Annotated in this window: 48 protein-coding genes and 2 pseudogenes (2 of these 50 running past the window's edge); 22 read left to right on the forward strand and 28 right to left on the reverse strand. The window is 71.4% G+C overall.

The window, feature by feature from the left end; translation table 11 throughout:
• A protein-coding gene (locus HNR16_RS17085) for a suppressor of fused domain protein (RefSeq protein WP_158039039.1) crosses the window boundary here: on the forward strand, window positions 1-498 show its 3' portion. The gene continues 426 nt to the left of window position 1, outside the view; 498 of the gene's 924 nt are visible here — the last part of the coding sequence; the start codon falls outside the window, past its left edge; it ends in the stop codon at window positions 496-498.
• 178 nt (window positions 499-676) lie between these two features.
• Entirely contained in the window at window positions 677-1,777 is a 1,101-nt protein-coding gene (locus HNR16_RS17090; protein ID WP_158039040.1) for a hypothetical protein, read from the forward strand.
• A 271-nt stretch (window positions 1,778-2,048) separates the two neighbouring features.
• On the opposite strand, the gene HNR16_RS17095 is transcribed toward HNR16_RS17090, so the two are convergent.
• The gene (locus HNR16_RS17095; RefSeq protein ID WP_158039041.1) at window positions 2,049-2,975 is read right to left on the reverse strand and encodes a hypothetical protein; all 927 of its coding nucleotides are present in this window, start codon (window positions 2,973-2,975) and stop codon (window positions 2,049-2,051) included.
• A 33-nt stretch (window positions 2,976-3,008) separates the two neighbouring features.
• On the opposite strand from HNR16_RS17095, the gene HNR16_RS17100 reads away from it, so the two are divergent.
• Window positions 3,009-3,614 (forward strand): TetR/AcrR family transcriptional regulator, encoded by a 606-nt coding sequence (locus HNR16_RS17100; RefSeq protein WP_158039042.1) that lies wholly within the window; start codon window positions 3,009-3,011, stop codon window positions 3,612-3,614.
• A gap of 45 nt (window positions 3,615-3,659) precedes the next feature.
• Here HNR16_RS17100 and HNR16_RS17105 read toward each other — a convergent pair whose 3' ends face one another.
• The 5 genes and pseudogenes from HNR16_RS17105 to HNR16_RS17125 form a co-directional block, all read right to left on the reverse strand.
• Window positions 3,660-5,825 (reverse strand): MMPL family transporter, encoded by a 2,166-nt coding sequence (locus tag HNR16_RS17105; protein WP_158039070.1) that lies wholly within the window; start codon window positions 5,823-5,825, stop codon window positions 3,660-3,662.
• Window positions 5,826-6,455: 630 nt separating this feature from the next.
• Window positions 6,456-6,866 (reverse strand): annotated as a pseudogene (locus HNR16_RS17110) (transposase); the annotation flags it as partial.
• A 49-nt stretch (window positions 6,867-6,915) separates the two neighbouring features.
• Window positions 6,916-7,773 (reverse strand): tyrosine-type recombinase/integrase, encoded by an 858-nt coding sequence (locus tag HNR16_RS17115; RefSeq protein ID WP_158039043.1) that lies wholly within the window; start codon window positions 7,771-7,773, stop codon window positions 6,916-6,918.
• Window positions 7,774-7,874: 101 nt separating this feature from the next.
• The gene (locus tag HNR16_RS17120) at window positions 7,875-8,213 is read right to left on the reverse strand and encodes a hypothetical protein (RefSeq protein WP_158039044.1); all 339 of its coding nucleotides are present in this window, start codon (window positions 8,211-8,213) and stop codon (window positions 7,875-7,877) included.
• The gene (locus tag HNR16_RS17125; protein WP_179558332.1) at window positions 8,210-8,800 is read right to left on the reverse strand and encodes a hypothetical protein; all 591 of its coding nucleotides are present in this window, start codon (window positions 8,798-8,800) and stop codon (window positions 8,210-8,212) included. The genes HNR16_RS17120 and HNR16_RS17125 overlap by 4 nt, the downstream gene beginning before the upstream one ends.
• A 157-nt stretch (window positions 8,801-8,957) precedes the next feature.
• Between HNR16_RS17125 and HNR16_RS17130 the strand changes: the two genes are divergently transcribed.
• The 6 genes from HNR16_RS17130 to HNR16_RS17155 all read left to right on the forward strand — a co-directional run bounded on the left by HNR16_RS17130 (window position 8,958) and on the right by HNR16_RS17155 (window position 12,073).
• Entirely contained in the window at window positions 8,958-9,143 is a 186-nt protein-coding gene (locus tag HNR16_RS17130; protein ID WP_158039046.1) for a helix-turn-helix transcriptional regulator, read from the forward strand.
• Window positions 9,144-9,190: 47 nt separating this feature from the next.
• Window positions 9,191-9,427, forward strand: a complete 237-nt coding sequence (locus HNR16_RS17135) for a DNA-binding protein (RefSeq protein WP_158039047.1) — start codon at window positions 9,191-9,193, stop codon at window positions 9,425-9,427.
• Window positions 9,428-9,558: 131 nt separating this feature from the next.
• Window positions 9,559-10,284, forward strand: a complete 726-nt coding sequence (locus tag HNR16_RS17140; protein WP_158039048.1) for a helix-turn-helix domain-containing protein — start codon at window positions 9,559-9,561, stop codon at window positions 10,282-10,284.
• Window positions 10,281-10,733, forward strand: coding sequence for a helix-turn-helix domain-containing protein (locus HNR16_RS17145; protein ID WP_158039049.1), 453 nt, complete (start codon window positions 10,281-10,283; stop codon window positions 10,731-10,733). Before HNR16_RS17140 ends, HNR16_RS17145 begins: the two co-directional genes overlap by 4 nt.
• Before the next feature lie 288 nt (window positions 10,734-11,021).
• Window positions 11,022-11,384 carry a hypothetical protein gene (locus tag HNR16_RS17150; RefSeq protein WP_158039050.1) on the forward strand — a complete coding sequence of 121 codons (363 nt, stop codon included), beginning with the start codon at window positions 11,022-11,024 and terminating at the stop codon, window positions 11,382-11,384.
• Window positions 11,381-12,073, forward strand: coding sequence for a hypothetical protein (locus tag HNR16_RS17155; protein WP_158039051.1), 693 nt, complete (start codon window positions 11,381-11,383; stop codon window positions 12,071-12,073). Before HNR16_RS17150 ends, HNR16_RS17155 begins: the two co-directional genes overlap by 4 nt.
• A gap of 59 nt (window positions 12,074-12,132) precedes the next feature.
• Here the strand turns inward: HNR16_RS17155 and HNR16_RS17160 are convergent, their stop codons facing one another.
• From HNR16_RS17160 to HNR16_RS17170, 3 genes and pseudogenes are all read right to left on the reverse strand, one after another.
• Window positions 12,133-12,498 carry a type II toxin-antitoxin system death-on-curing family toxin gene (locus HNR16_RS17160; RefSeq protein ID WP_158039052.1) on the reverse strand — a complete coding sequence of 122 codons (366 nt, stop codon included), beginning with the start codon at window positions 12,496-12,498 and terminating at the stop codon, window positions 12,133-12,135.
• On the reverse strand, window positions 12,495-13,040 hold the full coding sequence (locus HNR16_RS17165; protein WP_158039053.1) for a Panacea domain-containing protein: 546 nt from the start codon (window positions 13,038-13,040) through the stop codon (window positions 12,495-12,497). Before HNR16_RS17165 ends, HNR16_RS17160 begins: the two co-directional genes overlap by 4 nt.
• A 404-nt stretch (window positions 13,041-13,444) precedes the next feature.
• A pseudogene (locus HNR16_RS17170) lies at window positions 13,445-14,359 on the reverse strand (ISL3 family transposase); the annotation flags it as partial.
• 103 nt (window positions 14,360-14,462) lie between these two features.
• On the opposite strand from HNR16_RS17170, the gene HNR16_RS17175 reads away from it, so the two are divergent.
• Window positions 14,463-16,433, forward strand: a complete 1,971-nt coding sequence (locus tag HNR16_RS17175; RefSeq protein ID WP_158042115.1) for a tetratricopeptide repeat protein — start codon at window positions 14,463-14,465, stop codon at window positions 16,431-16,433.
• Between the two features lie 421 nt (window positions 16,434-16,854).
• Here the strand turns inward: HNR16_RS17175 and HNR16_RS17180 are convergent, their stop codons facing one another.
• The 3 genes from HNR16_RS17180 to HNR16_RS17190 all read right to left on the reverse strand — a co-directional run bounded on the left by HNR16_RS17180 (window position 16,855) and on the right by HNR16_RS17190 (window position 20,690).
• Entirely contained in the window at window positions 16,855-18,975 is a 2,121-nt protein-coding gene (locus HNR16_RS17180; protein WP_158042116.1) for a DUF6923 family protein, read from the reverse strand.
• Between the two features lie 379 nt (window positions 18,976-19,354).
• On the reverse strand, window positions 19,355-20,314 hold the full coding sequence (locus tag HNR16_RS17185) for a M56 family metallopeptidase (RefSeq protein ID WP_225738002.1): 960 nt from the start codon (window positions 20,312-20,314) through the stop codon (window positions 19,355-19,357).
• Between the two features lie 13 nt (window positions 20,315-20,327).
• Window positions 20,328-20,690, reverse strand: coding sequence for a BlaI/MecI/CopY family transcriptional regulator (locus HNR16_RS17190; protein WP_158042117.1), 363 nt, complete (start codon window positions 20,688-20,690; stop codon window positions 20,328-20,330).
• 108 nt (window positions 20,691-20,798) lie between these two features.
• On the opposite strand from HNR16_RS17190, the gene HNR16_RS17195 reads away from it, so the two are divergent.
• From HNR16_RS17195 to HNR16_RS17220, 6 genes are all read left to right on the forward strand, one after another.
• Window positions 20,799-22,427 (forward strand): cytochrome ubiquinol oxidase subunit I, encoded by a 1,629-nt coding sequence (locus HNR16_RS17195; RefSeq protein WP_158042118.1) that lies wholly within the window; start codon window positions 20,799-20,801, stop codon window positions 22,425-22,427.
• A 21-nt stretch (window positions 22,428-22,448) separates the two neighbouring features.
• Window positions 22,449-23,498 (forward strand): cytochrome d ubiquinol oxidase subunit II, encoded by a 1,050-nt coding sequence (gene cydB, locus HNR16_RS17200; protein ID WP_158042119.1) that lies wholly within the window; start codon window positions 22,449-22,451, stop codon window positions 23,496-23,498.
• A complete protein-coding gene (gene cydC / locus HNR16_RS17205) occupies window positions 23,491-27,243 on the forward strand; it encodes a thiol reductant ABC exporter subunit CydC (protein WP_158042120.1) in 3,753 nt (1,250 codons plus the stop codon). The genes cydB and cydC overlap by 8 nt, the downstream gene beginning before the upstream one ends.
• Before the next feature lie 99 nt (window positions 27,244-27,342).
• Window positions 27,343-28,608 (forward strand): ArsB/NhaD family transporter, encoded by a 1,266-nt coding sequence (locus HNR16_RS17210; RefSeq protein WP_225738003.1) that lies wholly within the window; start codon window positions 27,343-27,345, stop codon window positions 28,606-28,608.
• A gap of 103 nt (window positions 28,609-28,711) precedes the next feature.
• Window positions 28,712-29,737 (forward strand): ArsR/SmtB family transcription factor, encoded by a 1,026-nt coding sequence (locus tag HNR16_RS17215; RefSeq protein ID WP_158042121.1) that lies wholly within the window; start codon window positions 28,712-28,714, stop codon window positions 29,735-29,737.
• 9 nt (window positions 29,738-29,746) lie between these two features.
• Window positions 29,747-31,024 (forward strand): APC family permease, encoded by a 1,278-nt coding sequence (locus HNR16_RS17220; RefSeq protein WP_225738004.1) that lies wholly within the window; start codon window positions 29,747-29,749, stop codon window positions 31,022-31,024.
• A gap of 41 nt (window positions 31,025-31,065) precedes the next feature.
• Here the strand turns inward: HNR16_RS17220 and HNR16_RS17225 are convergent, their stop codons facing one another.
• From HNR16_RS17225 to HNR16_RS17235, 3 genes are all read right to left on the reverse strand, one after another.
• Entirely contained in the window at window positions 31,066-32,637 is a 1,572-nt protein-coding gene (locus tag HNR16_RS17225) for a DHA2 family efflux MFS transporter permease subunit (RefSeq protein ID WP_158042122.1), read from the reverse strand.
• Window positions 32,634-33,455 (reverse strand): PadR family transcriptional regulator, encoded by an 822-nt coding sequence (locus HNR16_RS17230; protein ID WP_225738005.1) that lies wholly within the window; start codon window positions 33,453-33,455, stop codon window positions 32,634-32,636. The genes HNR16_RS17225 and HNR16_RS17230 overlap by 4 nt, the downstream gene beginning before the upstream one ends.
• Window positions 33,456-33,662: 207 nt before the next feature.
• Window positions 33,663-34,247, reverse strand: coding sequence for a TetR/AcrR family transcriptional regulator (locus HNR16_RS17235; RefSeq protein ID WP_158042123.1), 585 nt, complete (start codon window positions 34,245-34,247; stop codon window positions 33,663-33,665).
• A 64-nt stretch (window positions 34,248-34,311) separates the two neighbouring features.
• On the opposite strand from HNR16_RS17235, the gene HNR16_RS17240 reads away from it, so the two are divergent.
• A complete protein-coding gene (locus HNR16_RS17240) occupies window positions 34,312-35,532 on the forward strand; it encodes a beta-ketoacyl-[acyl-carrier-protein] synthase family protein (protein ID WP_158042124.1) in 1,221 nt (406 codons plus the stop codon).
• A 565-nt stretch (window positions 35,533-36,097) separates the two neighbouring features.
• Here the strand turns inward: HNR16_RS17240 and HNR16_RS17245 are convergent.
• From HNR16_RS17245 to HNR16_RS17265, 5 genes are all read right to left on the reverse strand, one after another.
• On the reverse strand, window positions 36,098-37,909 hold the full coding sequence (locus HNR16_RS17245) for an HNH endonuclease signature motif containing protein (protein ID WP_158042125.1): 1,812 nt from the start codon (window positions 37,907-37,909) through the stop codon (window positions 36,098-36,100).
• A 767-nt stretch (window positions 37,910-38,676) separates the two neighbouring features.
• On the reverse strand, window positions 38,677-40,029 hold the full coding sequence (locus HNR16_RS17250; RefSeq protein WP_179558104.1) for an ISL3 family transposase: 1,353 nt from the start codon (window positions 40,027-40,029) through the stop codon (window positions 38,677-38,679).
• Window positions 40,030-40,246: 217 nt separating this feature from the next.
• On the reverse strand, window positions 40,247-41,566 hold the full coding sequence (locus HNR16_RS17255; protein WP_420850437.1) for an ISL3 family transposase: 1,320 nt from the start codon (window positions 41,564-41,566) through the stop codon (window positions 40,247-40,249).
• Between the two features lie 535 nt (window positions 41,567-42,101).
• The gene (locus tag HNR16_RS17260; protein WP_158041706.1) at window positions 42,102-42,776 is read right to left on the reverse strand and encodes an SDR family NAD(P)-dependent oxidoreductase; all 675 of its coding nucleotides are present in this window, start codon (window positions 42,774-42,776) and stop codon (window positions 42,102-42,104) included.
• 49 nt (window positions 42,777-42,825) lie between these two features.
• On the reverse strand, window positions 42,826-43,188 hold the full coding sequence (locus tag HNR16_RS17265) for a DoxX family protein (protein WP_158041707.1): 363 nt from the start codon (window positions 43,186-43,188) through the stop codon (window positions 42,826-42,828).
• A 191-nt stretch (window positions 43,189-43,379) separates the two neighbouring features.
• Here HNR16_RS17265 and HNR16_RS17270 point away from each other — a divergent pair, with 191 nt between their 5' ends.
• Window positions 43,380-43,814, forward strand: coding sequence for a winged helix-turn-helix transcriptional regulator (locus tag HNR16_RS17270; RefSeq protein ID WP_158041708.1), 435 nt, complete (start codon window positions 43,380-43,382; stop codon window positions 43,812-43,814).
• Between the two features lie 419 nt (window positions 43,815-44,233).
• Here the strand turns inward: HNR16_RS17270 and HNR16_RS17275 are convergent, their stop codons facing one another.
• The 3 genes from HNR16_RS17275 to HNR16_RS17285 all read right to left on the reverse strand — a co-directional run bounded on the left by HNR16_RS17275 (window position 44,234) and on the right by HNR16_RS17285 (window position 47,512).
• Window positions 44,234-45,298: an LOG family protein gene (locus HNR16_RS17275; protein WP_158041709.1), complete on the reverse strand. Its 1,065-nt coding sequence runs from the start codon at window positions 45,296-45,298 to the stop codon at window positions 44,234-44,236.
• 312 nt (window positions 45,299-45,610) lie between these two features.
• A complete protein-coding gene (locus HNR16_RS17280) occupies window positions 45,611-46,306 on the reverse strand; it encodes a hypothetical protein (protein WP_158041710.1) in 696 nt (231 codons plus the stop codon).
• Between the two features lie 708 nt (window positions 46,307-47,014).
• Window positions 47,015-47,512 (reverse strand): DUF2087 domain-containing protein, encoded by a 498-nt coding sequence (locus HNR16_RS17285; RefSeq protein WP_158041711.1) that lies wholly within the window; start codon window positions 47,510-47,512, stop codon window positions 47,015-47,017.
• 280 nt (window positions 47,513-47,792) lie between these two features.
• Here HNR16_RS17285 and HNR16_RS17290 point away from each other — a divergent pair, with 280 nt between their 5' ends.
• Together HNR16_RS17290 and HNR16_RS17295 are read left to right on the forward strand one after the other, a co-directional pair.
• A complete protein-coding gene (locus HNR16_RS17290) occupies window positions 47,793-48,653 on the forward strand; it encodes an Fpg/Nei family DNA glycosylase (protein ID WP_158041712.1) in 861 nt (286 codons plus the stop codon).
• A complete protein-coding gene (locus HNR16_RS17295) occupies window positions 48,650-49,264 on the forward strand; it encodes an NUDIX domain-containing protein (RefSeq protein WP_158041713.1) in 615 nt (204 codons plus the stop codon). Before HNR16_RS17290 ends, HNR16_RS17295 begins: the two co-directional genes overlap by 4 nt.
• 45 nt (window positions 49,265-49,309) lie before the next feature.
• Here HNR16_RS17295 and HNR16_RS17300 read toward each other — a convergent pair whose 3' ends face one another.
• From HNR16_RS17300 to HNR16_RS17320, 5 genes are all read right to left on the reverse strand, one after another.
• Window positions 49,310-49,963, reverse strand: a complete 654-nt coding sequence (locus HNR16_RS17300; RefSeq protein ID WP_158041714.1) for an NAD(P)H-binding protein — start codon at window positions 49,961-49,963, stop codon at window positions 49,310-49,312.
• Between the two features lie 118 nt (window positions 49,964-50,081).
• Window positions 50,082-50,912 carry an aldo/keto reductase gene (locus tag HNR16_RS17305; protein WP_158041715.1) on the reverse strand — a complete coding sequence of 277 codons (831 nt, stop codon included), beginning with the start codon at window positions 50,910-50,912 and terminating at the stop codon, window positions 50,082-50,084.
• 117 nt (window positions 50,913-51,029) lie between these two features.
• The gene (locus tag HNR16_RS17310) at window positions 51,030-52,289 is read right to left on the reverse strand and encodes an MFS transporter (protein ID WP_179558334.1); all 1,260 of its coding nucleotides are present in this window, start codon (window positions 52,287-52,289) and stop codon (window positions 51,030-51,032) included.
• Between the two features lie 125 nt (window positions 52,290-52,414).
• Window positions 52,415-53,323, reverse strand: a complete 909-nt coding sequence (locus tag HNR16_RS17315; RefSeq protein WP_158041717.1) for a hypothetical protein — start codon at window positions 53,321-53,323, stop codon at window positions 52,415-52,417.
• Window positions 53,324-54,722: 1,399 nt separating this feature from the next.
• Window positions 54,723-55,694 (reverse strand): NAD(P)-binding domain-containing protein, encoded by a 972-nt coding sequence (locus HNR16_RS17320; protein WP_158041718.1) that lies wholly within the window; start codon window positions 55,692-55,694, stop codon window positions 54,723-54,725.
• Window positions 55,695-55,780: 86 nt separating this feature from the next.
• Between HNR16_RS17320 and HNR16_RS17325 the strand changes: the two genes are divergently transcribed.
• A complete protein-coding gene (locus HNR16_RS17325) occupies window positions 55,781-56,242 on the forward strand; it encodes a winged helix-turn-helix transcriptional regulator (protein WP_225737963.1) in 462 nt (153 codons plus the stop codon).
• Window positions 56,243-56,479: 237 nt separating this feature from the next.
• Window positions 56,480-57,325, forward strand: the 5' portion of a protein-coding gene (locus tag HNR16_RS17330) for an LLM class flavin-dependent oxidoreductase (protein ID WP_179558335.1). Its footprint extends 255 nt past the window's final position; the window shows 846 of its 1,101 coding nt (coding positions 1-846); the start codon lies at window positions 56,480-56,482; its stop codon lies beyond the right edge, outside the window.

Genomic DNA, 57,325 nt, shown 5'->3' on the forward strand with positions numbered 1-57,325 from the left:
ATCGCGCTCGACCCGAGCTGGCACGTCCGTGACGACGTCGTTCGCGATGAGGCGGGCGACGAGTACGGGATCGTGCAGGAGATCGTGATGCTCACGACGACGGAGGCCCGGCGCATCGCGCACGACGGGTTCGAGGCGTTCCGCACGGCCTCGGCGGCGACGCCCGCGGCCCGTCTCGACGTCCTGCGCGGTGATCTGGTCGGGCCGCCCGCGACACTCCCGGATGTCGCGTGCATCGTGACGCGACACCTCCACGAGGCACCGGTCGGATGGTTGCAGCGGGATCTCGGCGGGCAGTTCCTCGCCACCTCGCTGACGGAGTCGGAGGCGGACCTCGCCGATCCGGCCACGTTCGAGACGTGGCCGCTGCGCGCGGTCGTGGGCGGCACCCCCGAGCTCCGCGCGTTCGCGATCCGTGCACAGCCCGGCGATTACGCGCGTCGGGAGCCCGAGGGATGGCGATACGGGCGACTCGCGGGCGCCGACGAGGACGCGTGACGAGCGAGCGCGGACGCGTGGGCGGAGGCCTGACGGGGGGTTTGGTGTACCGTGTTTGTCTTCCCGACAACCGACCGGCGGCACCCGAAGCGCCGGCCGGCGATTCTGCGTGGGGGAACGCGCATTGAATCTGTGCTTCGATGATGTTTCAGGGGGAAACATGACGATGGGGAGTGCCATGACGGTACCGCGGAAGGGCGCGGTGATCGATGTGTCGCTGCGGAGTGGGTCCGACGTGTTCGCGATCGACTTCGAACGGCGTTTCTCGGCCGTACCGACACTCGCGCCCGAGCGCATCGGCGGGCTCGTCTCGACCGCGCTCTACGAGGGCCACGGCACGGCGACCGTCGCGTCGCTCGGGCTGGAGCGCGTGATCTTCGCCGGCGAGGAGCCGCTCGAGGTCTACTGCGAGGTGCGCGCCGGGCAGCATGCCGCCGCCGCGGTCGCGGTCACGCGTGCGGTGCGCCGCATGGTCGAGGATCTCGGTGGCCCACTGCCGCTGCACGACCCGTGGCTCGTGGCCCACCCGTTCGTGCCCGGAACGAAGTTGCACGGCATCGTCGCCGTCGACGCGGCGTGGCGCGGGATGGACATGGGGGTGTACGACGCATCGGGTCGTCGGCGGGGTCGCGTGATCGAGCTCGTGTTGCTCACCGAGCACGAGGCGATCGCAGCGAGCGAGCACGGCTTCGGGGTGTTGTCACAGGTCGCGTCGCAGCGGCCGGGCGCCTTCCGGGACATCCGCCGGAACGATCTCGTCGACCCGTCCGGGGCCATCGGGTTCGGGTGGCCTCGTCGTCGTCGCGATGACGAGCCCGCCGCGCTGCCGGACGAGGCGGGGGAGCCGTCGAGCGTCGCACCCGCCCCCGACGAGTCAGCCGCGCCCGTCGTGACCGCCCCGAGCGTGCGCGAGGAGCCGAGCACGGCGGGCGCCGGTGTGCCCGATGCCGGTGTGCCCGATGAGGAGCCGTCGGTGGCCACGGGGCTCGGGCCGATCGGCGACGAGGTGCTCGGCATCCACATCCGGGTGTCGCGCTACGTGCGCAAGCACCTGCCGATCCGCTGGCTCCAGCGTGGCGAGGACGGCGTGTTCGTCGGCTGGACGGCCGACGAACCCGAGGGCTACCTCGACGATCCCGACAACTTCGAGTGGTGGTCGCTCGGGGTCATCCTGTTCGAGCAGCCCGATCTCGAGCCGTACGCGACGAGCGCGCTGCCCGGGACGTACGCGAAGCGCGTGCTCAGTCACTGGGAGTACGGCACGCTCGGCGAGCGCTGAACGCGCGCCCGTGCCGCGGCCCCGCACTGCCGCGTGGGGCCCGTGACCGTGGTCACGACCTGCCGCAGCACCGGCAACGGCGGGCTGCGACCGAGAGGCACGGAGCGACGACGAAACCCTCGTCGTGCAGGATGCCGAGGTCAGCGCGGCGGGGCCTGCCACGGGGAGTGTCGTGCGAGGTCGCGAGCGAGGGGCGGGTCGGCGGGCAGTGATCGGCCCGCGCCGACTCGATCGCCACGCACGTGTCGCAGGGCGTGTGCCGTCAGACGTGTCACACAGGCGTCCCGAACGCGATGACGGCGATCGCGATCGTCGCGACTCCGGTCGCGAGGATCCGCCGCCGACCGAGGGGCTCGTGCAGGACGACCGCGGCGGCGAGCGCGGTCCAGATCAGGCTCGAACTGCGCACCGCCGAGACGACGCCGAGCGGCGCGTGCAGCGTCGCGTACAGGCCGAGGAGCGTGGAGAGCGGAATGAGCATCGCGAGGCACACGATGGGGCCGGGCGTTCGTCGGAGGAGCTCGAGTCCGCGCACCATCCCGCTCGGCCCCGCGACGGCCGAAAGGAGGACGCACTGGGTGCAGGCCGCCACGCCGTAGTACAGGGGCGGGTCGACACCCGCCGACGCGACCGCCCAGCCGTCGAAGGTCGTGTAGGCGGCGGTCGTCACGGCGATGGCGACGCCCCACATCGCGGTGCCGTGACGAGTTCGTGAGCTCGGCGACGAGTCGGCACCGTCGTTCCGTGTGCGCGTCGCCGGCTCGAGCAGGAGCACGATGGCCACGACCATGACGGCGACGCCCGCGATCGCGATGCCCGAGATTGCCTGGCCGAGCAGGACGGCTCCCGCGACCGTGACGACGATCGTTGCGAGGCCGCGGGAGGCGGGGTAGACCGCGCTGACGTGCGCGGATCGGTAGGCACGATCGAGCAGGACGGCATAGCCCGTGTGGAACGCGGTACTGACGGCAGCGAGCAGGACCGTCGTGCCGAGTGGCGCCGTGCCGGGACGTCCCGCTCCGTCGCCGGCGACAGTGGGGGCGAACACGACCGCGATCACGGGGGCGAGGGGGACGAGGGCGGCGACGTTGATGATCCACAGGGCGGGGACGCCGCTTCCGGCGAGCTTTCCCGCGAGCGTGTTCCAACCGGCATGCGCAACGGCCGAGGCGAGCGCGATCGCGATTCCGACGAACATGGTTCTCCCCGACTCTGCGTAGACAATGTCCGCATGGTAGACGCAAGCGTAGACACTGTCTACGACGGGGCAGGAGGGGTACGCGACACGCTCGTCGCGAACGCGGTGGAGCTCGTCGAGGAGCGTGGCCTGGCCGACTTCACGGGGCGCGAGGTCGCACGCCGCGCTGGCGTTTCCCACGGCGCCCCGAGACGGTACTTCCCGACGCTCGAGTCGCTCCTGGCCGCTGTCGCCGTGCGTGGGTTCGCGATGCTCGGGAATGACCTGGGGCATGCCGCCGGGGAGCTTCCCGAGACCGACGCGCGTGCGCGACTGATGGCCATCGCGCAGCGCTACGTCCGCTTCGCCGTCGACCACCCGGCGCTGTTCGAGGTCATGTTCCGCCACGACCTCCTCGCGAACTCGGGGCAGGGGCTGCGTGCGCACTCCACCGACGTGTTCGCAGTCGCGCAGGGGGCGATCGCGGCGGTGATCGACGTCGAGGGAACGGACCTCGTCGCAGAGCGGACGGCCGTCGACCTGTGGGCGGGGATCCACGGCCTCGCCACCCTCGTGGCGCGGCGCGCGATCGAGGTCATCGCGACCGATCCGGTCGAGGTGCTCGTCGAACGACAGGTGCGCGCACACCTCGGAGCGTGAGGCGACGTCGGCCCGCGGTGATGCGAGTGATCAGCGAACCGCCCGTCAGGGCTTCCCGCGCGAGAGCGCTGAGGGCCACCAGACGACGCGACCGAGGTCGTGCACGAGTGCGGGCACGAGCAGGGTGCGCACGACGAGCGTGTCGAGGAGCACACCGAACGCGACGATCACCGCGAGCTGCAGCAGGAACAAGATCGGGATGACCCCCAGGGCCGCGAACGTCGCGGCGAGCACGATCCCGGCCGATGTGATGACGCCGCCCGTGATCGCGAGTCCGCGCATGACGCCCTCGCGCGTGCCGTGGGCGAGCGATTCCTCGCGCACCCGCGTCATGAGGAAGATGTTGTAGTCGATACCGAGCGCGACGAGGAACACGAACCCGAAGAGCGGTACGGCCGGGTCGGCGCCGGGTAGATCGAGCACGTGGTTGAAGACGAGGGCCGAGACGCCCATCGCGGTGCCGAACGACAGGACGGTCGTGAGGACGAGCAGCACGGGCGCGAGGATCGAGCGCAGCAGCAGCATGAGGATGAGCATGATGACGACGAGCACGAGCGGGATGATGAGGTTCCGGTCGTGGATCGAGGCCTCGTTCGTGTCGATCGCCGTCGCCGTGACGCCGCCGATGAGGATCTCCTGACCACCCGTCGCCCCGATGTCGTCGAGGGTGGCGCGGATCTGCCGCACCGTGGCCTCGGCCTGCGCCGAGTCGGCCGCATCGGTGAGCGTCGCCTGCACGAGCACGTCGCCGTCGACGACGGTCGGTTCGGGGGCGGGGGTGCCGGGCGGGCCGAACGCCTGCACGCCGTCGGTCGTCACCGTCGCGGAGCCCGAGGGGGAGTCGGCGCTCGTGACCGCGACGCCCGAGACGCCCGGCTCGGCGAGAAGCGCCGCCGTGACCTCGTCGAACGCGTCCTGCGGCGCGACGACGTAGACGGGCGAGCCCGAGCCACCGGGGAAGTGCTCGCCGAGCGCGACCTGGCCGTCGCGCGCATCGCTCTCGCCGAGCACGAGGTCGCTCGCCGGTACGCCGTCGGCCTTCAACTGCAGGACGCCGAGGCATGCGACGGCGAGGACGATCGTCGTGACGACCCAGATCGCTCGCGGGCGACGCTCGACGAGGCAGGAGAGCCGGGCCCAGAGTCCCGTCGTCGGGACGGCGTCCGTCTCCTGGTCGTGGTCGGCGTCGAACGCGGTCCGGCGCGGCCAGAACGCGACGCGACCGGCCCAGTAGAGGAGTGCCGGGAGGAGGGTCAGGGCCGAGAGCATCGCGAAGACGATGCCGATCGCGGCGACCGGGCCGAGCGTGCTGTTCGACTTCAGGTCGCTCAGCAACAGGCACAGGAGGCCCGCGATGACGGTGCCACCGGATGCCGCGATCGGCTCGATCGAACCACGGAGGGCCGCCCACGTCGCGTCCCACTTCGTGCGGTGGGTGACGAGCGCTTCGCGGTAGCGAGCGACGTAGAGCAACGAGTAGTCGGTGGCCGCGCCGATGACGAGGATGAACAGGATGCCCTGCGTCTGGCCGCTCAGCAGCAGCACGCCCCACTTCGCGAGCCACCACACGGTGAGCAGCGCGGCGCAGAGGGCGAAGACGCTCGTGCCGAGCACGAGGAACGGCAGGAGCGGCGATCGGTACACGATGACGAGGATGACGAGCACCGCGAGGAGGGCGACGAGCAGGAGTAGGCCGTCGATGCCGGCGAACGCCGCCGACAGGTCGCTCGCGAACCCCGCGGGGCCCGTGAGGTGCACCGTCACGCCGTCGGGCGCGCCCTCCACGGCAGCGGCGCGGAGCGCGTCGGCCTCGTCGCCGACGTCGCCGCCGCGGTCGAGCGGCACGAACATCTGCACGGCGAGGCCGTCCTCGGAGGGGATGGGCGGCGATGATTCGCCGACGCCATCGACGTCGGTGAGTGCCGCGACGGCGTCGTCGATGCCCCGGAGCTGTGCGTCGGTGAGCGGGGCCGCGGACGTGTAGACGAGGATCGCGGGGATCGCGTCGGTGCCGTTGAAGGCGGGCAGCAGCTCCTGCACGCGCGTCGCGTCGGCGCTCGTCGGCAGGTAGTTCGTCTGGTCGTTCGAGGACACCTCGCCGACCTTGCCGAAGTAGGGGCCACCGATGGACCCGGCGGCGAACCACGCGCCGATGAGCAGCACGGCGGCGACGACGCGAATCCATGTCGCGAGCTGCGGCCCGCGGCGCATGCCGCGCGCGAGCCCCGTCCCGGCGGGCGAAGCGGTGGGGGCTGGTGCCGGGTCGGTGGACGAGGGTGAAGCAGTGTGGTCCATGAGGCCGGGGCCCTCCGTCCGATGCGGCCGGACGCCCGGCGACGAGCACGAAGTCTAGTCGCCGGCGCGAAGCGGATCCGGCGGGCCCGGCGTTCGTGCCGACTCGTTGGCGGGGCCTTCGGATTTGCACGTGGGGCGCTCATGTTCTCCGAACTGAGCGGGTTGAGAGCCTCCAGGCGACCTTGACACATCGAACGAAGAGCCCGCGAACACCCGAGTCCGAGTGGTCGCGGCACAGCGAACGTTCGCGTCGTGTGCCATGTGTCGCACGCCGGGCCCGCGGTCGCGCAAGAGAGCACTGAGCGCGATGCATACGGTGTCAACGCCCGAATCGGAGGAAGGCACCTCTCGATGGAGCATTGCGACAGGTGGGCGAAGACGTGGGCACAGTGGCGCGGTCGTCACGAATCGGCCTCTCCCCGCGCGGTGGATGTCCGCTTCCTGAACCGGCGACCACCACCAACGATTTCGAGGAGGCGGCGACGCCGCGTACGCGCGACGTGTCGCGGTCCGGTGTCACGCTGGCGCAGCACGGAGTATGAAGGCTCATCGCAATCGAGGGTGTAGTAGCGGTTTGAAGCCGCCGGTCTCGAGTAGGCTCCGGGCGATGTAGTTGGTGAGGTTCCGGAAGCCCAGGGCGGAGCCGCGGAGATGTTCGAGGCGGCCGTTGATCGCCTCGGTCGGGCCGTTGCTGGTGCCGGGTCGGGCGAAGAACGCGAGCACGTCGGTGGCGCGCTGTTTCAATGTCCGGCCGAGGCGGCGGATCTCTGTGAGAGCGGCCGGGACGCCGCTGCTGACAGCATCGATCACCTGCCGCATCATCTCCTTCCCCTTGGTCTTGTCGGGTTCGCGGTAGGCAGCGACGATGCGTTGGTAGATGCCCCAGCTCGCTTCGACTTCGACGTGCTCCTCGATGGCGAACACCGCGTCGAGCCGTGCGGTCTGCTTCCCAAGCAGATGGCGCGGGTTCGATTCCCGTCAGTCCCTCCATAGGATTATTCCCAGGTCAGACCGGCATTCCATCGGCCGTAAGTTCGACCCGGATGACCGCCTCCAGGCCCGTTCGTGCCCTCTCCGTGCCCTTAGCCTCCAGAACGCGAGGCTCTAGCGCGGCTCCAGCGAGGGTGTCGAGCGTGGCCGCGATGCCGACGTTCCGCTCCTCCGCGACATGCTGATAGATCAGCGCCGCGCGTGCTGTGGAGTGACCGGCGCGGGCCATGAGTTCGCGCGTCGTCGCCCCACCCTGCGCCGCCATCGTGAGCCCGGCGTGCCGCACGTCGTGCACGTGGAAGTGGCCGAGCCCGATGCTCCGCGCCGCCTTGCGCCACGCCTGCCCGAGCGCGTTCCCCGTGATCGCCTCCCCATCGGCGCGAGGGAACAGCGGCGACTTGCCGAACCCGGTGGTCGCGGCCAGGTGCGCCTCGACCTCCGCGGCGATGCGAGGAGGGAGCGCCACGGAGCGCGAGTTGCCGGTCTTCGTGGCCGTGGTAATGAACTCGCCCCGCACACGGATCGTCTGCCGCTCCACCCTCAGCACCCCTCCGGCGTAGTCGCCCCGCTGGAGGGCGACGAGTTCACCGACGCGCAGGTGCGCGCCGAACATTACCCGGATCGGGAGCGTCCACTGCTCCGGCATGGCGTTGACGATGGCGGCGAGCGCCTCCGGCGTCATGTACGGGCGCTCAGGGTGGGCGACCGACCCGGCCCCGACGATCTGGCATGGGTTCGACCCGATCAGCCCGTCACGCACGGCCGTCTGGAGGATGGAGCGCAGGAGGGTGTACGCCTGCCGGAGCCGCGACTCGCCCGTGGGGATAGGCGGGGCCTCCGGGGGCTCGACGCCGCGCCGCTTCGCCGCCTCCACGACCTTGCGCCGGGCCTCCTCCGCGCGCAGTTTCAGCGTGGCGGCAAGGACTTTGCGCGCGCGGCTGTACCAGGCCCGGACGATGGCCGGGGTGATCGTGTTCAGCGGGTAGTCGTGGAGCGGGGCGAGCGACCGGCGAGGAGGTCTTCGTTGTTCGCGCGCGTCTTGGGCGCGAGTCTGCCCCTTGAACCGCCGTTCTCGATCCAGTCGGCGGCGTAGGGGCCGAACGTCTCGGACCCGGCCCGGTGGTCACGGAACTGCCCGCGCATCTTGTCGGCGCGCACCCCGGCGAGCCAGTCGAGAGCCTCTCGCTTCGTCGCGAACGTCGTCGGGGCGGTGACGCGCTGGCCGTTGGCCTCCGGGTAGCGGGCCTGGTAGCGGCCTGAGGGCAGTTTGCGGACGGTCCCGAAGGATGCCCGGTTCGTCTTGCGCGCGCTCATCGCGTGCTCCTCTCGGTGGTTGTGGTGCGGCTCGGCCGACCATCGAACATGCCGCGCTCTGCCGCGCGGTCGAGACGCCGCTGGACGGTGGCACGGCTCATGTGCAGGGCCGCGGCGGTGGCGGCGATGGGGCTTGGGCTCCAGCGGTGCTTGGTGTACTCCTCGACCGCGGCGCGCAGTTCCTCGTCGGTGACCACCTGCCCGCGCTTCGGCGGAACCGGTGCAGGCTGGGGCGCGTTCTCGATGGCCTGAGCGACTCCCTCGAAGCGGGCGAGCCCAGTGGGGCCGACCTCGCCCACGGACGCTGGAGGAGGGCCACCGACCGCGCGCCAGTGGATGGCTCGCACGACCTCGGGAACTCGGATCGCCCGGAGCGCGTTCGTGGTGACCTCCAGCGATGCGTCGGCATCGGCCAGCAGGACGCCCGTGAGGGTCACGCGCCCATCCTCGGCGGTGCCGGTGCGCACCCAGAACGACGGGGCCGCGGGCTCGCGCGTGTCTTCGATGAGGAGCCACCCGGCCCCCTGTGTGAGGCCCTCGGGCACCGGCTGGTCGTCTCTCACGTTCCATCGCGCGGTCTGCGTCATGAGCATGAGGCTACATCGTTGGCGCGGGTCTTGCTACACCGATGCATCTGTGTCTCTATCGCTTGGCCCCAGAATCTCAGGTGTCTCACCCGCCTGCGCCGAAGTTGAGATAGCAATAGGTGCGCATCACTGTCTCATATGACCTAGCGTGATCGCCATGAGCCTGATCGACACCGTGCGAACTCGAAGCGCACTCCCCACCCCGGCACTCCGCCGCGCCATCCGTGAGGCGGCGGGCGTCTCCCAGGGTCAGATCGCCCGCGAACTCGGCGTGCACCGCATGACCGTCTGCCGCTGGGAGGCAGGCACGTCCACCCCGACCGGCGACCACCTGCACGCATAAGCGGCGATGCTGACCGCCCTCTCGGACGCCACGCGAGGGGGTGCGCGATGACCGCGGCAACGCTCACGCTCGCTGACCTCCGCGACCGCGCGACCTGCACCATCCCCGAGGCATCCGCCGTGCTCGGCCTCTCCGCGTGGGCGGGCTACCAGGCCGCTCAGCGGGGCGAGATTCCCGTTCTCACGCTCGGTCGCCGCAAGGTCGTGCCGGTCCCGGCGCTCCTCCGGATGCTCGATGGCGAGCCGGTAGACGAACCCACCGCGCTCGCGCGCCCGAAGCGCTGAGCCGTCCGGAGGGTGACCCTGATGGACACGACACAGCAGACCTCGGAGCCGTTCGTCGCGATGCTCGCCGCGCTCGACCGCTTCGACGCGCACCTGGCCGAGTTCGCCTCCGCAGTTGCGGAGAGTGAACGATGACGGCGGGCTGGGTGCGGGCTCCTCACTGGGTGACGCGCGAGGCCGTACCCGCGTTCGGACTCACCCCGCCGCAGATCGCCGTCTACGCCGTTCTGCGCGACCGCGCCGATGAGCACGGCGTGACGTTCCCAGGTCAGGACCTCATCGCGCGAGAGTCGGGCCAGTCGCCGCGAGCGGTGCGTGCCGCGCTGAAGCGCCTCATCGAGGCCGGGCTCGTGGAGGTGGTGAGCCGTGGCACGAAGCAGGGCAACCGATACCGCGTGGGGATGCGCCCGCCGCTGTCGATTCCGGCATCTCCTGCCGCATTCACGTCGGCACCCACGGAGATGATTCCGGCATCTCCTGCCTCCGATTCCGGCACCTCGTGCCTGTCGATTGAGGCACCAGATGCCTACGAAGTAGACCCAGGGAAGAAGACCCAAGAAGTAGACCCACTTCTAAAGCCGCCCTCGCGAGGTCGGCGGCTCGATGACCTCCCGGCATCTCCTCGGCAACTGGCGTTCATCGGTGACCTCACGCGAGCCCTCGACTACGAGTTCCCCAGCGTCGAATCACGCGAGCACGCGAACGACCTCATCACCGAGTACTGGCACGAGATGGAGCGCCGCCGCGCCGAAGGTGAACCGCTCGACGGCTCGATCACAGACCTATCCCCAGCCGGTCAGCGCTATGCGCGCAGTCACGGCCTCACGTTCACCGACAGAGAGGAGGGCGCTCGATGAGCACCCCACAGCACGACCCGACCACTGCCGACCTCGCCGCGGAATACCTCCTCGGGGACCGGCCCGCCCCGAAGGGCGTTCCCGCCCGCGTGGCCCGCGCGACCCGCAAGGCGAAGGCGCTCCAGATGCGCCGTGCGGGCATCTCCGTGGAGGCCATCGCCGCACACCTGAAGGTGCACCCCCGCACCGTCTACACGTGGCTGAGGGATGCCCTCGCGGCGATCCCCCGTGAGGAGGCGAACGAACTGCGCCTGCTCGAACTCGACCGGCTCGATGCGATCGTCCGCGGGCTGTTCCCTGACGCAGTTGCGGGCGACGTGCGGGCCGCGGAGGGATGCCTGAAGGTGATGGAGCGCCGCGCGCGTCTCCTCAACCTCGACGCGGCGCATACGGCGGGCCTGGAGCAGGTGGGGAGCCTGCTCGACCGGCTCGTGAACGGGGAGGGCTGACCCGTGGTGCACAGCGCTCCCCGACCGAGCGACGTAGACCTCGCCCGTGCTCGCGCCAAGGCCGCGTTCCTGCCGTACCGGAGCACGCTCGCCGCCCTGCCCGAGTCGGTGCGCTCGATCATCACCGCCTACACGGGCGCGCTCAGCGCGGAAGCCGCGGCCCAACGTCACCGAGCACAGCGAGCAGAGGCGTGCCTGGCGGCACTCCGAGCGGAGAGGGGACGGCGATGACCGCCCGCACCTACGAGGGCCGCGCATCACGAACTGCGCCGCCGCCGCGGGTCCGCCGTGGGCCTCCCCTGCGCCCACCCGGATTGCGACACCCCCGCCATCGGCTGGGGCCTCCTCGGCCACCCCACGAACATCGGCTACAACCAGCGCGGCACGGTCGTGAAGTGGTCCACGACCTACGAGGACTACGTGCCGATGTGCCGCTCTCACAACGGCCAGCGCGACGGGGGCGGCAACTGGACGCTCTGCCCGCGGGGTCACGCCCGCATCGCGTTCGGCACCACCCCCAGCGGTGCTTGCCGCGGATGCCGACGCGAGTGGGACCGCGAGGCCCGCGCCCGCCGCAAGACCTCCCGTCAGACGGCGGGGACCATCGCCCAGCAGGGCACCGACACCAACACAGAACGGAGGCCGTCGTGACCATCGACAGCGCCAACCTCATCACCCTCATCACCACCGCGCGCCGCGAACTCCTCGCGACGGCACGCACCACCGACCCGCACCTGACGCCCGAGGGCCTCCGGGCTCGCCAGCGCGCCGAGGTCGAAGCGATCAGGGCTCGACTCCTCGACGCGATGCCCGCCGAGCCCGCGGCGACACCTGACCGTCAGCCGGTCCTCGACGCGCTCGCCCCGGCCACCGCCAACGACATCGCCCGTGTCCAGCACGAGCAAGCGAAGGTGAGCGCCCTGCTCGCCGCGGGCCGTCTCCTCCCGGAGGTCATCGCGACCGCCAGCCGTGACCGGCTCGCCGCGATCCTCGACAGCGCCGAGACGAGCCCCGAGGTCCTGGAGGCACGCGACCCGGCATCCGTGCTCGACGCGCTCCACGAGATGATCTGGGACCGGCTCGTGCAGGTGGACGACGCGGCCCAGGCCATCGTCGCCGCCGAGCAGGCCACGACCCCCGCCCGCGCGTGGCGCTCGATCCTGGAGGGCGTCGCGACGACGGGCGCGATCCCGTTCGAGGGCCGCGTGCTCCTCAACCGTGCCGACCCCGCCGTGCTGGGCCTCCTGGACGACGGCGACGCCGAAGCGGTGCCCGGCCCGCCCGGGAACCTCATCGAGTCGATGATGGACGGGCTCGACCGCGTGCCAGTGGACGCCTGACCGCCGATCACTGCCGAGGGGCGGGCTGGCCTACCCGACTGTTCCGCCCCTCGCGTGGTTCACACTCGATCGATGAGCCAGGCAGTGACCTGATCGGCGTCGTAGCCGTTGTCGGCCACGTCCACCATCAACTGCTCAACCTCGGCCTGAGGAACGTCCACCAGTTCGACCCCGTTGAGGTCAAGGAATGCGACACACGCGAGCCACGCGGTTCGCTTGTTCGCGTCCTCGAACGCATGAGCCTTGCAGATGCCGAACAACAGAACGCCTGCCTGCTGGAGCAACGTGGGGTAGAGATATGTTCCACCCCACGTTGCCGCGGGCTGTCCGACTGCGCTTTCGAGATAGCCGCGATTCAACAGCGCGCAGACCTTCTCTCGGTCGTGCAGCGCGATCACCTGCTCGACGGTAAGGAACTCCGTCATCGGAGCGCGAGAGCGTCGAGCGCACCGCGCCAGCGAGCGGCCTGGCGTGCACCTGCGGCGACGACCCGCTCATCCGCGGGGGCGGCGCCGATCATCGGAGCGACCGGCATGTCACCGCCCTCTACCGCCACTCGGCTGAAGAACCTCCGCATGGTCGATTGGGAGACAGGTTTCGTGGACTGGACGTTCGCGGGAGTGTCTCCGCGCGCCTCTACCCACGGGTCCTCACCGTGCGTCCGAACACTCAAAGCACGTCCACCGTCACGGCCATAGAACGCGTATACGGCGTCGATCAGCGCCTGTTGCGCAGGCGTGAGGTCCTCGCCGTCATCGGGAACCACGTAGTCGGAGTACTTGCCAGCCGACCACACCTGCCGAACAACGGGGCCCATGACCCAGGCCTCAATCTCGTCGCTGAAGAGGGGCTTCCCGGTCCACGCGAGCGACCACGCCTGCGAGTAGTAGAGCAGTTTCTGGAGGTGCATCTCTCCGTACACCGACTTGGTGCGAAGGTAGTCTGCGACCTTGATTGCGTTCGTCATGGGTTCCACCTCCTCAGGTGAGTCAGACCTAACACTATGTCACCTACCTCCGACAACGCTGTAGGGTGCGCCGACCTTCCCAGGACTCCAAATTGACCAGCGGTGCTGTGCGCCCACCTGAGCCACTTTCATGCCGTCCGGGCCCTCTCCCCCCACCTTGCGCCAGTTCGTTGCTCTGTGCGGCTCTCATGGCTCCTGGTGGCGCTCCATCCTCGAATCTCTCTCCACAGCCCAGAGTGGTCCATGATGCAACAGCCTGGCATCGTCAATGCCTCGCGTGAGGGCCTCAGACCGTGCCCTATTCGTGCCCTTAAGGGCCATCACGTGCCCTAACTCGACCTCACCAGACCACACGATCGGGGCCCGGAAACGCAGGATCACGCGGAACCCCGGGAGCCTGCTCACTGCTTCTCGGTGAGGAAGCTTGCGCCGGTGTGGAGGGTGCGCCGAACGCCGTAGAGCGGGTCACCGGCATGACCACGGTGCCCGAGCGTGTCCTGCTGAACACGCTGCCTCGTCCGGTCGAGCGCGTCGCCGGCGAGCCGGACGACGTGGAACGGGTCCATCACCGGGATGGCGTCGGGGAGCTCTTCGGCTGCGGCGGTCTTGAACCCGGAGAACCCGTCCATCGCGACCACCTCGATCCCGGTGCGGAAGCCTGGCGACTGCTGCGCCAGCCAGGCAGCGAACACGGCTTTCGAACGACCTTCGACCATGTCCAGCAGCCGCGATGGGCCCGTCCCGTCGCGCACCGGCGTCAGGTCGATGACCACGGTCACGAACCGATCACCGAGCCGGGTGTGTCGCCAGGCGTGCTCATCGACACCGATCACCGTGACGCCATCGAGCCGGGTCGGGTCATCGATGAGGCGACGGCGGCCCTCGGCAAGGACCGCGGTGTTCGCGGTGTGCCAGCCGACGCCGAGATTATCCGCGACCCGCGCGACGGTGAGGTGGTCGACCACGAGCGCGGTCAGCGCCCAGGCCAGTGCGCCACGCGACAGCTTCGATCTGGGCTCGGCCGCCATCGTCAGGTCCTGCCGCCAGAGGCGACCGCAGCCCGAGCACCGGTAGCGGCGCACCCGCACCAGGAGCGTGGTCGGACGCATCCCGAACGGCACATGCGCAAGCCTCCGAACCACGCTCCCGCGCGGGATGCCCTCGGCCCCGCAGCGGGAGCACCAGTCGTCTGGCTCGATCACCCGGCACTCGATGACCGCCCGATCCGGCTCGACTACCTGCCGCATCGCGACAAGCCCGAGTTCATCGAGACCACAGAACGCGGACAGGTCAGCAGGGACAAAGGTAGCGTTGAGCACGTCGAGGTCTTTCGGCTGGAAGGCGTAGGAACCTCCATCGTCGGAAGACCTCGACCCCTACCCGGGTAGCGACGCGCTACCCGCCGCTACACCCTCGTTTGCGATGAGCCCGGAATGTTGTCCCCCAGGCGCTGGGCGTCCATCGTATTGGGGAGTTCGTACCGCGCGGCCACGCCGTTCGCTCGCGCCTTCGGAATCGACCCCGACAGCGAGTGATCGATCGACTCGACGATGCTGCGCACTGTCGACCGGATCCCAGCTCGCTCGCGCTAGCGTGAAACCGAGCACGGCTCGGTGTCGGGGGACGCCGGTCCCGTGCCGTGATCTCGAGCGGGGGAGGCTCACGATCGACGACGTCGCATTCGCGCGGCGGCGCGCGACACGCTGGTCGGGGACGAGCCCCGTCGAGGTCGCGCAGTCGCTGCACACGGGGGCCAATCGGCTCGGCCGGGAGGGGCGCTTCGGCGACGCCGTGCGCGATCTCGAGCGCGCCATCGAGCTGTGGCGACGCCTCGCCGAGGCCGACCCCGACGCCTTCTCCGCACGCCTCGCGCGATCCCTGCACGCCGAATCGGTGTGGCTGGGGGCGGACGGGCTCCCCGACGAGGCGATGCGCCTGAGCGTCGAAGCCGTCGCGATCCTGCGCGCACGCCGTGCCCGCGCGCTCGATGGGGCCGACGAGGAACTCGCACGTGCCCTCAACGGTCTCGGCGCGGCGCTCGTCGCGATGGGGCGCCCCGCCGAGGCCGTCGCACCCGTCGCCGAGGCCGTCAGCCTCCGCCGATCGGCCGCATCGGACGGCGCACCGCGACGCACGATGGAGTTCGCGGCGACGCTCGTGCACCTCGGGCGAACGCTCGACGCAGCCGGCCGCCACCGTGAGGCGCTGCCCGCACTCAACGAGGCCGAGCAGTTCTACCGGACCGCGGCGGAACACGACCCGGGGGCGGCAGGGACAGCACACGCCGATGTCGTCGACGCGATCGGACTCGCCTGTGAGGCGATCGGCGACGGTGACGCGGCCGTCCGCTTCTTCGCCGAATCCGTCGACATCCGGGGCGCACTCGACGCGGCCCACGAACCTGCGCCCGGACTCGCCGCCTCGCTGCAGCACCTCGCGCGAGCGTTCGGCCGCGTCGGGCGGCTCATCGACGCCGCCGGGGCCGCCGATGCCGCCGTTCGGGTCGGACGGCGCACGACCAGCGAGCGCACGCCCGACGAGCGCGTCTCGTTCGCGGGGATCCTCCTCACGGCCGCGGAGACGTCGAGCGTCGTCGGGCGCGCCGAGGCGGCGGCCAACCACGCCGGCGACGCGCTCGGTCTGCTCGGCTGCGCCACCGACGGTCGTCGCCTCCGAGTGGCCGACGCGGGCGCCGTCGACGAGGCGACGGCCGCCGCACTCCGGGCCCGGGCGTTCCGAGCGCTCAGCAACGCCCTCGCGGGGAGCGGGCGGGACATCGAGGCCGCGCGTGCCGCCGAATGCGCCGTCGACGCGCTGCAACCGGCCGTCGAACACGACCGCGGTACCGTCGCGGGGCTCGACGACACGGCCCTCGCGCTCGCCCTGCACCTCCACGCCCAGCGCCTTGCGACCGTCGGGCGCTGCCTCGAGGCGATGGACCGGAGCTCGGAGGCCGTGAACCTGCTGCGCGCGACGGTGGCCGGTCGCCCGTCCGCCCGTGCCGAACTCGCCGTGGTGCTCGCCGACCACAGTGCCCGCACCGGCGAGGCAGGGCACCTGGCCAGAGCGCTCGAGCCCGTGGACGAGGCACTCGGGCTGCTCCGTGACGCACCCGGCACGACCCCCACCGAGACGCTCGCAGCGGTCCATCTCGTCCGAGCCGAACGACTCGGGGCGCTCGGCCGAGGCGACGAAGCCCTCGCCGACACGACGATGTCACTGCAACTGCTCCGTGACGCCACGGGCACCGAGGCCGTACGCCCACGCGAACTCCTCGCGAACGCCCTCCGCCGCCTCGCCACGCTGCTGCGCGCGGCGGGCCGCTCGGGCGAGGCGGAGCTCGCGGACGCCCGCGCCGCGAACGTCGACACCTCGCCCGCCACGGCCGGCTGATCGTCGTGCAGGGCCGGGCAGTGCGGGCCCGGGCCGGGCTGGGCCGTCAGCGGAGGACGGACCAGAGCATCTGCCCGTCGCGGCGGTGCAGATCGCGTCCCCGGTCGACGAGCGTCGCCCGGTCCGGGGCCGGTTCGGTTGCCCGCGCCCCGTGACGGCTCATGAACGGCGGACCGGCGCGACGCGCAAGATGCCCCAGAACGGCACGCCAGGGACGGGACGGGGACGGGACGGCGGAAGGAATCGATGCGTCGGACATGAGCCGAGCATCGTCATGTGCGACACCGAGCGCCTCCATCCGGACCAGGACGAATCCCGCCCCGGTCCGTGACACGGAACGACGGGACGCCCGATGGCGCCCGGAATCCGAAGCGATGCGAGTGGGCGGTGCGGGGGCGAGCGGGCGGGTCGAGGACGCCGGTCAGTGGCGGCGGCGGAGCGTCGCCGCGGCACCGAGGGCGACGAGGACGACGACCACGGCGAGCGTCACGTTCACCGCGGGTTCGTCACCGGTCGCCGCGAGTGCCGCCGCATCCGACGACCCCGTGGGGGACGCGGAGGGCTGCGGGAGGGCCGCGGCATGCTGTTGCCCGCTGCCGCTGCCGCTGCCGCTGCCGCTGCCGCTGCCGCTGCCGCTGCCGCTGCCGCTGCCGCTGCCGCTGCCGCTGCCGTTCTCGGACGCGGTCGTCGACGTCGCAGTGGCATCGTCCGGGGCGCCGGATGCCGCCGAGGTCGGGGGAGTCGGCACAGGAGTCGTCGAGGTGTGCGGGCCGCCCGGCGCCGAGGTGTCCGATGTCGGGGTGCCCGTCGGTGCAGCCGTCGACCCCGGCACGAGCGTCGACGTGCAGCCGGTCGCGTCGTCGCATGTCGCGTCGGCCTCGGCGGCGGTCGCCGAGGCCCGGGTCTCGAGGCGGTCGGTGCCCGCGAACGCCGGGCCGACGACGGCCTCGTAGGTCACGACGACCACGTCGCCGACCTGCAGCGTGCCCTTCCAGGTGAGCGACTCGTCCGTCAGCGTCGGCGCGCTGCCGCGCGTGGCCGAGACGCTGTCCGCGAGCAATTCGGCATCGTCGACGACGCCCGCGAGGTCGACGTCGAGCACGACGTTCGTCAGCGGCGCGTTCCCCGCATTGCTCGCTTCGACCGAGTACGTCACGGTCTCGCCGGGCGGCACGGACTGTTCCGTGCCCGGGTCGCTCGTGACGGCCAGTCTGAGGGCGGGGTGCGCGTTGACGCACGTCGTGAGTTGCGTCGTGTCGTTCGACGGAGCGGGATCGGTCTCGTCCCCCACGACCGCGGCCGTGTTGTAGCTGCACTGTGCGGTCGCCGGCGCGATCGCCGAGTAGCTGAGCGTACGCTTCTCGCCGGGCCCGAGGCGCCCTCCCGGGCACGAGACGGTCGTTCCGGAGGTCGAGCACCGATCGGGGACCTCGAGGCCCGTGTAGCCCGCCGGCAGGACGTCGTTCATCGTCCAGCCGGAACTCGGCGTCGAGCCCACGTTGCGCACCTCGACCGTCCAGGTCACCGGGGCGTTCGGCTCGGTCGTGTCCGGGCCCGACGTCGAGACCTCGAGATCGGCCTCGCCCGACACGCACGTCACGGCGCCGTCGCCCGGGTCGGTGGGGGATGGGACCTCGGACACGACGCGGAAGGTCGGGTAGTCGGCGGGGCCGATGTCCACCTGCGTCGTCGTGCCGGCGTCGTCGACGAAACCGAGGTTCCCGTTCCCGAACGTGAACACGCCCGTCGTCGTCCCGTCCACGTCGAGGCCGTTCGGTGCGGGGAACGTGGACACGACACCCGTGGCGGGGTCGAGGCGCAGGATGGCGCCGTTCGTGTCCTGTCGACCCCACAGGTAGCCGTCGGCCCAGCTCAGGTCGGCACCGAGGTCCGTGCCGGTCGGAACGACCTTGCGCGTGACGACCGAACCGCTGGTCGGCGCATAGTCGATGAACGTGCCGGAGCCGTCCTCGGGCACGATGAAGAGGTGGCCGTCGCTACTGAACGCCGCCGCCCGCGCGGCCTGGGCGGGGAGCCCGGCCGGCCGGCCGGTGGTCGTGACGCTGCCGGACTCGCGGTCGACCGTGAGCAGGTCACCCGTTCGCACACGTGTGCCGGCCGCATCGGTCGGCGCCGTGCCGTCCGCGATGTCGGCGATCGCGCGGATCGTCCCGTCCGTCGGGTCGAGCGCGATGGCGCCGTAGCGGACACCGGCGATACCGCCGATCTGCTCCGAGGTGTAGCGGCCGTCGTGGGCGCCGATGCGGAAGAGCTGTGAGCTGCCGTCGACGACCTTCGACTCGTAGCGACTCGAGACGGGGCACGTCCCGGCGGTGACGTGAGCGGCGTGCGGGCCCGTGCCGGTGGACGACGCCGCCGATCGCGACGCCGCGGCGCTCGTGGGGCCGGCGGGAAGGACGACGAGCGCGAGCAGGGTGACGAGCGCGGCGAGTGCCGTCGTCGCAGCGGCCGTGGCGCGTCGACGTCCTGCGCGGGAGCGCGGATCTCGTCGAGGCGCACCAGCGGGTGCGACGAAGGGCATGGTGGATCGTTTCCGGCCTGAGCCCCGCCACTCCCCCCGGAGCGGTGCAACGTGATGGGCCCGGAACGGCCTGTGCTCGTGCGTGTCGGGTTTCCTCGACGCGATGGAACGTGCGTCACCGACGCGACGGGCGCGCCGACCTTTCAGATCCTACTGACAGCGAGGTCACGCGTTGGTCGCGGGAGGTCACGTTCGCACAACTGTCCACCCGGTCACCCCCAGCGCTCACTCCCCACCCGACCCCCCACCCGACCCCCCCGAGCCCCCACCCGAACCCCCGCCCCGCCCGTGCCCCACAAACAAAGCCGGGTTGTTGCTACCGGGCCCCGGGCCGGGTAGCAACAACCCGGCTTTCTCTGCTGGCCCTGGCGGAGTGAGATCAGAGGGGGAGCGTGAGCACGAGCGTCGGCACCGCGACGAGCGAGACCGCTGCGGCGATCACGAGTGCGCGTGCGCCGAGGCCGAGCGGAGGGCGCGGATCGGCGAGTCTCGTCAGCCGCGCGCGCAGCACGGTCGTGCGCTCGTCGAAGCCCTCGTCCACCTCGGCGGGCGCGGTCGCGCGATCTCCGTGCTCCGCCTGGCCGGTGATGTGCGCCCGCTCCGCGACCGTGAGGGCGGCCCGCGCGACCGTCGAGTCGTCCGTCACGGCACGTGCCCGGTCGTCCGCGAGCATCTCGACGAGCGCCGTCACGCTCGATTCCGCGAGCGCCGCGATCGGGAATCCCGGCAGCGCGGCATGCCATGCGCGGAACGCGATGAGCACGATGTCGTGGCGCTGCTGCAGGTGCGCCTCCTCGTGGGCGACGACCGCCGTGAGCTCCTCGCGCGAGAGCGAGTCGATGAGGCCCTTCGACAGCACTGTCAGACTCCCGAACCCGCGCGGCAGGCAGTACGCGAGCGGCGTCGCGTCGTCGAGCACGCGGGTCTTCTCCCGCGTCGGGTGCGGGGAGGACAGCAGCGCGAGGAGTTCGTCGTGGCGCTTGCGCTGTGCCCGCACCCGAACCATCGTCGTCGCGAGGTTCGCGAGCAGGTAGCCCGCGATCGTGGCGGCGGCGAGCAGCGCACCGAACGAGATGATGGGCAGCGCGACCTGGCCACCCGGGAGCGAGGAGCGCACCGCGCCGAGCACGGCCGACGGCAGGGAGTCGCCGTAGGGCGCGAGGCCGAGGCACAGCGGCGCGCCGATCATCGACAGGCCACCGGCGAGCGCGATCGCCTGCCACAGCACGAGCGCCGTCCCCGGCGCGCGACTGGGCCAGCCCGCGCGAGCGAGCAGCATCGGTGCGGGCCAGGCGAGCAGCACCGCGAGGACGGCGAGCGCGGCGGCGGTGAGGAGCACGGCGCCGCCGGGACTACGCGCGGGGTTGGAGCAGGTGCCGCAGCGTCTCGGCGTCGGCCGGGCTGACCCCGCCCACGAAACGCTCGAGGACGGCCTGGTGGTCGCTACCGTCGACGAGGACCTGGTGCATGAGCTCGGCCATGTAGTCGGCGCGGGCCGCGGTGGGCTCGTAGTGGTGGGGGCGCGAGCGGCGCTCGACCGTCACGAAGCCCTTCTTCTCGAGGCGGCCGAGGACCGTGAGGACGGTCGTGACGGCCGGGGCCCCGTCGCCCAGTACCTCCTGGAGCTCGTAGGCGGTGCGTTTGCCGTCGGCATCCCACAGGGCGTCCATGAGGGCGCGCTCGAGGGCGCCGAGGGTCGCGGTGGAGTGGGCCATGGCTGGATTCTACCCGAGGTCGAAGAATTTTCGCGTGTCGTCGAAGTCAATTCGCCTCGACGTCGAACTAGTTCTACGGCCTGTAGAAAACGTCATAGACTCGTCGTCATGGATCCGCTCGACATCGCCCGGTGGCAGTTCGGCATCACCACCGTGTACCACTTCCTCATGGTTCCCCTGACCATCGGTCTCGGCGCCATGACGGTCTACTTCCAGGCCCGCTGGGTGCGCTCGGGCGACGATCGCTGGCTTCGCATGACCAAGTTCTGGGGCAAGCTCTACCTCATCAACTTCATCCTCGGCGTCGCGACCGGACTGGTGCAGGAGTTCCAGTTCGGCATGGCGTGGAGCGAGTACTCGCGCTTCGTCGGTGACGTGTTCGGCGCACCGCTCGCGATGGAGGGCCTGCTCGCGTTCTTCATCGAGTCGACGTTCCTCGGCGTGTGGATCTTCGGCTGGGGTCGCCTGCCGAAGAAGGTGCACCTGACGTCGCTCGTGCTCGCGGTCACGGCGTCGTGGGTCTCGGCCTACTTCATCATCGTCGCGAACTCGTGGATGCAGCACCCCGTCGGTGTCGAGCTCGTCGACGGTCGGCCCGTGCTCACCGACATCTGGGCCGTGCTCGGCAACAACACCGCGATCGCGGCGTACACGCACGCGCTCGCCGGGTCGCTCGCGGTGGCCGGCGGATTCCTCATCGGCATCTCCTGGTACCACCTGTGGCGCCGTCGCCGCGACGGCATCGACACGGTCGGCGCGGACGGCCAGGTCATCGTCGGCGAGTCGAGCCAGGTCCCGAGCCGTGACCGGACCGACCACTCCGTCTGGATCTCGTCGCTCCGCATCGGGGCCGTCGTCGCGATCTTCGGGTTCGCGGCCGTCTCGATCACGGGCGACATCCAGGGCAAACTCATGTACGAGCAGCAGCCCATGAAGATGGCCGCGGCCGAGGCCGCGTGCCACACGGGTACCGACTTCTCCGTCCTCTCGCTCGGTGACCCCGGTACGCGCGATTGCTCGAGCATCGTCACGGTCATCGAGGTTCCCGGCGTCCTCTCCTTCCTCGCGAAGGGCGACTTCACGACCGAGGTGCCCGGCATCACCGAGCTCGAGCCGCAGTACCAGGAGATGTACGGCACGACGATCCCCGACGACCCGCGCTACGGCGCGCACGCGGGCACCGAGGTGCAGTACGTGCCGCTCATGTGGGTCACGTACTGGGGCTTCCGTCTCATGATCGGTCTCGGCGCGATCTCGGCCTTCGCCGCGGCCGTCGCCCTGTGGCTCACGCGCAAGGGCACCGTGCCGAGTTCGATCTGGATCATGCGACTCGCGATCCTCGGCATCGTCGCGCCGTTCGCCGCGAACTCGGCGGGCTGGATCTTCACGGAGCTCGGACGACAGCCGTTCGTCGTCGCACCGAACCCCGACCCGTCGGGCGTCGACGGCGTGTTCATGTACACCGCGGCCGCGGTCTCGCCGGGTGTCACCGCGGGTGAGTTGCTGTTCTCGACCATCTCGCTGACGCTCGTGTACGGCGTGCTCGCGATCGTCGAGATCGCGCTGCTCGTGAAATACACGCGCGGCGGCGTTGCGGCGGCGATGCCGGAACTCGCGGCACACCACGACGAATCCGACGACCACGACGACGGCGACGGTCCGACGGACGGCGACGGTGCGGACGGCGAGAAGCCCCGCAAGGCCGCGTCCGACGACGTCCTCGCCTTCGCCTACTGACGACCCGAGCGGAGAATCGACATGGAACCCCTGCAGATCGTCTGGTTCGGCGCCATCGCGGCGCTGTGGATCGGCTACCTCCTCCTCGAGGGCTTCGACCTCGGCGTCGGCATGCTCATGCTCGTCGGTGTCCGCGGTGACGCGGAGCAGCGCGAGCAGGACCGCCGCGTCATGCTCAACACGATCGGCCCCGTGTGGGACGGGAACGAGGTGTGGCTCATCACGGCGGGCGCGGCGATCTTCGCGGCGTTCCCACTCTGGTACGCCTCGCTGTTCTCGACCCTGTACGTGGCGCTCACGCTCGTGCTCCTCGGCCTCATCATGCGCGCCGTCGCGATCGAGTACCGCGGCAAGCGCAACACCGACCGGTGGCGCACGATGTGGACGTGGGCGCTCGGTCTCGGCTCGTTCGTCTCGGCGTTCGGGATCGGCGCCGCGCTCGCGCTCACGACGACCGGTCTCCCGATCAACGAGTACGGCGACCGGGAGGGCGGCCCGCTCTCCTGGTTCTCGCTCGGTGCCGTGCTCGGTGGGCTCGGTGTCGTCGGGTTCAGCATCGTGCACGCGCAGGCGTTCCTCGCGCTCAAGTCCGATGGTCCGGTGCGCGAGCGCGCGAACCGCTTCGCGCGCAGCTGGGGGCTCCTCCTGCTGCTGCCGATCGTGGGCTGGGTGCTGCAGGTGCAGTTCCTCTCGGGCTCGGTGTGGTCGTGGGCGCTCGTCGTCGTCGCGGTGCTCGCGCTCGTCGGCTCGATCGTCGCGGCGTTCCGGCGTCGCGAGGGATGGACGTTCGTCGGCATGTGCGGTTTCCTCGTCGCGGGCGCCGCGGCGATCTTCACCGCCGCGTTCCCCGTCGTCATCCCGTCGACGCTCGACCCGGCGTTCGATCTCACGATCATGAACGCCTCCAGCTCCAGCTATACCCTCGGCGTCATGACCATCGTCGCGTCGTTCGGCCTGCCGCTCGTGCTCGCCTACCAGGCGTGGAGCTACTGGGTCTTCCGCCGTCGCGTCGGCCCCGAGTCGATCCCGGCCGCCCACACGGTGACCCCGGCGGTGCACCAGGATGCGTGACGGCGTCGACGCCGCCAGGTCCGTTCCCGCCGATGCGGGCGACCGGGCGGCGCCGACGCCCGACGGCGCGCCGAGCGGCGCGCTCGCCCGCGTGCGGGCGCTGCTCTCGGAGCGGCTGCTCGAGGCGGGCCTCGGCCCGGAGGGCGCGCGGACCGTCCTGACGCTCGGGTTCCTCGCCGCGACGAGCGCGATCGCGCTCGTCGTGCTCGCCGAGTCGATCGCGTGGGGAATCGTCGGTGTCGCGCAGGGCGACGACGTGCGGCGCCCCGTCGCGTGGGGTGCCGCCGCGGCGATCGTGCGCGCGCTCGCGGGCTGGGCCTCGGGCGTCGTCGCCGATTGCGCCGCGATCGGGGCGAAGACGTACTGGCGCACGTCCCTCGCGACGCGTCTCACGCGTCCGCTGCCCGCGTCGGGCGCGGGAACGGGCGAGGCCGCGACGCTCGCGGGGCCCGGCCTGGATGCGCTCGACGAGTACTTCACGCGCGTCGTCCCCGCGGCCGTGCAGGCCGCGGTCGTCCCGGTCGTGCTGGGGCTGCGCATCCTCATGGACGACTGGGTGAGCGCGATCGTTGTCGCGCTCACGATCCCGCTTGTCCCCTTCTTCATGATCCTCATCGGAAAGCACACGCGGGACCGCGTCGACGAGGTGACCGACGAGCTCGCGCGGCTCGCGGATCACCTCGTCGAACTCGCGCGCGGGTTGCCCGTGCTCGTGGGGCTCGGGCGCGCGGACGAACAGGCCGCCGCGCTCGACGGCATCCAGCGGCGTCTGCGCCGGCGCACGAACGCGACGCTGCGGCAGGCGTTCCTCTCGGCCCTCGCGCTCGAACTCATCGCGACGATCTCGGTCGCGGTCGTCGCCGTCTTCCTCGGCGTCCGGCTCGTGAACGGCACCGTCGAGCTGCAACCGGCGATCGCGGCGCTCGTGCTCGCGCCCGAGTGCTACGCCGCGATCCGTGCCGTGGGCACGGCGTTCCACCAGGCGCAGGACGGCACGTCCGCACTGCGGCGCGTGCGCGACGTGCTCGACGCGCCGGACGCGCCCGCGGGGTTCGTGCGAACGGAATCGTCGGACGCCGCGGTGCCCGTTCGCGTCCGCGAACTGACGGTGCGTCGTCCGGGGCGCAGCGTCGATGCCGTCCACGGGGCGAGCGTCGACGCGCGACGCGGTGAGATCGTCGCGATCACCGGGCCGAGCGGGGCCGGGAAGTCGACCGTGCTCGCCGCGATCGCGGAGCTCCTCGGGCCGGACGCACTCGTGCACGGCACGATCGCCGCACCCGCGGCGGACGAGCTCGCCTACGCACCGCAGGACCCGACGCCCTTCACCTCGACCCCGCGTGCCGAGTTCGAACTCGCCGCGGGCCGATCCGGCGCGGGCGACGCGGAGCGTGCGTTCGCCGCGGCCGTGATGCTCGACACACTCGATCTCACGGGCGCGGCCGACCGTGACGCCGCCGAACTCAGCCCCGGTGAACTGCGTCGCGTCGCCGTCGGCCGGGCACTCCTCCGCGTCGACGCGGGCGCGCACGTGCTGCTCCTCGACGAGCCGACGGCGCATCTCGACCCCGTCCGGGCCGAGCTCGTGCGGCGGGCGATCGCGCGGCGCCGCGGCGACGTCGCGACCGTCCTCGTCACGCACGAGCCGGAGACGCTCGCGCTCGCCGACCGTCGCGTCGCCATCGAGGCCGCTGCGGCCGTTCCGCACGGAACCCACGACGTGTCGCTCGATGAACCGCTCCCCGCGGGACCGCGGACCGTCCTCGGCGTGGCCGCGCGGACCCCGACCGTGCTCGAGGACGCCACGCGGACAGTGACCGGTCCCGCCACGCCGCACTTCGGCCCCGCAGAGTCCGCGGCGCTCGACACGGCCGTCGTGGACGTCGAGGGCGAGACGTTCGCGTCGGCGTCCGACGCCGAGGAACGCGACCTCGCGGCGACCGCCGCATCGAGCGCCGTCGGGTCTCCCGCGACGCCCACCGACGGGCCGTCGATCGACACGACGTTCGATGGTCGGGCGGCGAACGACGCCCCGACGGGCCCGCGCGCCTCGGCGTTCCGGGCACTCGGGCTCGTGCTCGCGCCGGCCGCGTTCCGGTGGACGGGCGCGGGCGTCCTCGGTGCGATCGCGCTCGCGATGTCGCTCGGACTCGCGGCGGTGAGCGGTTGGCTCATCGTGCGGGCGAGCGAGCAGCCCGCGATCATGTACCTCCTCGTCGCGATCGTCGGTGTGCGCTTCTTCGGCATCGGCCGCGCGGTCATCCGCTACGTCGAGCGGCTCGCCTCGCACGACGCCGTGCTCCGCTCGGTCGACGTGCTGCGCATCCGGCTCTGGCGGGCCCTCGCACGCCGAGGTTCGGCCGAGCGGAGCCTGCTCGAACCCGGACGCGCCGTCGGTCTGCTCGTCACGAGGCTCGGCCAGGTGCGCGACCAGGCCCCGCGCGTCGTCGTCCCGTTCGCTGCCGGTGTGCTCGCGATCGGCGCCGTCGTCGTCGCGATCGCACTCGTGACGCCGCCGATCGCGGCACCCCTGTGCGTCGCGCTCGTCGCGACCCTCGTCCTCGCGGTCGTCGTGGCGATCGTGGCCGACCGGGCTGCGAGCTCGGCACGTGCGGCGCGGCAGCCGCTGCTCACGGCGCGGGCCGCAGCGCTCGCCGCAGCGGGGCCGGTGCTGCGCGCGAACGGCGTCGCCGACCGGGCGATCGACGACGTCGTGCGTGTCGACGCGGATCTCGCCTCGGCCCAGCGCCGTGCGGCGTGGGCCGCGGGCGCCGCCGGGGCGGTCGCGGTGGGCGGCACGGGGGTGCTCGCCGCGCTCACCGCGCTCGCGGCGGCGGGGAACGTGCCCGCGGCGCTCACGGCCGTCGTCGCGCTCCTGCTGCTCGCGTGCGCCGACCCGGTGCAGGGCGTCGTCGACGCCGCGCAGCGGGCACCCGCGCTCGTCACCGCCGCGCGCGGTCTCGCGCCGCTCCTCGTGCGCGAACCCCGCACCGCCCGTCGCGTCCCCGAGCCGGCCCCGACGCCGGGCGACGCGCCTCGCGACGGCCTCGTGCTCGACGCACTCGCCGCCCGCTGGCCCGGGACGAGCCGCGACGTGTTCGCCGACATCGACGCCGAGGTGCGCCGCGGCGAGTGGCTCGTCGTCGAGGGGCCGTCGGGGTCGGGGAAGTCGACGCTCCTCACGGTGCTCATGGGTGGGCTCGCGCCGTCCCGCGGCGACGTCGTCCTCGACGGTCTCGATCTGGCCGATGCCGACGACTCGACGTGGCGGACGCGCATCGCGTGGTGCCCGCAGGAGGCCCACGTGTTCGACTCGACGCTGCGCGGCAATCTGCTGCTCGCGCGGCCGCGCGACGACGCTCCGAGCGAGGACGAGATGCGGCGCGTGCTCGAGCGGGTCGGGCTCGGGCCGCTCCTCGAGTCGATGCCCGACGGACTCGACACGAGGGTCGGCGCCGGCGGGCGGGCGCTGAGCGGCGGCGAACGGCAGCGCGTCGCGGTCGCACGCACGCTGCTCGGCGACGCCGAGGTCCTCCTCCTCGACGAGCCGACGGCGCACCTGGACGCCCCGACGGCCGAGGCGCTGCTCGACGACCTGCGGGCGGCGACCCGCGACCGCATCGTCGTGCTCGTCACCCACCGGGCGGACGGGCTGCGCCCCGAGGACCACCGGATCCTCCTCGGTGCCGAGCCGGCGGTCGCCGGCGGGGCGCGCGTCGATCGGGCCGCGTCGGCCGCCGGCTGAGCCCGCCGACGGCGCGCACGCGTCCGCCCGGCTCGACGCCGGGACAGGCTCGAGCCGTTCGGTGGTTCGGGTGCGCCCTGCGTGTGGCACGCTTTCCCCGTGCACGTGCGAGTCGGAGTCCGCGTCGGCGCGGGCGCCGGCCTGCTCGCGGCCGCGGCGATCGCCGTGGGCGTCGGTGCGTGGCCGGCGGGGGAGGTGCTCGCGCTCGGTGAGCGCGTGTGGCCCGTGCTGCTGTTCGCCGTCGCGATGACGGTCGTCTCGGTGCTCGCGAGCGAGGCGGGCATGTTCGATGCCGCCGCGCGGCTCGCGCGCCGCCTCGCCGGGCCGCGGGCCATCGCGCTGTGGGGTGTCGTGATCGCCCTGACGATCGCCTGCACCGTGTTCCTCTCGCTCGACACGACCGCCGTGCTGCTCACACCGGTCGCCGTCGCGCTCGCGCGTCGCATCGCGCTCGATCCGCGCCCGTTCGCGCTCACGGTCGTGTGGCTCGCGAACACCGCGTCGCTCCTCCTGCCGATCTCGAACCTCACGAACCTCCTCGCGTTCGAACGCATGGGCGTCGCCGGCCCGCTCGGGTTCGCCGCCATCATGTGGCCCGCCTGGCTCGCATGCACGCTCGTGCCGATCGTGTTCGTCGCGGTCCGGTTCCGACGACAGCTCGTCGGCCGCGGCTCGGCTGCGGCGACGGGCGACGGAGCCGCCTCGCGGGGCGCCACCACGGGGACAAACGGGCACGAGAGGGACGGTCCGGCCTCGGGCGCGCCGCACGAGGTGGCCGCCCGCAATCGGCCGCATGACCGGGCGCTCCTGCGCCGGGTGTCGATCGTGCTCGTCGTGCTGCTCGCCGCGCTGCTCACGGGCGTGCGGGTCTGGATCCCCGCGACCGCGGCGGCCCTCGTCCTCCTGTTCGTCGTGGGTCGAGCACGGTCGGGTGTCCTGCGCCTCTCGCTCGTGCCGTGGCGGATGCTCGTCCTCACCCTCGGCCTGTTCGCCGCGACGGGCGCCCTCGGGTCGATCGTCGTCCACGGCGCTCTCGCGCACCTTCCGGCACTCGGTGACACGTTCGGCGGGCTGCTCGCCACGGCCGGTCTCGGCGCCGGCACCGCGAACCTCGCGAACAACCTTCCCGCCTACCTGCTGCTCGAGCCCATCGCGACCTCGCCCGCACTTCTCGCGGCGCTGCTCGTCGGCGTCGGGGCGGGGCCCCTCATCACACCGTGGGCATCGCTCGCGACGCTCCTGTGGCAGGAGCGGCTCGTCGCCGACGGCGTGCGCGTCCGCTGGGGCGAGTTCGTGTGGTGCGGCGCGATCATCGCCCCCGCGTGCCTCCTGCTGGGCTGCCTCGGCGTGCTCCTCGTCACCTGAGCCGATCCCCGGGTGGATAGGGGCCCCGCCCACGCCGCGCAATCGCTGGATTCGGTTCACACCGGATCGTGGGAACGCGAGCCGGGATCCTTAGGCTGAGCGCATGCTCCTCGAGCTCTCACCCACCGACGTCACGAACATCCGGTTCGTGCTCTCGCCGTGGGAGGAGACGGTCACCGCCGTGCGGGCCATCGCGAAGCCTCCGGGTCTCCACCGGCCGTGGGCCGAGCGCGCACGGGCGAGGCTGCGCGAGAGCCCGGACGCGGCGCGGCACTGGAATCTGCTGCGCGCCTTCATCGTGCCGGGCGGCTACATCGCCGACGCACTCATCCCCACCCCGGAGCGCGAGGAGACGATCGAGCAGGCCGCCGAGCGCGTGCGCCGGCAGGATCGTGCGCTGTGGCGCGAGGATCTTGAGCTCCTGCGGGGATACGCCGATCGACCGGCGACGGCGGCGCAGCTCGACGTGTTCGAGGAGGACGTCGCCGTCGGTGCCGAGCGTCTCGTCGAGGCCGTCGAGTGGGTGTGGCGGCTCACGGTCGAGCCGCACTGGCATCGCATTCGCGGGCTCGAGGTCGGTGACATCGAGCATCGGCTCGCGCTCCTGGCACGTGGTGGCGTCGACGAGATGTTGCGCACACTCCACCCGGACGTGCGTCGCGAGACGGGAGGGCTGTGGATCGACAAGAAGGACTGCATCCGCTGGGCCGGCAGCGAGGGGATGGGGCTCACGCTCATCCCCTCGGTGTTCGCGTGGCCGGGCACGCTCGTGCTCAATCGGCCGCCGTACGTGCCGACGCTCGTGTACGCGCCGCGCGGCATCGGCGCGCTCTGGCTCGACGACGAGCCGCAGGACGTCCCGGAGCCGCTCTCCACGCTCATCGGCGGCACGCGGGCGGCCGTCCTGCGGCAGCTCGACCTGCCGATGACGACGACCCAGATCGCGCGGCACCTGAACATCGCGCGCGCGTCGGCGAGCGATCACCTCAAGGTGTTGACGTGCTCGGACCTCGTGAGTGCACATCGCCGCGGGCGCGAGGTGTTCTATCGTCGGACGGAGCTCGGCGGCTCGCTCGCGGGGTGTGTCGATCCCGGGGCCGTTCACGCGCGGGACGAACGCACCGCATAGCCTCGGCGCGTGTCATCGACCTCGAACCCCTCGGCGCCGCTTCGTCGCCGGCTCGGCTTCCGCGACGCGACGGCGATCGGCCTCGGCTCGATGCTGGGTGCGGGGGTGTTCGTCGCATTCGCGCCGGCCGCTGCGGCCGCGGGCGCCTGGCTGCTCCTCGGACTGCTCGTGGCGGCCCTCGTCGCGAGCGCGAACGCGATCTCGACCGCGCAGCTCGCCGCGCGAAACCCGAGATCGGGTGGCGCGTACGTCTTCGGCCGGGAGCGTCTCGGGCCCTGGCCAGGGTTCGTGGCCGGGTGGGCATTCGTCGCCGGCAAGGTCGCGAGCTGCGCGGCGATGGCGCTCGCGGCCGCGAGCTACCTCGTCCCCGAATGGCTCGTGAAGCCGCTCGCGACGACGGTCGTGGTGTTGCTCACCGCCGTGAACCTCGCGGGCATCACGCGCACCGCGGCGGTCACGCGCGTGCTCCTCGGCATCGTGCTCGCGATCCTGGCACTCGTGGTGACCGCGGGGGCGGTGGCGCTCGGTGCGTCCGGGTTCTCGTTCGGCGCGGCCGACGCGCCCGCGGAGGCGGTGGGTCCATCGGCGGTACTGGGGTCGGCGGGCGTCCTGTTCTTCGCGTTCGCGGGCTATGCGCGCGTCGCGACACTCGGGGAGGAGGTGCGCGAGCCGGAGCGGACGATTCCGCGGGCGGTCATCGCATCGCTCCTCTCGGCGCTCGTCGTGTACGCCGTCGTGGGTGGCGTCGCGCTCGCGGTGCTCGGCCCGTCCCGGCTGGCCGGTTCGACCGCCCCATTGGTCGATGTCGTGACCGCGAGTGGCTGGTCGTGGTGCGTCCCACTCGTCCGTGCCGGGGCGGCCGTCGCGGCCCTCGGGGCACTCCTCGCCCTCATCGCCGGAATCGGTCGGACCGCGTTCGCGATGGCGCGCGAGGGCGACCTGCCCCGATCGCTCGCGGTGGTGCGCGCCCGCACCGGGGTGCCCCACCGCGCCGAGGTCGCGGCCGGGCTCGGCGTGATCCTGCTCGTCTGGACCGTCGATCTCGGGTTCGCGATCGTCCTGTCGTCGTTCTCGGTGCTCGTCTACTACCTCGTCGCCGATCTCGCGGCGTTCACGCAACCGTCGCACGAGCGCCTCGCGCCTCGTGTCGTGCAGGTGTTCGGTGTCGTCGGTTGTGCGGTGCTCGCGGTCACGTTGCCGTGGCAGGCGATCGTGCTCGGCGGTTGTGTGCTCGCCGCAGGCCTGCTCGTTCGGGCGGCGGTACTCGTACGTCGCCGCGGCCGGTAGGAGGGGGCCGACGTGCCTGGCCGATGCGTCGGCCCGACGCGTCAGTCCGGCGTGGCGCCCGTTCGGACGTGCCGGTCGGCACGTCCGCTGGTCGGGAGGTCCTTCGGTCGCTCGAAGAACCACACGACGACGAAGCCAACGAGGATCGCGATCGCGGGCAGCAGCACGGTCTGCGACATGGCGGTCGCGAAACCGTCGACGACCACGGGCGGCAACTGTCCTGTGCCGAGGCCGGAGGTCGAGTCCGCGGCCTGGGGCAGGTTCGCGGTGAGGCGTGATTGCATGAGCGCCGCGATCGAGGCCGAGCCGATGACCGAGCCGACGGTGCGCGAGGTGTTATAGATGCTCGCACCCGAGCCCGCGTCGCGGGGTGTGAGGTTGCGCGTCGCGGTCATCGACAGCGGCGCCCACATGCCCGCGTTGCCGAACCCCATGAGCGCCGACGGCAGGAGGTACATCCAGATCGGCGTGGACGTGTTCATGAGCGAGGCGTACCAGAACAGCGAGAGCGAGACGAGGAAGAGCCCCGGGATGACGAGGAACCGTGCGTCGACGCGATTCAGCAGGCGGCCCGTGAACGGTGCGAGCACGCCGCCGATGACGGCCATCGGCACCATGAGCAGGGCGGACTGCGTCGGCGTGAGCCCGCGGGCGAGCTGTGTGAAGAACATGAGCGGCAGCGTCATGCCCGTCACGGTGAAGCCGACGAGGGCGATGCCGATGTTGGCGAGCGAGAAGTTGCGGTCGCGGAACAGGCCGAGCGGGACGAGCGGCTCGGATCGCGTCTTCCACTGTTGCAGCACGAAGAGACCGAGCACGACGATGCCGGCGATGATGAGCCCCCACACCGAGATCGGGCCCCAGATGACGCCCCACGAGAACTTCTCGGCCTCCTGCAGGCCGAACACGATGCCGAACAGCGCGAGGGCGCTCAGGACGACGCCGAGGTAGTCGAAGCGGTGCGCGTGGGTCTCGAGCTTCGGAACGTAGATCATCGCGAGCACGAAGCCGATGATGCCGACGGGCACGTTGACGAAGAAGATCCACTCCCAGCCGAGCGCGTCGACGAGCAGGCCACCCGCGAGCGGGCCGACGAGGGTCGCGACGCCGGAGGTGGCACCCCACAGGCCCATGGCGGTGCCGCGGGTGCGCGGCGGGAAGGTGCGGGTGATGACGGCCATCGTCTGCGGGGTCATGAGCGCGGCGCCGAGGCCCTGCACGGCACGTGCCGCGATGAGTTCGCCGAGGCTGCCGGACAGGCCGCACCAGAGGGACGAGAGCGTGAAGACCGCGAGGCCGATGAGGTAGATCGGCTTCGGTCCGAAGCGGTCGCCGAGGCGGCCCGTGATGAGGAGCGGCACCGCGTAGGCGAGGAGGTAGGCGCTCGTGACCCACACGACGTTGTCGAGGTTGGTCGTCGCCGGGTCGAGCGCGGCCTTGATGGCGGGGTTCGCGACCGAGACGATCGTCGTGTCGACGAGCAGCATGAAGGAGCCGATGACGAGCGCCCAGAGGCCCGGCCAGGGGCTCGGTGTCGGTGGTGTCGGTGTGGCGGCGGCGGACGGCGTGCTCGCTGCAGGGCGGATCGCGTCGACGGATTCGGAGTCGGTCATTCGGGAACGCTCTCTCGTGGGGTGTTGGAGGCGTCGTCCTGGCGGGCGGCGTCGGATCGTGCGGTGTCAATGTGCGTGGTGTCGTCGGCGGCGGGGGAGTCCGCGGGGACGGAATCCATGGAGTCCGGGTGCGAAGAGTCCGGTCGCGACGAGCCGGAGGGTGCCGAGTCGGGGTGCGCCGTGTGTCGGGGCGCGGGACCATGATGTGCGGAGTCGGGCTGTGCGCGCCCGGCGACGGCACGTCCGCTGCCGACGACCGCGTGGAGCCAGTCGATCTCGTGGCCGCGGAGTCGATCGAGCAGGCCGTCGAGCCACGTGAGATCGGCTTCGAGCAGGTGCTGGTCGCGTTCGATCTCGAGGAGGAACAGTGCGGGGACGCCACGGGTCCCGGCCTTGTCGAGGCCGGCGCGCTGTTCGGCCGCGAGCGTGGCCAGGGTCGCCCGGCGTCGGGTGAGGAGCGCGATGACTTCCTCGAGGGGGAGGTTGTGGGACTCGGCGAGCGCGACGCGGAACTCCGCGGGGCGCCCGATGGTGTCGAGGTTGTGCCGGACCCATGCGGTGACCGCCTCGGTGCCGGCCTCGGTCAATCGATACGTCGTGCGCTCGGGGCGGCGGCCGTCTCGGTCGACGCCGAGTTCGACGACGAGGTGCTCGGCTTCGAGGCGGGAGACCGCGTTGTAGACGGCACCCGTGGTCGTGGGCACCAGGCGGTCGTCGTGGCGTTCGAGGAGGAGTCGACGCATCTCGTACGGGTGCATGTCACCTTCGCGCAGGAGTGCGAGAAGCATGACCCCGAGGGGCGTGAGTCGGGCGGTCACTTTGATCCTCTCCGCAAATTAGTACGCGCAAACTATACGCCTGGTTCGAGAACGCGCAAGGCGCGGGCGCGGCGTCGAGCGGCGTTCCCACGGAGGGGTCGCGACTGTGGCGGGTCGAATCGTGGTGGCGCGACCGGAGCTCATGCCGGTGCGGCGGCCGTGTGGCTCGGGGGCCCGGGGGCCGGGGTGCGGCGGCGTGGCTGCGAGTCAGTCGGCGCGGCGGACCGTGAGTGTCGAGGCGAGGTCGATGTCGGAGGGGCCGCCGGGGACGCCGGCGCGATGGACGAGGACGGCGCCGAAGATCGCGCTCCAGAAGGTGCGTACGTCGCGTGCGACGCCCTGCTCGCTCACCCAACCCCGCTCGGACATGATGCGTTCGAGGTAGCGCTCGGACTGGCGGAACAGGAGGTCGATGAGCGTGCGGAGCGTCGGTTGCGCGGGAGGGTTGTCCTGTGCGATCGCGAGCGCTGCGACGACGTGGGGCATCGATGGGACGTGCATCGCGGTGCGGGCGATCGCAGCGCGGAAGGACTCGGGCGTGCGCATGTGGCGGCCGGCCGACTGGATGCGTTCCGTGTCGAGGAGCAGGAGGTTGAACGAGGCCTCGATGACGAGGGCGTCCTTCGATCCGAAATGGTGCGTGATCTGGTTGGGGTAGACCTCGGCGGCCTCGGAGATCGCACTGACCGTGACGCCGGGCCCGTGCTCGCGAAGAAGCCCCATGGCCGCCTTGCGGATGCGCGACCGCGTTGCCGCGCCACGATGCGGGCGGTGTCGGGCGCGAGATTCCATCCTGTGATTGTATGTGATACAAGTTTACTTGGTCGTCATACAAGTTCTATCGAGGGAGCAGCTCATGCGCGTCGTCATCACCGGTTACGGGGCCGTGACCCCGCTCGGCAACGGCGTCGAGGCACTGTGGAGCGGGCTGCTCGAGGGGCGGTCGGGAATCGCGGAACTGCCCTCGGAGGGTGGCCTGTGGGATGTGCTCCCGGTTCGGGTGGGTGCCGCCGTGCCGTTCGATGTCGTGGCGACGCTCGGTGCGGTCAAGGCGCGACGTGTGGATCGGAGTCAGCAGTTCGCGCTTCTCGCGGCGCAGGAGGCGTGGGATGACGCGGGAGCACCCGAGGTCGACGGTGACCGGTTCGCGGTCGTGGTCGGGACGGGGATCGGTGGGGTCGAGACGCTCCTGACGCAGGACGACGTGCTGGAGGCGTCGGGGGCGCGTCGGGTGTCGCCGCGCGCGGTGCCGATGCTCATGCCGAACGGGGCGTCGGCGCAGGTCAGTATCGAGTTCGGGGCGCGTGCGGGGACGTTCACGACGGCGTCGGCGTGTGCGTCGGGTGCCGAGGCGATCGCGATGGGCGCGCGGCTGATTCGTGAGGGCGATGCGGATATCGTCATCGCCGGTGGCGTCGAGGCGGCGGTGACGCCGCTCACGATGGCCGCGTTCGCGCAATCGCAGGCGCTCGCGAAGCCGGACGAGTTGCCGGTCGATCGGCTGTCGCGGCCGTTCGACGTGACGCGGCGCGGGTTCGTGCTCGGTGAGGGCGCGGGGCTCGTGGTGCTCGAGTCGGAGGCGCACGCGGCCGCGAGGGGTGCCCGCGCGCGTGTCGTGTTGGGCGGTTTCGGTGTGACCTCCGACGCGTTCCACATCACGGCGACGGAGCCGGACGGGCGAGGTCAGGCGCGCGCGATGGCGAAGGCGATGCGCATGGCCGAACTCGAGCCGACGGACATCGTGCACGTCAACGCACATGCGACCTCGACCCCCGTGGGCGATGTGAGCGAGGCGGCATCCGTGCGAGCCGCGATCGGCGACCACGTGACGGTGACCGCGCCGAAGTCGGCGATCGGCCACCTCGTGGGTGGCGCGGGCGCGGTCGAGGCGATCATCGCGGCGAAGAGCGTCGAGACGGGACTCGTGCCGCCGACCCGCAACCTCACCGAGATCGATCCCGAGATCGGGCTCGATGTCGTGACGGGCGCGCCGCGCGAGGGGGCCGTGCCTGCGGCCATCAGCAATTCGTTCGGGTTCGGCGGCCAGAACGTGTCGCTCGCGCTCCAGGCGGTGTAGCTCGCGCGCGCCAGGCTGTGTAGCTCTCGCGCGCCAGGCTGTGTAGTCGGGGAGACGCGCCCGTGCCCGAACCCAGGGGTGCGCGGCTGGGCGGAGTAGAAGCGTCGACCGGGAGGACTGGTGTGCCCGGTTTCGTGCGGCAGCGCCGGAGACACCGAGGCCGAGGCGGCGAGATCGTCCGCCACCGATCGGGGGCGCGGGTGGCTCGGTAGCGATCGGGAGGCAGATGCCGCGTGGCCTGGTGGATGTGGCGGTGACGGGGAGACCGAGGTCGCGCTGTCGAGGTCGAGTGCCTGGTCGGTGTGGGAGTGATGGGGAGGCTGGGGCCGGGCCGTTGAGGTCGAGTGCCTGGTTCGTCTTGCAGGACCGGGTCGCTTGGATGGAGATGTCGAGACCAACTGGTCTCGCTCGTACTGCTGTGACCGGACAGGCGACATCGAGCGACTCGCACCGAGCCGCGGCGATCGGACAGCCGAGACAAGGGCGCCTTGGTCGGAGCGGTCAGCGGTCAGCGGTCTGGGGTCAGCGGCCGTCGGCCGGGCGGTCTCTGCAGGGGCATCCGGATTCAGAACGGTGGCGGATCGCACCCGGCGTCGGCGGCGGTGGCGCCGGCGGCGGGGTCGGGGTGCGCCTTGCTCCCGACGCTCCCCGGTCGTTGCCTGCGTGGGACGGCTCGGCGTTGTGCGGTCGCGCGTGCCACGGTGGATGTCTCGAGCTCGGGGTCGAACTCGAACTCCGCTTCCATGCTCGTGCGTGGACGTTCGGTGACCGGTCGAATCGTGGGTGCGATCGAGTGTTCGGAGGTGTCGAGCGCGCGAACCAACCCCGCAGGCTGTGCCGGGCGGGCGTCTCCGCCTGGTGGGTGGCCGCCGCCGTTTGGTGAGTGGGCGCCTCCGCTTGGCGGATGGCCGCCGGCCGGTGGTTGGCCGCCTCCGCCTGGCGGATGTTCGTGCTCGTCGTCGTGGTGGTATGCCCAGGAGGGGCGGAATCGTGGCCCGATGGGAACGGGTCGGTCGCTGTACCGGTCGCCGTTGGGTGAGAACCACACCAACCGCCCCGGCTCGCGTTGTTCGACGCGCCAGCGGGTGGCGTGCTTGAAGGCGTGGTGTCGGCGGCACAGGTGCGCCATGTTCCCGAGCGAGGACGTGCCGCCGTCGGTGACCGCGATGGTGTGGTCGATATCGCACCGCCTGGCGGGGCGGGTGCAGCCAGGGAAGCGGCAGTGCCCGTCCCGCACGCGGAGGAACTCGCGCTGCGCCGCCGTCGGGAAGCGCGTGTCGCTCTCGCGAGCGACGCCCGTGATCGGATCGGTCAGCACCCGCAGGAACGACGGTGCACGCGAGGCGAGTTCCCGCGCCTGCTCCACCGGAACCGGCACCACGCCGTCCAACAACGCGGGATCATCACCACCATCGAGAAGGGACAGGACGGGCACCGTGATCGCGACGCGCGCGTTGATGCCGCCGGCCGCGCCGTGCGGTGACCCGCACCCGTCCGCGGGGTCGCTGGTGAGGACGAGTTCGCACAGCAGGTCCGCGCGGATCTGATCGTGCGTGCGAGGTTCGTCCGGCCCGGTGAGGGCTTTGGCCTGTTCGGTGAGGCGGTCGAGCATTGCCGCGCCGAGGAGGGTGGGGACGTGTGCTTCGAGTCGGCTCATGCCGTCGTCCTCGTGCACGACCCGCACCCCGCGCTGTTCGCGCGCGATCTTGTGGCGCTCGTCGAGGCTCTCCCGCATGAGCGTCTGCGCGGCGCGCCGCGCGCGAGCCCGCAACCTGGCGGGCGTCTCCCGCGAGGCCCCGTCGACCACGGCACGTTCGTACGCTTTGCGGGCGTCGTCGTCGGGGAGGCGTCGTCCTTCCGCGAGGATCACGCGCACGTGCGCGAGCGAGAGGTGCCCGTCCCGGAGCATTCCTTCCGTGGCGGGGAACGCGTCGCGAAGCATGAGGCTCTCGCCGAGCTCCCGCGACACGACCGGCTCGGACCGCGCGGTCGCGAGCGCGAGCTGGGCGGTGCGTTCACGCATCGCCGTCACCACCGCATCATCACTCCCGGGAAACTCCTCCCGAGCACTGGCGAGGGTCGCTTCGTGGATGAACGCGAGCAGCTCTGCACGGCGGGCTTCGGCCTTCGCGATGAGCTTGTCCTCGGCACGGATCGCGTCCAGCGCCAGGTCGAAGGCTTCGTCGTGGGCACCGATGCCGTCGAGGTGCTGCAGGCGCATCATGAACGCAACGTGCGGCGCGAGACGCGCCTGACCACGCGGCCGAGAGCGCGCGTCACCACCAGCCGACGGGCGCGCGTCACCACCGACCGCCGGACGCGAGGCCGCGTCCGGGGCCGGTGCGGCAGCGGTGCCGTCGTGCTCGTGATCGTTCATACCCACACCCCATCACCACCCACGGACATTGCGATCGGCCGGCGAAGTCGGGTGGATGAACCTCCGGGGTGCGGCAGGCACGACCCCGAGATCGCGAAACGGCGCACGTGACCGCCAGCCGCGGGACACGCGCAGGTGTCCGAGGCAGGGGCGGCGGCGCTGCCGTCGGGCTCGTGATCGTTCATACCCACACCCCATCACCACCCACGGACATTGCGATCGGCCGGCGAAGTCGGGTGGATGAACCTCCGGGGTGCGGCAGGCACGACCCCGAGATCGCGAAACGGCGCACGTGACCGCCGGCCGCGGGACACGCGCTGGCGTCCGAGGCAGGGGCGGCGGCGCTGCCGTCGGGCTCGTGATCGTTCATATCCACACCCCATCACCACCCACGGACAATCCGATCCGGCCACGGACCGGACACCGCGACGAGAGCGGGAACGGGGTTCGGGAAAACCCTCGAATGGTTGCGCGCTCGACCACGAACTGCACGAAGGCTCACGTCACCGCCGGCCGACGGACGCGAGGCCGCGTCCGGAGCCGGGGCGACAGCAGTGCCGTCGGGCTCGTGATCGTTCATGCCCACACTCCATTACCACCCTCGGACACTCCGTCATTACCACCCTCGGACACTCCGTCCCGGCTCTTCGATCCGACATGGATCGATGCTGGGTCAGCGGCTGAAGCGACGCTGCGCGCGTGGCGTCGTCGGCAGGCGAGGCAGGCGAGCCAGGGAACGCTGCGGCCCTTTACCGGCTCTGCGCATTCTAGGTGGGGGTGAGGGGGTCAAGTCCGCCGGCGATCAGGAGCATGCGGAGCCGGTAGTTGTCGTAGTTGGTGAAGCCGCGGGCGATCCGGCGGGCGAGTTCGATGAGCCCATTCACGGCCTCGGTGCCGCCGTTGGATGAGCGTCCTGTCGCCCAGTAGGCCAGGAACGCGGCTCGCCACTGGGTGAGGGTGCGGCCGAGGCGGGCGATTTCGGGGATCGGGCAGGACGGGAACGATTCGAGAACCTTCTCGGCGATCTTGTGCCCTTCGACCAGGTTGGGGTGCCGGTAGGCGTCGCGGAGCTGCTGGGCGGCGTGCCAGGCGACTTCAACTTCAACGTGCTCCTCCCTCGTCGCGAACGCCGCGTCGAGCCGGGACCGCTGCCTGTCGGTGAGGCGCTCCCGTCCGGCGCGGAGGATGTTGCGGATCCCGTAGAGCGGATCTCCCTTGCAGCCGCGATGGCCGAGGGTGTCTTGCTGGACGCGGCGACGGACGTCATCAACCGCGGCGGTGCCGAGCTTGACGACGTGGAACGCGTCCAGCACCGCGGTCGCGTCGTCGAGTTCGTCGTCGAGGGCCTTCTTGTAGCCGGCGAACGGGTCAAGAGCTGCGATCTTCACCCCGGCACGGAACTGTTCGTCCCGCTCCTTGATCCAGTCTGCGTACGCCTTCGAGGATCGACCTGGCACCAGGTCCAGCAGTCGCGCCCGCACGCGTCCCGTGGCGTCTCGGGTCAGGTCGACCATCCCGGTCAGCTCCTTCGGACCGCGCCCGCCGTCGGCGACGGGCTTCGTGGACACGTGATGCCACAGGTGCTCGTCCACGCCGAGCACCTCGACGCCATCGAACCGGCCAGGGTCCTGCTCGCGGCGCTGCAACTCGGCCTCCACGTGCGTCCAGACCGTGCGCCACGCGACGCGCAGCTGCCGAGCGACACCGCGCACTGACGCGTTCTCGCGGCGCATCTGCGCCACCGCCCACGCCACCGCGCGAGCCGTCAGCGCTTTGTTGGCCGCCGCGACGGCCGGGTTCTGCTCCGTGAATGAGCGCACCCCGCACCCGTCCTGGCGACACCGCCAGCGGCGCTTGCGCCACCGGACCCGAACCGGAGTCCCGCCCATCGGGGCGTCCGTCAGAACGAGCACCTTCCGTCCCGCCGACTCCGCGACCACTCCGCACTCAGGGCAGCCGACCGGACCCGGCGGCGACTCGGCATCGATCACGAGCACGCCATCGCCGCGACGCTCGACCCCGGCCACCCGGAGCCCGTCGAGTCCGACGAGCAGGTCGCAGCGATCACAGTAGACAGCAGAACATGGGCGCGCGGCGGCGCAGCGCGTAGCATCAGGCACGGGTCGAGGTCTCCGGACGAACAGGTTGCTTGGTCGCTACCGATCCTCCGGGCCTCGACCCACCTCACCCCGTCACGCCACGCCCGAGCGCCTCACCCCACCCAGAATGCGCAGAGCCGCCAAAGCTGCTTCGTCCGCGGGAATCGGCGGCGGTGGAACAGGGGAATATCCTCCATCGTCGCTTCCGATATCTGGCTCTTCGGACATCTGGTGGGGGTCATGGGGTGAGTCCGCCGGCGGCGAGGAGCATGCGGAGTCGGTAGTTGTCGCGGTTGCGGAAGCCGCGGGCGAGGCGGCGGTGGAGCTCGATGATCCCGTTCACGGCCTCAGTGCCGCCGTTCGATGATCGTCCGGTCGTGAAGTAGGCCAGGAACGCTGCCTGCCAACGGCGGAGGGTGCGGCCGAGGCGGGCGATCTCGGGGATCGGGCAGGTGTGGAATGTGTCGACGACCTTCTCGGCGATCCGCCGCCCCTCGACGAGGTCCTTCTGGTGGTAGGCGGAACGCAGTTGCTGGGCGCACTGCCATGCGACGAACACCTCGTCGTGCGCGGGGTCGGCCTCGATCGCTGCCGCGAGCCTGGTCCGCTGCTTCTCGGTGAGGTTCTCGGCGCCGGCGCGGAGGATGGTCTGGATCCCGTAGAGCGGGTCGCCGGTCCGACCGCGATGCCCGAGGGTGTCTTGCTGGACGCGGCGGCGGACCTCGTCCACAGCGGCGGTGCCGAGCTTGACGACGTGGAACGCGTCCAGCACGGCCGTGGCGTCTTCGAGCTTGTCGTCGATCGCGGTCTTGTAGCCGGCGAACGGGTCAAGAGCTGCGACCTGCACGTTCTTCCGGAACGCTTCGCCGCGGTCTGCGAGCCAGGACGCGTAGGCCTTCCCGGAGCGGCCGGGCACGAGGTCGAGCAGCCTGGCCCGCGTCTTTCCGGTGCTGTCGCGGCTGAGATCGACCATCCCGGTCAGTTCCTTCGGGCCGCGCTTTCGGGGGTCGACGTGATGCCAGATGTGCTCATCGACGCCGAGGGTGGTGACGTTCTCGAACCGGGACTCGTCCTCAGCCAGTTTGACCAGCTCGGGCTCGACGGCCCGCCACACCGTCTTCCACGACGTTCCGAGCTGACGGGCGATACCGTGCACGGTGGCGTGCTCGCGGCGCAGCTGCCCGATCGCCCAGCCGACGGCGCGCGTGGTGATCGACCCGCGCCGGGCCACCAGACCCGGGAGCTGCTCCACGAACGTCCGTCGCACGCATCCCACCTCGTCGCACCGCCAGACCCGCTGCCGCCACACGATCCGCACCCGCGTCACGCCGGGCACATCATGAAGCACCCGTCGGCGACGTCCGCGGCCGGTCGCGACGACCCCGCACGACGGGCAGCCGGTCGGTGCCGCCGGGCTCGAGACGGTCACGATCAGCAGCCCGTCACGGCGGTCAACGTCCTCGACATGGACCCCATCGAGGCCGAGCAGCAAGTCGCAGCGGGAACACGGGCAGGCGGCGGAGCACGCGTCAGCGCACCCCGAACTATCGTGAGACACGTCGAGGTCCTCGGTTGGAGCAGCAGTTGGCGCTACTGATCCTCGGGGACCTCGACCCCTACCCGCCGACCATCACCCGGCGAGCCTCACCCCCACCGAATGTCCGAAGAGCCCGATATCTCCGCTCTCCTCTGAGGACTCACCATCATAGAGGGAATCCATCCCTCCGGGATCGGGGCAAGACGAAACTATTGAATACCAATTCAGATTCGGGTCTGAGGAACATGTGTACGTGGGTTCTGTTGATGTGTCCCGGGCGCCCGGCGACTGATGTGCCACCGGCTCGCAGTGACCGACGTGGTCCTGACGCGCAGTGAATGACGCGACCGGGGCGCGAAGCGATCGCCTGCTCCTCGTGCCCGCAACTCGTGCGGGATCGTGGCACGGACGCGCCGCGGAACCCACTCCCGAACGCAGCGCCGTCGTTTCCCGGCGGACTCGACCGGCCGGCCCGTGTCCCCTCACGTGTCGATTCGAGCTGTTCGCGTCGATCACCTGACGGAGCGAATCCATGTCGACCGGACGAGGTTCGCGGTCACCCTCCGACGACGAGTTCCGGTGCCTGGCGGGGGACGTGCAGGTCCCAATAGAGTTCGGCGAGCTGCGCCGGCGTCTTGAACGGGTAGCCCGGTGCGGGAGGCGCGTCGCCGATTCCGACACCGATCGCGACGTGCGCGACATAGACATCGGTTTCGGCGAGTTGCCTGTTGAGGTTCATTGCCCAATTGCGCGTCGCGGCCTGGGCCGTGTTGAGCGCTCCGAACATCGGGACGGGATCGATCGACCCGGTGCCCGCGGTGAGCAGCACGGTACCTGTTCCCCGCTCCCGCATAGCCGGCAGCACGGCCTGGACGGCGGTCACGGCTCCGAACAGCATGGTCTCGACGATCGGGCGGAGATTCTCCACCGTGACATCGAGTGGATACGTCATGGATCGGGCCGTACCGATGTGGGGTGAGAACTCGAGGACGTCGATGAACCCGAAGCGCTCCCGGACGTCGTCGAGTGCTGCCGAGACGGCGTAGGGGTCACCCGCGTCGGCGACGAAGCCTGCGGCGTCGATGTCCTCCGCGGCGAGCTGCGCGACCAGGGCGTCGAGGCGATCCTCGTTTCGAGAGATCAGCGCGGCGCTGTGGCCGGCGCGGCCGAATCTGCGGGCGAGAGCGAGCCCGAGGCCAGGACCTGCTCCGATGATGGCGATGGTGGGCATGGTGGTATCTCCTCCGGCGGTTCGATGGATGCGTGTGCGGCGGACGACGTCAGCGCACCGCGAAGCCGAGCGCGGCGGACGCGGCGGCGATGACGAGCAGAACGACGGGCACCGTGAAGCGTTCGTGGCGTCGCACGTGCAGGACGATCGCGCCGATCATGGTGAGGGCGAGCCCGATCGCGGCGAGCGGCGTGAGGATGGGGGCGATGCCGGTTGCCAGCGGCGCGATGAGCCCCACCGCGCCCGCGACCTCGACGGCACCGACGGCCTTGACGGTGCCCGGGGAGGCGTCCGCGGTCCAGGCCAAGCCGGAGGATGCGAGCGCCTCCCGTGAACGGGCGAGTTTCATGACCCCGGCGGCGAGGAAGATGAGGGCGAGGATCGCATTGACGATCCAGAGAGCGATGATCACGGTGCTTCTTTCGAACAGGGAGCCGGCGACGAGCGGGGCCCCGACGAGTCGGTTACTGTTTGTAACAGGCAACATCATGTGTGACTTCGATCGGCCGTACAAAAGGCACATCGATGTGCCCGGGTCACCATGCGCCCGGGGCACCATGCGCCCGGGACACCATGCGCCCGGGACAGACACTGGGAGGGACGATGTCCGAGACGGTCGACGTCGACGCGACGGTCTTCGCGTCACTGGAGGGCCAGGAAGCGGACTGTCTGGAAACCGACACCGGTCGCGCCGTGCGCGAGCTGCTGGATCGGGTGGGGGACAAGTGGTCCCTTTTGATCATCGGCATGCTTCGCTCGGGCGAGCTGAGGTTCAGCGAGTTGCTTCGTCGCGTACCAGGCATTTCGCAGCGGATGCTGACGCTGAAACTGCGCAGTCTCGAGCGTGACGGCCTCGTCTCACGAACCGTCCATGCTGAGGTGCCACCACGAGTCGAGTACGCGCTCACCGAGTTGGGCCGAACCCTGATCGAGCCCGCTCTCGGACTGGCGCTGTGGGCGGTACGACATCAATCGGCGATCACCGCGGCGCGTGAAGCGTTCGACGCGGAGCGTCGGGCGCTCGACGGCGATCGCTGAGCCGTCGTCGCGGTCCGGGGGCCGGTGCGTGGCGGCCGCGGACCGTGCCGGCCCAGCACGAGAACGAGGCGACGCGCCGAACCGACGACGTCAACGACTGAGAGTCAACGCCTGAGGAAGCTGGCCGAAGGGACGAGCCCTCTCGTGGCACGAGGTCTGTCGAAGAACCCGACGGCGTCCTGTGAGCAGCATGTCGTGTCCCGTCTAGTTGTGTCTCGTCTAGTCGTGTCTCGTCTAGTTGTGTCTTGTCCCGACCAGCCCGGCGCGGGGCCGTGCGCAAAAAGCCGGGTTGTTGCTACCGGGCCCCGGGCCCGGTAGCAACAACCCGGCTTTTTCGTGCTGCGGGGCGTCGTGACGGGACCTGCCCCCCGCGGCCGCGGTCGCGGTCGCGGCCGCGGTCGCGGTCGCGGCCGCGTGTGCTACCGCGCCGGTGCGCTCGGCAGTTCGTTGATCGCGCGGATCAGCTCGTGCAGGCGGCCCACGTGGTGTGCGTCGAGGTGGAGGACGAGGCGCGGCAGCTCGAGCTCGTCGCCGTCGTGCACCTCGGCGCGCAGCGGCTCCGTCCGCCGGATGCCGTGAGAGCCGGCGAGGTCGGCGAAGCGTTCGTTGAGCCCCGCGATCTCCTCGTCGCTCGGGGTGTTCTTCAGCCGCAGCACGAGGCGGTCGCCGACCCAGCGCAGCGAGTCGTAGTTGCGCCAGAAGCCCGTGATCTCGGCAGCCGCGGCATCCTCCGAGTCCGTGATGAGCACCCGATCGAGGTCACCGGGCGAGATGACGCCCGACGGGACGAGCTGCTCGTCCGCGAACCGCTTCAGGCCCGCCCAGAACGTGCCGCCCGGTCGGTCGAGCAGCACGATCGGCACGGGGACCGACTTGCCCGTCTGCTGCAGCGTCAGGAGTTCGAACAGCTCGTCGAGCGTGCCGAACCCGCCGGGCACGCAGACGAACCCGTGCGACTCCTTCACGAGCATGAGCTTGCGGGTGAAGAAGTACTTCATCGTCACGAGGTTCACGTCGTGGTCGAGCACCGCGTTGGGTTGCTCGAACGGCAGCCGGATCGAGATGCCGATCGAGTGTTCCGGCCCGGCGCCCTCGGCGGCGGCGCGCATGATGCCGGGCCCGGCGCCCGTCACGACGAGCCAGCCGTTGCGCGCGAGAGCCGCCGACACATTGCTCGTGATGCGGTACAGCTCGTCGTCCTCCTTCGTGCGCGCCGAGCCGAACACCGTCACCTTCGGGAGTCCGCGATAGCGGGCGAACAGCCGGAACGCGGAGCGCATCTCCTCGAGCGCGGTCGACGCGATCTTGAGGTCGAGGCGTCCGGTGCCGTCGAGCCCGAGACCCAGGCCGGTGGCGAGGATGCGTTCGATGAGCCGTCGGTCGGTCGTGATACCCGCGTCGTCCACGAGGCGGCGAAGGTCGGTGATGATCTCCGGCGAGACGTCGGCGTCGTGCGACTCGCTCGGGATGGACTGCTCGGTCATGCCGACAGCGTGCCATGCCCGGGCGAACGATCCCTCAGGAGCCGACGGCGGCCACCCACTCGTCGACCGGGCGCCGGGTTCTCGCCGCGGAGTATCGGTTCCCGTCCCGGTGTGCCCGCATCCCGTCGCGGTGTGCTCGGGGCCCGCCGCGGTGTGCCAGGTCCCCGTCGCGGTGTGCCCGGGTCCCGTCGCGGTGCGCCAGGCCCCCAACGTGGGGCCGCGCGGTTCCGACGCCAGGCTCCCGCCGCCGGGCCGCGCGGCTCCGCCGCCCGACTCCTCGTTCCCCTCGGACGGGCGGACGCCCTGGTCCCGTCAGCTGAACGCCTCGATCAGCCCCGAGACGACCATGTACAGGCCCGCGAGCGTCGCGACGACGAGGAAGAGGTTGCGCGCGTTCTGTGGGCGGTCCCTCGTGACGTTCGGCTTCGAGGGCTCGGACGCCGCCGCCCGTGCCGGGCGGCCCGCCGACCTCGTGGCCTCCAGCCTCGCCTTCCCGGTCGTGACCGTTCGGGCCGCCGAGCGGGTGGCTCGCGGTGCGGCGGCAGTCGCGGTCGCAGCGTCCGCCGGTGACGCCCCGCGCTGTCCGCCGGCGCGCGATGCGGACGGCTGCACGCACACGCGTTCGCCCCGACGGACGAGCCGATCGTGCCCGACGGTCGCGGCGAGGTCGATGGACGCACGCAGATCGTCGACGAGGCGCTGCAGCGGGGCGGCGGGGTCCCACGCGATCCGGATCCGAGGTGTCGAGCCGTGCCTCTCCGTCCACACGTCGGCCCGAACGAGACCCGGCTGCGCCGAGCCGGTCGCGTCGACCGCGTCACCGCCTACCGTGCCGCTCCCGTTATCGGGCGTCCCAGCAGCCGACTCGCGGTGACCGTCGAACGCCGTCCACGTCGCTGCGCCGTCGTGCTCCGAGCGGGCGGAGGAGAGGTAGCCGCCGAGCGGATCATGCGCGCGTTCGTCTGCGGACCGGGGTCGGTCGTGTTCGTCACGATCGTCGTGGTGCATGCCTCCAGGGTCCCACGGAGCGGTTCGTCTGTGCTCGTGGCGAACGCTCGCGATCCTCGACGAACGCCCCGGTGTCGGGGCGCACGATCGTGCCCGGGGCGGACAACGCGCGTTCAGGCCGAACGAGGCCGATGCCGGGCGAACGATCGTGCCCGGGGTCAACGACTCCGCCGTGTGAGGTGCGAGGGGGCGCGCAGCGGGTCGGATGGACCGGTGTGCGAGCACACCGGTGTCGACCGCGTGAAGCTGCGCGCCCCCTCGCGGAACCGACGTCCCCCCGGTACGTCGGTTCCATCAGCGTATTGGCTGGGGTACACGCGTGGAAGGTTGTCCTCAGGTGCCGGGACCGCCTGCCGGGACGTCCGGGCGGTGCCCGATCGGGCGGGTGTTCGAGCCGAGGACGGTGCTGCCGGCCCGGTCATCCTGGGCCCGAATGTGCCTACGAGCAGCGCTTTCTTATCGGCGAGGAGACGCGTCGAAGGCGGTGGAGTCGTCCGTGTCCGCTCGTGTCCGCGCGCCGAGAACCAGCCGAACGCTCGGACGGGGACGGGGAGGGGTACCCGTCCCCATGGGAGCTTCGTCCGGACCGCGGGGTCGGCTCTCGGAGCGCGCCGGGATGACGGCGAGCGGGATCGGACGGCGCCCGATATCGAGAGCCTCCACGGGACGAACCACCCCGCGATGTGTGTCCACCACGAGGGCGTGAGATCAGGCGAGCGTCGTGCGCTCGGGATCGACGCGACGGTAGCTCGATCCGTCCGACGTTCGCTCGAGGACGCCGAGGTCGGCGGCGTGCCGTCGCACGAACGCGACATCGGTGACGAACATGCCGAGCCGCGCGTTGAGGATCGGTTCGCTGAGTCGGTCCCGGGGATCGACGCATCGATCGACGACGGCGCGCACGGTCGCATCGACCTCGGCGCGCGGCAGCGAACCGATCGCGATGCGCTCACCGTCGAGCACCGCGAGGGGCCCGGTCGCGGCCGCGAGCACCGGGAGCAGCTCGGTGACGAACGACTCGCGCAATCGGGCCGTGTCGCCGTCGGTCGCCACGAACCCGATCCCCTCGAGCGCACGCAGCCCGGGCAGTTCACGGGCGTCGACCGGGCCCGCGAGTACGAGTGCGATCGAGGCCCTGAGGCGTGGGTCGCGCAGCATCGCCAGGAGCGCGCGCAACTCACGGAGTCCCGTGGCGTGGTCGGTCATGTCGGCTCCTCACCTCCGCCCGCCGATGCTCGGTGCGTCGGGTCGCGTCGGCGATCGATCCTCCCATCCGGACCATGGACATCCGGGCCATGGGGCAGCTCACGAACCACGTGGTCGCTCGCCAACCACGGACTCCTCGCGAACGAGGGGCGCCTCGCGAACCATGAGCTCCTCGCGAACGACGCGCTCCTCGTGAACCAGGGACCGCGCCGGTGAACGGAGCGCGGGACGGAGCGGACGTGCACACGTGCCTGTCGGTGGGTGGGTGCAGAATCGCTTCATGCCCGAACTGCCCGAGGTCGCCGCGCTCGTGGCCGATCTGCGCGAGCGGCTCGTCGGGCGCACGATCGCGCGCGTCGACGTGCTCGTCGTCTCGGCGCTCAAGACCTTCGACCCGCCCGTCACCGCCCTCGCGGGCCGCACCATCACCGATGTCACGCGGCATGGCAAGTGGCTCGACCTCGCGACCGACGACGGGCTCCACCTCCTCGTGCACCTCGCGCGAGCCGGGTGGTTGCGGTGGCGCAGCGCGGCACCGAAGCCCACGAAACCCGGGCGAGGGCCGCTCGCCGCGCGGCTCGTGCTCGACGACGGCTCCGGCTTCGACCTCACCGAGGCGGGCACGGCGAAGCGCCTCGCGATCCACCTCGTGCACGATCCCGACGAGATCGACGCCGTCCGCACCCTCGGCCTCGACCCCATGAGCGACGCGTTCACCGCCGAGGCGTTCGACCGCATCCTCGACGCGGCCGGCCGTGCACGCATCAAGGGCGTGCTGCGCGATCAGCGCCGCATCGCGGGCATCGGGAACGCCTACTCCGACGAGATCCTCCACGCCGCACGCATGTCGCCGTACAAGCCGGCCGACATGCCGGCGGCCGATCGTGAACGGCTCTACGCGGCCGTGCGCACGACGCTCGCCGAGGCCGTGGAACGCGCCTCGGGGAGGCCCGCGAGCGAGCTCAAGTCCGAGAAGCGCGAGGCGCTCCGCGTGCACGGCCGCGCCGGGAGCCCGTGCCCCGTGTGCGGCGACACGATCCGCCACGTCGAGTTCGTCGACTCGACCTTCGAATACTGTCCGACCTGTCAGACGGGTGGCCGCGTCCTCGCCGATCGCGTGCGATCCCGGCTCGTGAAATGACCGACGAGGAGCGCCCCGTGCGGACGAACGGCTGGACCACGACCTCGACGCGGGAGATCTACGCGAACCCCTGGATCCGCGTGCGCGAGGACGCCGTCGTGCGCCCCGACGGCGGAACCGGCATCTACGGCGTCGTCGAGGTCAGGCACCCGTCGGTGTTCGTCGTCGCGATCGACGAGTACGAGCGGGTCGTGCTGATCGACCTCTACCGCTTCACGACGGCGAGCTGGTCGACCGAGGTGCCCGCAGGCAGCACGGACGGCGAAGAGCCGCTCGTCGCCGCGAAGCGCGAGCTCGCGGAGGAGACGGGGCTCGTCGCCGACTCGTGGGACCACATCGGCGACATGACGTCGCTCAACGGCATCAGCAACGCCCCGGAGCACGTGTTCCTCGCCCGGGGATTGCGCGCCGCACCCGACGACGGCACGGCGAGCCGGGCGGAAGAGGGCATCGCCGACGTCCGACGCGTGCCGTGGCGCGAGGTGCAGCAACTCCTCGCGACGGGGCGGATCACCGACGCCGAGACGATCGCCGCCCTCATGTTCGCGACGATCGCCACGGGGCGGTTCGCGGATCAGGGCCCCGCCGGTCTCACACCGGCGGGGCCCTGAGCGATTCGGTCCGACTCGGTCCGACTCGGTCCCACTCGGTCCGACTCAGCCCGATTCGGCGCGCGCGAGATACGACGCGATCGGGAGGTCGCCCGCGTCGAAGCGCAGCGTGCGTCCGATCGTCCTCGGGTCGTCCACGGCGGCCGCGACGACCGCCGCGACGTCGGCACGGGGCACGCTGCCGCGCGCACCCGCGGGCTCGACGAGGCCCGTGCCGGGCTCGTCCGTGAGGGTGCTCGGCGCGATGATCGTCGCATCGAGGCCGCTGTCGCGCAGCACCGCGTCGGCGATCGCCTTCGACTGCGCGTAGGCGAAGAAGTCGCTCGACTGCGGAACGCCGTGCGCGATGCGCGAACCCGACCACGACACCATGAGGTAGCGGCTGGGCCCCACGTTCTGCGCGGCCTGGATCGAGTGGACGGCCGCGTCGCGATCGATCGCGTACGTCCGAGCCGGGTCACCGCCACCGGCGCCCGCCGACCACACGATCGCGTCCTGTTCGGCATAGAGCGCCGCGAAGCCGTCGATGTCGAGGATCTGGATGTCGGCGACGACCGGCGTCGCGCCGAGCGCCTCGATCTCGTCCCGCTGTGCGGGATCGCGGATGACGGATGTCACCCGGTGGCCCGCCTCGACGAGGAGCGGGGTGAACAGGCGGGCCACCTTGCCGTGGCCCCCGAGAACGATGATGCTGCTCATGTCGTGCGCGTCCTACCTCTCGATTCGATCCGTCCGTCCGTGGCGTCCGCCCCGGGACGGCCCACACTGTACGACCCGCGGATGCGTCCCGCGTGGGGGCGCGGCCGCGAGGCCGACGTCAGAACTCCTCGTGCGTGTCCGGGTCCTGGTCCCAGAGTCGCCCGCGCTCGAGCGACGAGAGCGTGTCGATCTCGGCGTCGCTCAGCTCGAAACCGAACACGTCGAGGTTCGCGCGCTGCCGCTCGACCGAGCGCGACTTCGGGATCGGCACCGAACCGATCTGCACGTGCCAGCGCAGGATCGCCTGTGCCGGCGTGACGCCGTGCGCGTTCGCGACCGCGAGCACGCGCTCGTCCTCGAGCAGCTCGCCGCGCCCGAGCGGGCTCCACGCCTGCGTCACGATGCCGTGCTCGGCGTGGAACGCGCGAAGCTCCGCCTGCGGGAAGTAGGGATGCAGCTCGACCTGGTTGACGGCCGGCACGACGCCGGTCGCGTCGATGATGCGCTCGAGGTGCTCGGGCGTGAAGTTCGAGACGCCGATCGAACGCACGAGGCCCTCGCGCTGCAGATCGACGAGTGCCCGCCAGGTGTCCACGTACTTGCCCACCTTGGGGAGCGGCCAATGGATGAGGAACAGGTCGATCGTGTCGAGGCCGAGGTTCGCGTTCGAGCGTTCGAAGCTCTCGCGTGCCTCGTCGTAGCCGTGGAATCGGCCGGGCACCTTGCTCGTGACGACGATCTGGTCGCGGGGCACGTCCGATTCACGCACGCCGCGCCCGACGGCCTCCTCGTTCTCGTACCGCAGCGCCGTGTCGAGCAGGCGGTAACCGAGCTCGAGCGCGACCCTGGTGGGCTCGGCCGAGTCCTCGCCGTCGTGCGGGTACGTGCCGAATCCGATGCTCGGCAGCTCGGTGCCGTCGTTGAGCGTGAGGGTCGGTGCCGTCGTCATGTTGGTCCTCTCGGGGGCATTCGTTCGGTCTGGGGGCCGGCACGATCCTGGCAGCCGCGCACGAACATCGGCTGTCCGGTGCCGCCGTGTGGCCTCGTGTGACGCCGGCGGTCGGTGTCAGTCGGCGGGCTCGGGGTCCGGGCGGTCGATGAGGATCGCCGCCGGGATCGCGAGGAACGCCGTGCAGGTGAGGAAGACGAGCCCGGGCAGCCAGGAGTCGGTCGCCGCGTTCAGGACGCCGAGCAGCAGCGGACCCGAGGCGGCGACGAGGTAGCCGACGCCCTGCATGAACCCGCTGAGCGACGCCGCCTCCTCGGCCGAGGCGGAGCGCATGCCGACGAGCGTGAGGCCGAGCGAGAACAGCAACTGGACGAGCCCGAACGTGCACACCGCGACCGGCACGAGCTCGACCGGGCCGAACACGAGCAGCGGGTACCCGACGAGCAGCGACGCGATCGCGAGGAACGCCGCGGGGCGGACGAATCCGCGACGCGTGGCGACGAGCGGCGTGAGCAGCCCGAGCGGGATCCCGAGTGCCGCGAACAGGCTCAACTGCAGGCTCGCGCTCGTGGGGTCGAGGCCCTTGAGCTCGACGAGGATCTGCGGGAGCCACGCGTAGACGGCGTACGAGTTGAGCGACGACAGCGTGAACAGGCCCGTGATCGCCCACGCGGTGCGGCTCCGCCACGGCGCGCGTCCGACGCGGTGACCGCGTCGGATGCGGCGCGGTCGCGAGCGGCTCGGCAACAGGCCGAGCCACGGCAGCACCGCGACGAGCGCGAGCGCCGCCCACACCCCGAGCGAGATGCGCCAGCCGGGGCCGTCCGCGAGCGGCACCGCGATGAGGGGCGGCAGGAATGCCGACACCGCGAGGAGGGTCACGTAGACGGCCGAGATGAGGCCGACGTGGTCCGGGAAGCGGTCCTTCACGATCGCCGGGAGGAGCACGTTCGCGACCCCCATCGCGAACAGCGCGACCGCCGTGCCGACGATGATCGCCCACGAGGCCGGGGCCGCGGCGCGCAGTACCGAGCCGGCCGTGATGAGGACGAGCCCCAGGAGGATCGTCGTCTCGAGGGAGAGGTACCGGGCGATGAGCGGCGCCAGGACACCCGCGAGCGCGAAGCACAGCGGCGGGAGCATCCCGATCACACCGACGAGCACGCTCGGCAGGTCGAGCTCGGTCCGGATGTGCGTCACGACGGGCGAGAGGCTCGACACCGCCGTGCGCAGATTGAGGGCGAGGAGCGTGAGGGCGGCGATCGAGAGCGCGACCGTCCACGGCGAGAGCCGGTGGGTGCGCAGCGAGATGTCGATCGGGCCGGTCGCCAGCGGGTCGAGGATCGGAACCGGCCTCGTGCCGTCGTTCTTCCTCACCGGGGCCGACCTCCTGTCGAGTGGGCATGCTGTCCACATTCGCGAACGTCCACTGTACTGGCCGCGATCGACGCGGTTGCGGCGCGCGACGGACCGAGGGGACGACCGGGCGTGACCGTGCGGGCTCAGAACTGCGCGACCCAGGCGATGAGTGCGACGAAGGCCCCAGTGATGATGACCCAGCTCACGAGCGTGATCACCCGCTCCGAGGCCCGGGTGCGTCGACCGTCGGCACTGTACGCGACGGCGCGACGCGCCGCGGCCTCGGCGGCAGCACGTGTGGCCTCGGTCTCCGGAGTCTGCTCGATCGGCGGCGGGAGCTCGGCCGGCGGCGTGCCGGGCACCTGCTTCCGCCGCCGCGGGCCGCGGGACGGTTCCGCGGACGGTGACCGCGGCGCGCTCGCGGGACGGACGTTCGTCGATCGCGGTGCCGAGTCGGCGGCCGTCGGCTCGGCGGGCATCGGCTCGGCGGCCGTCGGCTCGGCGCGGGCCGGGGGCCGCGAGGCCGCCCGCGGTCGGACCGATTCCGACGGATCGGTGATCGGGGTCTTCGGGGTGTCGAGCCACCAGGAGTCGGATGATCGCTCGGCGTGCTCGGCGTGCTCGGCGTGCTCGGCGTGCTCGGCGTGCTCGGCGTGCTCGGCGTGCTCGGCGTGCTCGGACTGCTCGGCGTGCTGGGGCCGCTCGCCGTGTCCGTTCGCGGAGTAGCCGGGCACGTCCACAGGGACGTCCCGCGGCGGATCGGGGGTCGTCCACGGCGGTGTATCGACGTGCGCCGGTGGATCCGCGAGGTGGGGCGTGTGCGTCACGCCGACGCGCGGCTGCGGCCCGGTCGGCCCGGTCGTGTGCTCGGCCGCGGACGCACCCCAGGGCCAGACGGGCGCGTCGAACGACGGTGTCACCGGTGTCACCGGTGGGTCGATCACGAAGCCCAGCGGGCTGCCCGCGTGACCGTCGTCCGGTGCGGCGCGGGATGCGTCCGTCGCCGGTGCGGGCAGCGCCGACGGGTGCGCGGCCGGAGGCGGCGTGAACATCGGGGGGAGTGGGGCGAAGCCGGCCTGGGATACGCCCGGAGCCGGAGCCGGAGCCGGAGCCGGAGCCGGAGCCGGAGCCGGACCCGGAGCGGGAGCGGGAGCCGGGGGTCGAGCAGAGGACGCGGACGGGTCTCCGTCCGCGTCCGGGACCGCAGCGGGTCGGGCGTCGGCGCCGGCATCCGACCGGACACTGTCGCCGGAATCCGGGCGGCCCTCGGCTCCAGCATGTCGGCGAGTCCCGGCATCGACATCCCGCCGGGCACCGCCCCCGACATCCACTCGGACATCCTCCGCGGCACCGAGGTCGGCACGCGGGCCCGGGACGGGCGGGATGCGTCGAGCGAGCGTGCCCCGACGCACCGGCCGCGGCGTGGCGGCGTCCGTCGCCGCTGCGGTCCGCGCGTCAGGATGCGAGGCCGCTGAAGGGCTCGATTCTGCTTCGCCCGATTCTGCTTCGCCCGATTCGGCCGGGACCGCGCCGGATTCGACCTCCGGCACCGACTCGTGCGTCGAGGCGTGCTCGTCCTCGTCGGGCACGGGAAGCGTGTCGAACCATCGCGGCGCGGCGGTCGGTCGCAACGGGTCGAGTGGCCGACGCGGATCGAGCGGCCCGCGGGGGTTGCTCGCCGTCGGGGGGACGGACTCGTGCTCGTCGTCGGTCGTGGCGGCCACGCTCACGGGTGCGGTCGCGTCGGGCGCAGGCCGGGGCGCCACCGACCCGGCGGTCGCGGGACCGAGCATCACGGCGCGGTCGTCCTCGGCGGCATCCGCGAGGGTCCATCGGTACGTGTCGGATGTCGGTGCGTCGGCGATCGGCGCCGCGGCGGTCGGCCCGCTCGCGATCGGGGCGTCGGCGCCGCTTCGGATCCTCGGCGACGGGTCGGCGGGCTCGTGACGCCGGTGCTCCTCGCGCGGCAGATTCCAGACGCGCGGTCCGGGGGTTCGCATTGCCGCGTCGCTACGTGGGTGCACTGCGTGCGCGTCGTCGGACGGTCGCCCGGCCGTCGCAGCGCCGTCCCCGTCCCCGGCGTCCGCGTCCGTGTTCCTCGACGCGGGCGAATCCGATCCCGCCACAATGCCCCCTCGCGCCGCCCCCGCGGCGAGTCCCACCGGTACGTCTCCGGTTCCGCGAACGAGGGTTGCACACTTCACTCCACTCGCGTTCGATCCGTTCCGGGAGGTTGCCCGAGACGACGCCCAACGGTGGGACACGCGGCGGGTGGGGCATCGGGACTCACGCGCATGCGCTGGCACGAGCCGGCGGCGTTGCCGGACAGGCGTTCGTCCGCACGCGGCCACGCACTGCGGCGTGGACCGGGGGACGCACGCAACGGGCCGCGCAGCACCCCCGCGGGTGCTGCCCCCTCTGCGACATGGATGGCGTCGAGCGTTGCGTCGGCTATCGGATCGCCGCGGTGTCCCAGTACTCGTTGACCTCGCTGATGAGGCCGTCTCGAACGGCGACGATGCTCACGATCGGGCTCGAGATCGGACCGCGTGGGGTCGGGAACGAGCCCGTGGCGTGGACAACGGCACCGGTCGGTGTCTCGAGCTCGGTGCGGATGTCCGAGATTCGTATCCCGGAGCCCTGAACGCGCGCGAGGTGCTCGGTGACCGCCTGTCGTCCGTGCACGGTCTCCGTGACGCCGATCGTGGGGCCGTAGGGGAACGACCACTGGACGTCCTCGTGGAGCACCGCGCCGATGGTGGCCGTGTTGAAACGGTCGAGCATCTCGGGGAGGCGGTGTGCGGTGACCAGGCCCTCCAGATCGGTGCCCGTCAACAGGCGGGGGAACGCCGCGCCACCCGGGTCCAGGATCGAGGACCTCGCGAGCGGCCCCGCGAACACCGGTACGTAGCCCGTGTCGTCGATCAACCGCTCGATGCGATGGCGCTCCGCACCGGCGTCCGTGGCGTAGGCGACCGCCCACACGCCCGGGGTCCTGCGTGCCCGGGAGGCCAGCAATTCGTCCTGAATGTGCGAGAACGCACGGACGATCGTCGCTCCCGGGAACAGGCTCGCGAGCCATTGTCCTTCGGTGACCCCCGGTTCGAGCGCTGACGCCGCCCTCCCGCCGATGAGCGCCACGGCATTCATCGTGTCGAGCACGAGGGTGCCGTCCAGATGGGGGGCCAGGCGCTTCGCGACGTCGGCGGCTCCCCCGTGGCGCACCGCGAGCACGACGGTGTCGTGCCGTGCCGCATCCTCGAACGTGCCGACCCGGACGGTGTCGGGAACCGTCACGACCGATGCCGATGCCGCCGAGCGAGCGCCGAGAGTGACCTCGTACCCCGCATGTGCCCACAGCGTCGCGAGTCCCTGACTGATCGGCCCCGACCCGACGATCCCCACCGATCCAGCGGATGTCATGTTCGCCCGTCTCCTCGCGGTTATCATTCGTAACCAACAGCATCCACGGTAATTTTCACGACTCGAACGAGCAAGAAGGCACTTCCGTGACCGATGCGCACTCCGGCATAACCACCGACGAGTCGGCTCGGGGCTCCGCGTGCGATGGCGAACCGACCAGGCCGGTCTCTGGCATCCGCGACATCCTCGACCGCATCGGTGACACCTGGTCGGTGCTGGTCGCCATCGAGCTCCGGCTGCACGGTCCACGCCGTTTCGGGCAGCTCCGGCGTTCCGTCGACGGCATCTCGCAACGAATGCTCACGGTCACCCTTCGTCGACTGCAACGCGACGGGTTGATCGATCGCACCGTCCTCGACACGTCGCCGCCGCAGGTGGAGTACTCGCTCACCAGGGTCGGGCACTCACTGACCGGCGTCCTCAAGGAACTCGTCGACTGGGCTGCCGCCAATCGCGCGGACATCGACGCGGCGCGTCGGTCGTGGGATCAGGCGACGACCGAACGTCGCGCGACAGGCGACGAGCCGGGTGTGCGCACGCGCGCGTGACCACGCGTGCCCCTCGTCCGTCCTGCGGAGGATCCCGTGGGCGCCGGCGGAGGGGCTATTGTTGGACTGAGTTGAATATCAATCGGTGATCGTTCGGACACGGTCTCGATGCGTCACACCGGACCGGACCGGACTGTGCCGTGGCCCGGGTGAGCGCCGGCATCGCGAGCATCGACGTTCCGACGCGTCTCGCGGATGGCGCGCGGCCCGGACGGCGGTCATCGAGAAGGAGTGAGCATGCCCGAAGCGTTCGGAGTCACCTTCGTCGGCGGTCTGCAGACCACGCGCGCGGATCCCGCGGGCGGCGCACGGACGCTCTTCGACCCCGCCGCGACGGTCACGAGTGCGCAGGTGCTCGAGGCCATCGGTTTCGACCAGGCGATCCTCGTCTACTCCTCGTACTCGCTCGATCCGTTCGCGATCGCCGCGACCGTCGCGTCCCACACGGAACGCCTCGGCCTCGTCATCGCGCTGCGCCCCAATACGGCCGCACCGACCGCGGCCGCGAAGTCCTACGCGACGATCGACCAGTTGAGCGCCGGGCGCACGCAGGTGCACCTCATCGCGGGCGGCAACGAGAGCGACCAGTGGCGTGACGGCGACTTCATCGACAAGGACGCTCGTTACCGGCGCATGGGGGAGTACATCGACATCCTGCGCCGCGCGTGGTCGTCCGAGACGTCCTTCGATCACGACGGCGAGTTCTATCGCATCGTCGACTACACGCCGAAGGTCAAGCCGTTCGCCGGTGTGCCGCTGCCGATCTCGCTCGGCGGCTCCTCGGAGGCCGCGTACCGTGTGGGTGCCGAGCGGGCCGACGTCTTCGCCCTCTGGGGTGAGCCGCTCGCGGACACGCGGGGACAGCTCGACCGGGTGCGTGCACTCGCCACCGAGGCGGGCACCGCTGGCCCCGAGGCGTACATGATCAGTTTCAAGCCCGTCATCGCGCCGAGCGACGAGCTCGCGTGGGCGAAGGCGGACGCGCTCCTCGAACGCCTCACCGCGCACCGGGCCCGTGCGCGGCCACGGGGTGAGATCGCCCGCCACGTGGGCCTCCCGGGTGCGGAGGCGTCGAAGCGGATC

The sequence above is a fragment of the Pseudoclavibacter chungangensis genome, assembly GCF_013410545.1.
Lineage (GTDB): Bacteria > Actinomycetota > Actinomycetes > Actinomycetales > Microbacteriaceae > Pseudoclavibacter > Pseudoclavibacter chungangensis.

Bases quoted from the DNA above. Each gene is read 5' to 3' on its own strand.
- HNR16_RS17090 (WP_158039040.1), top strand. From the start codon at position 677: ATGACGGTACCGCGGAAGGGCGCGGTGATCGATGTGTCGCTGCGGAGT.
- HNR16_RS17095 (WP_158039041.1), bottom strand. From the start codon at position 2,975: ATGTTCGTCGGAATCGCGATCGCGCTCGCCTCGGCCGTTGCGCATGCC.
- HNR16_RS17100 (WP_158039042.1), top strand. From the start codon at position 3,009: ATGGTAGACGCAAGCGTAGACACTGTCTACGACGGGGCAGGAGGGGTA.
- HNR16_RS17105 (WP_158039070.1), bottom strand. From the start codon at position 5,825: ATGCGCCGCGGGCCGCAGCTCGCGACATGGATTCGCGTCGTCGCCGCC.
- HNR16_RS17120 (WP_158039044.1), bottom strand. From the start codon at position 8,213: ATGAGCGCGCGCAAGACGAACCGGGCATCCTTCGGGACCGTCCGCAAA.
- HNR16_RS17125 (WP_179558332.1), bottom strand. From the start codon at position 8,800: ATGACGCAGACCGCGCGATGGAACGTGAGAGACGACCAGCCGGTGCCC.
- HNR16_RS17130 (WP_158039046.1), top strand. From the start codon at position 8,958: ATGAGCCTGATCGACACCGTGCGAACTCGAAGCGCACTCCCCACCCCG.
- HNR16_RS17135 (WP_158039047.1), top strand. From the start codon at position 9,191: ATGACCGCGGCAACGCTCACGCTCGCTGACCTCCGCGACCGCGCGACC.
- HNR16_RS17140 (WP_158039048.1), top strand. From the start codon at position 9,559: ATGACGGCGGGCTGGGTGCGGGCTCCTCACTGGGTGACGCGCGAGGCC.
- HNR16_RS17145 (WP_158039049.1), top strand. From the start codon at position 10,281: ATGAGCACCCCACAGCACGACCCGACCACTGCCGACCTCGCCGCGGAA.
- HNR16_RS17160 (WP_158039052.1), bottom strand. From the start codon at position 12,498: ATGACGGAGTTCCTTACCGTCGAGCAGGTGATCGCGCTGCACGACCGA.
- HNR16_RS17165 (WP_158039053.1), bottom strand. From the start codon at position 13,040: ATGACGAACGCAATCAAGGTCGCAGACTACCTTCGCACCAAGTCGGTG.
- HNR16_RS17175 (WP_158042115.1), top strand. From the start codon at position 14,463: ATGAGCCCGGAATGTTGTCCCCCAGGCGCTGGGCGTCCATCGTATTGG.
- HNR16_RS17180 (WP_158042116.1), bottom strand. From the start codon at position 18,975: ATGCCCTTCGTCGCACCCGCTGGTGCGCCTCGACGAGATCCGCGCTCC.
- HNR16_RS17190 (WP_158042117.1), bottom strand. From the start codon at position 20,690: ATGGCCCACTCCACCGCGACCCTCGGCGCCCTCGAGCGCGCCCTCATG.
- HNR16_RS17195 (WP_158042118.1), top strand. From the start codon at position 20,799: ATGGATCCGCTCGACATCGCCCGGTGGCAGTTCGGCATCACCACCGTG.
- cydB (WP_158042119.1), top strand. From the start codon at position 22,449: ATGGAACCCCTGCAGATCGTCTGGTTCGGCGCCATCGCGGCGCTGTGG.
- cydC (WP_158042120.1), top strand. From the start codon at position 23,491: ATGCGTGACGGCGTCGACGCCGCCAGGTCCGTTCCCGCCGATGCGGGC.
- HNR16_RS17215 (WP_158042121.1), top strand. From the start codon at position 28,712: ATGCTCCTCGAGCTCTCACCCACCGACGTCACGAACATCCGGTTCGTG.
- HNR16_RS17225 (WP_158042122.1), bottom strand. From the start codon at position 32,637: ATGACCGACTCCGAATCCGTCGACGCGATCCGCCCTGCAGCGAGCACG.
- HNR16_RS17235 (WP_158042123.1), bottom strand. From the start codon at position 34,247: ATGGAATCTCGCGCCCGACACCGCCCGCATCGTGGCGCGGCAACGCGG.
- HNR16_RS17240 (WP_158042124.1), top strand. From the start codon at position 34,312: ATGCGCGTCGTCATCACCGGTTACGGGGCCGTGACCCCGCTCGGCAAC.
- HNR16_RS17245 (WP_158042125.1), bottom strand. From the start codon at position 37,909: ATGAACGATCACGAGCACGACGGCACCGCTGCCGCACCGGCCCCGGAC.
- HNR16_RS17260 (WP_158041706.1), bottom strand. From the start codon at position 42,776: ATGCCCACCATCGCCATCATCGGAGCAGGTCCTGGCCTCGGGCTCGCT.
- HNR16_RS17270 (WP_158041708.1), top strand. From the start codon at position 43,380: ATGTCCGAGACGGTCGACGTCGACGCGACGGTCTTCGCGTCACTGGAG.
- HNR16_RS17275 (WP_158041709.1), bottom strand. From the start codon at position 45,298: ATGACCGAGCAGTCCATCCCGAGCGAGTCGCACGACGCCGACGTCTCG.
- HNR16_RS17280 (WP_158041710.1), bottom strand. From the start codon at position 46,306: ATGCACCACGACGATCGTGACGAACACGACCGACCCCGGTCCGCAGAC.
- HNR16_RS17285 (WP_158041711.1), bottom strand. From the start codon at position 47,512: ATGACCGACCACGCCACGGGACTCCGTGAGTTGCGCGCGCTCCTGGCG.
- HNR16_RS17290 (WP_158041712.1), top strand. From the start codon at position 47,793: ATGCCCGAACTGCCCGAGGTCGCCGCGCTCGTGGCCGATCTGCGCGAG.
- HNR16_RS17295 (WP_158041713.1), top strand. From the start codon at position 48,650: ATGACCGACGAGGAGCGCCCCGTGCGGACGAACGGCTGGACCACGACC.
- HNR16_RS17300 (WP_158041714.1), bottom strand. From the start codon at position 49,963: ATGAGCAGCATCATCGTTCTCGGGGGCCACGGCAAGGTGGCCCGCCTG.
- HNR16_RS17305 (WP_158041715.1), bottom strand. From the start codon at position 50,912: ATGACGACGGCACCGACCCTCACGCTCAACGACGGCACCGAGCTGCCG.
- HNR16_RS17315 (WP_158041717.1), bottom strand. From the start codon at position 53,323: ATGTTCACGCCGCCTCCGGCCGCGCACCCGTCGGCGCTGCCCGCACCG.
- HNR16_RS17320 (WP_158041718.1), bottom strand. From the start codon at position 55,694: ATGACATCCGCTGGATCGGTGGGGATCGTCGGGTCGGGGCCGATCAGT.